Annotated in this window: 41 protein-coding genes and 1 pseudogene (2 of these 42 only partly in view); 35 read left to right on the top strand and 7 right to left on the bottom strand. The window is 62.8% G+C overall.

Features of this window, described 5'->3' with window-relative positions; genetic code table 11:
• A protein-coding gene (locus ABEA23_RS02750) for a Gfo/Idh/MocA family protein (RefSeq protein ID WP_345476553.1) crosses the window boundary here: on the bottom strand, positions 1 to 289 show its 5' portion. It extends 878 nt beyond the left edge of the window; 289 of the gene's 1,167 nt are visible here — the first part of the coding sequence; the start codon lies at positions 287 to 289; the stop codon falls past the left edge of the window.
• Between the two features lie 151 nt (positions 290 to 440).
• On the opposite strand from ABEA23_RS02750, the gene ABEA23_RS02745 reads away from it, so the two are divergent.
• Together ABEA23_RS02745 and ABEA23_RS02740 are read left to right on the top strand one after the other, a co-directional pair.
• Positions 441 to 1,472, top strand: a complete 1,032-nt coding sequence (locus tag ABEA23_RS02745; protein WP_345476552.1) for a LacI family DNA-binding transcriptional regulator — start codon at positions 441 to 443, stop codon at positions 1,470 to 1,472.
• A 96-nt stretch (positions 1,473 to 1,568) separates the two neighbouring features.
• Positions 1,569 to 2,852, top strand: coding sequence for an ABC transporter substrate-binding protein (locus ABEA23_RS02740; RefSeq protein WP_345476551.1), 1,284 nt, complete (start codon positions 1,569 to 1,571; stop codon positions 2,850 to 2,852).
• A gap of 78 nt (positions 2,853 to 2,930) precedes the next feature.
• On the opposite strand, the gene ABEA23_RS02735 is transcribed toward ABEA23_RS02740, so the two are convergent.
• Positions 2,931 to 4,097: a mandelate racemase/muconate lactonizing enzyme family protein gene (locus tag ABEA23_RS02735; protein WP_345476550.1), complete on the bottom strand. Its 1,167-nt coding sequence runs from the start codon at positions 4,095 to 4,097 to the stop codon at positions 2,931 to 2,933.
• A 126-nt stretch (positions 4,098 to 4,223) separates the two neighbouring features.
• On the opposite strand from ABEA23_RS02735, the gene ABEA23_RS02730 reads away from it, so the two are divergent.
• Positions 4,224 to 4,913: a GntR family transcriptional regulator gene (locus tag ABEA23_RS02730; RefSeq protein WP_345476549.1), complete on the top strand. Its 690-nt coding sequence runs from the start codon at positions 4,224 to 4,226 to the stop codon at positions 4,911 to 4,913.
• Positions 4,914 to 4,982: 69 nt separating this feature from the next.
• Here the strand turns inward: ABEA23_RS02730 and ABEA23_RS02725 are convergent, their stop codons facing one another.
• Complete coding sequence (locus ABEA23_RS02725; RefSeq protein ID WP_345476548.1) at positions 4,983 to 6,278, bottom strand: ABC transporter substrate-binding protein; 1,296 nt, start codon at positions 6,276 to 6,278, stop codon at positions 4,983 to 4,985.
• A gap of 297 nt (positions 6,279 to 6,575) precedes the next feature.
• Here ABEA23_RS02725 and ABEA23_RS02720 point away from each other — a divergent pair, with 297 nt between their 5' ends.
• The 13 genes from ABEA23_RS02720 to ABEA23_RS02660 all read left to right on the top strand — a co-directional run bounded on the left by ABEA23_RS02720 (position 6,576) and on the right by ABEA23_RS02660 (position 28,031).
• On the top strand, positions 6,576 to 10,508 hold the full coding sequence (locus ABEA23_RS02720) for a right-handed parallel beta-helix repeat-containing protein (RefSeq protein WP_345476547.1): 3,933 nt from the start codon (positions 6,576 to 6,578) through the stop codon (positions 10,506 to 10,508).
• A gap of 103 nt (positions 10,509 to 10,611) precedes the next feature.
• Positions 10,612 to 11,643 carry a LacI family DNA-binding transcriptional regulator gene (locus ABEA23_RS02715; protein ID WP_345476546.1) on the top strand — a complete coding sequence of 344 codons (1,032 nt, stop codon included), beginning with the start codon at positions 10,612 to 10,614 and terminating at the stop codon, positions 11,641 to 11,643.
• A 161-nt stretch (positions 11,644 to 11,804) separates the two neighbouring features.
• Entirely contained in the window at positions 11,805 to 13,550 is a 1,746-nt protein-coding gene (gene araB, locus ABEA23_RS02710; protein WP_345476545.1) for a ribulokinase, read from the top strand.
• Positions 13,547 to 14,278 carry an L-ribulose-5-phosphate 4-epimerase gene (locus ABEA23_RS02705; RefSeq protein ID WP_345476544.1) on the top strand — a complete coding sequence of 244 codons (732 nt, stop codon included), beginning with the start codon at positions 13,547 to 13,549 and terminating at the stop codon, positions 14,276 to 14,278. The genes araB and ABEA23_RS02705 overlap by 4 nt, the downstream gene beginning before the upstream one ends.
• A complete protein-coding gene (gene araA, locus ABEA23_RS02700) occupies positions 14,278 to 15,786 on the top strand; it encodes an L-arabinose isomerase (RefSeq protein WP_345476680.1) in 1,509 nt (502 codons plus the stop codon). Before ABEA23_RS02705 ends, araA begins: the two co-directional genes overlap by 1 nt.
• 69 nt (positions 15,787 to 15,855) lie before the next feature.
• Positions 15,856 to 17,016 carry a multiple monosaccharide ABC transporter substrate-binding protein gene (chvE, locus tag ABEA23_RS02695; protein WP_345476543.1) on the top strand — a complete coding sequence of 387 codons (1,161 nt, stop codon included), beginning with the start codon at positions 15,856 to 15,858 and terminating at the stop codon, positions 17,014 to 17,016.
• A gap of 123 nt (positions 17,017 to 17,139) precedes the next feature.
• Entirely contained in the window at positions 17,140 to 18,681 is a 1,542-nt protein-coding gene (mmsA, locus tag ABEA23_RS02690) for a multiple monosaccharide ABC transporter ATP-binding protein (RefSeq protein WP_345476679.1), read from the top strand.
• Between the two features lie 11 nt (positions 18,682 to 18,692).
• Positions 18,693 to 19,874, top strand: coding sequence for a multiple monosaccharide ABC transporter permease (gene mmsB, locus ABEA23_RS02685; RefSeq protein WP_345476542.1), 1,182 nt, complete (start codon positions 18,693 to 18,695; stop codon positions 19,872 to 19,874).
• A 216-nt stretch (positions 19,875 to 20,090) separates the two neighbouring features.
• Positions 20,091 to 21,647, top strand: coding sequence for an alpha-N-arabinofuranosidase (locus ABEA23_RS02680; protein WP_345476541.1), 1,557 nt, complete (start codon positions 20,091 to 20,093; stop codon positions 21,645 to 21,647).
• A gap of 158 nt (positions 21,648 to 21,805) precedes the next feature.
• On the top strand, positions 21,806 to 22,999 hold the full coding sequence (locus ABEA23_RS02675; protein WP_345476540.1) for an ABC transporter substrate-binding protein: 1,194 nt from the start codon (positions 21,806 to 21,808) through the stop codon (positions 22,997 to 22,999).
• A gap of 48 nt (positions 23,000 to 23,047) precedes the next feature.
• On the top strand, positions 23,048 to 24,091 hold the full coding sequence (locus ABEA23_RS02670; protein ID WP_345476539.1) for a LacI family DNA-binding transcriptional regulator: 1,044 nt from the start codon (positions 23,048 to 23,050) through the stop codon (positions 24,089 to 24,091).
• A 17-nt stretch (positions 24,092 to 24,108) separates the two neighbouring features.
• Positions 24,109 to 25,707: a serine hydrolase domain-containing protein gene (locus tag ABEA23_RS02665; RefSeq protein WP_345476538.1), complete on the top strand. Its 1,599-nt coding sequence runs from the start codon at positions 24,109 to 24,111 to the stop codon at positions 25,705 to 25,707.
• Positions 25,704 to 28,031: a beta-galactosidase gene (locus ABEA23_RS02660; RefSeq protein WP_345476537.1), complete on the top strand. Its 2,328-nt coding sequence runs from the start codon at positions 25,704 to 25,706 to the stop codon at positions 28,029 to 28,031. Before ABEA23_RS02665 ends, ABEA23_RS02660 begins: the two co-directional genes overlap by 4 nt.
• Here ABEA23_RS02660 and ABEA23_RS02655 read toward each other — a convergent pair.
• Positions 28,026 to 29,063 carry a LacI family DNA-binding transcriptional regulator gene (locus ABEA23_RS02655; RefSeq protein ID WP_345476536.1) on the bottom strand — a complete coding sequence of 346 codons (1,038 nt, stop codon included), beginning with the start codon at positions 29,061 to 29,063 and terminating at the stop codon, positions 28,026 to 28,028. The two genes, ABEA23_RS02660 and ABEA23_RS02655, sit on opposite strands and share 6 nt — an antisense overlap.
• Positions 29,064 to 29,139: 76 nt before the next feature.
• On the opposite strand from ABEA23_RS02655, the gene ABEA23_RS02650 reads away from it, so the two are divergent.
• From ABEA23_RS02650 to ABEA23_RS02625, 6 genes are all read left to right on the top strand, one after another.
• Positions 29,140 to 30,096 (top strand): carbohydrate ABC transporter permease, encoded by a 957-nt coding sequence (locus tag ABEA23_RS02650; RefSeq protein WP_345476535.1) that lies wholly within the window; start codon positions 29,140 to 29,142, stop codon positions 30,094 to 30,096.
• Positions 30,093 to 31,004: a carbohydrate ABC transporter permease gene (locus ABEA23_RS02645; protein ID WP_425577090.1), complete on the top strand. Its 912-nt coding sequence runs from the start codon at positions 30,093 to 30,095 to the stop codon at positions 31,002 to 31,004. The genes ABEA23_RS02650 and ABEA23_RS02645 overlap by 4 nt, the downstream gene beginning before the upstream one ends.
• Before the next feature lie 31 nt (positions 31,005 to 31,035).
• Positions 31,036 to 32,355 carry an ABC transporter substrate-binding protein gene (locus ABEA23_RS02640; RefSeq protein WP_345476534.1) on the top strand — a complete coding sequence of 440 codons (1,320 nt, stop codon included), beginning with the start codon at positions 31,036 to 31,038 and terminating at the stop codon, positions 32,353 to 32,355.
• 88 nt (positions 32,356 to 32,443) lie between these two features.
• Positions 32,444 to 34,516 (top strand): beta-galactosidase, encoded by a 2,073-nt coding sequence (locus tag ABEA23_RS02635; RefSeq protein ID WP_345476533.1) that lies wholly within the window; start codon positions 32,444 to 32,446, stop codon positions 34,514 to 34,516.
• Position 34,517: 1 nt separating this feature from the next.
• Positions 34,518 to 35,825, top strand: a complete 1,308-nt coding sequence (locus tag ABEA23_RS02630; RefSeq protein ID WP_345476532.1) for a D-arabinono-1,4-lactone oxidase — start codon at positions 34,518 to 34,520, stop codon at positions 35,823 to 35,825.
• Positions 35,826 to 35,906: 81 nt separating this feature from the next.
• On the top strand, positions 35,907 to 36,974 hold the full coding sequence (locus ABEA23_RS02625; protein ID WP_345476531.1) for a LacI family DNA-binding transcriptional regulator: 1,068 nt from the start codon (positions 35,907 to 35,909) through the stop codon (positions 36,972 to 36,974).
• A 196-nt stretch (positions 36,975 to 37,170) separates the two neighbouring features.
• Here the strand turns inward: ABEA23_RS02625 and ABEA23_RS02620 are convergent.
• Positions 37,171 to 38,409 (bottom strand): annotated as a pseudogene (locus ABEA23_RS02620) (HNH endonuclease signature motif containing protein); the annotation flags it as partial.
• 379 nt (positions 38,410 to 38,788) lie between these two features.
• Here ABEA23_RS02620 and ABEA23_RS02615 point away from each other — a divergent pair.
• The 4 genes from ABEA23_RS02615 to arfA all read left to right on the top strand — a co-directional run bounded on the left by ABEA23_RS02615 (position 38,789) and on the right by arfA (position 43,632).
• Complete coding sequence (locus ABEA23_RS02615) at positions 38,789 to 40,111, top strand: extracellular solute-binding protein (protein ID WP_345476530.1); 1,323 nt, start codon at positions 38,789 to 38,791, stop codon at positions 40,109 to 40,111.
• A complete protein-coding gene (locus ABEA23_RS02610) occupies positions 40,108 to 41,085 on the top strand; it encodes a carbohydrate ABC transporter permease (RefSeq protein WP_345476529.1) in 978 nt (325 codons plus the stop codon). Before ABEA23_RS02615 ends, ABEA23_RS02610 begins: the two co-directional genes overlap by 4 nt.
• Positions 41,082 to 41,984: a carbohydrate ABC transporter permease gene (locus ABEA23_RS02605; protein WP_345476528.1), complete on the top strand. Its 903-nt coding sequence runs from the start codon at positions 41,082 to 41,084 to the stop codon at positions 41,982 to 41,984. The genes ABEA23_RS02610 and ABEA23_RS02605 overlap by 4 nt, the downstream gene beginning before the upstream one ends.
• A gap of 112 nt (positions 41,985 to 42,096) precedes the next feature.
• On the top strand, positions 42,097 to 43,632 hold the full coding sequence (gene arfA, locus ABEA23_RS02600) for an arabinosylfuranosidase ArfA (RefSeq protein ID WP_345476527.1): 1,536 nt from the start codon (positions 42,097 to 42,099) through the stop codon (positions 43,630 to 43,632).
• Between the two features lie 67 nt (positions 43,633 to 43,699).
• Here the strand turns inward: arfA and ABEA23_RS02595 are convergent, their stop codons facing one another.
• Complete coding sequence (locus ABEA23_RS02595) at positions 43,700 to 44,728, bottom strand: LacI family DNA-binding transcriptional regulator (protein ID WP_345476526.1); 1,029 nt, start codon at positions 44,726 to 44,728, stop codon at positions 43,700 to 43,702.
• Positions 44,729 to 44,912: 184 nt separating this feature from the next.
• Here ABEA23_RS02595 and ABEA23_RS02590 point away from each other — a divergent pair, with 184 nt between their 5' ends.
• The 9 genes from ABEA23_RS02590 (at position 44,913) to ABEA23_RS02550 (ending at position 57,473) form a co-directional block, all read left to right on the top strand.
• Positions 44,913 to 46,178, top strand: a complete 1,266-nt coding sequence (locus ABEA23_RS02590; protein ID WP_345476525.1) for a sugar ABC transporter substrate-binding protein — start codon at positions 44,913 to 44,915, stop codon at positions 46,176 to 46,178.
• 38 nt (positions 46,179 to 46,216) lie between these two features.
• On the top strand, positions 46,217 to 47,155 hold the full coding sequence (locus ABEA23_RS02585) for a carbohydrate ABC transporter permease (RefSeq protein WP_345476524.1): 939 nt from the start codon (positions 46,217 to 46,219) through the stop codon (positions 47,153 to 47,155).
• Positions 47,152 to 47,967, top strand: a complete 816-nt coding sequence (locus ABEA23_RS02580; protein ID WP_345476523.1) for a carbohydrate ABC transporter permease — start codon at positions 47,152 to 47,154, stop codon at positions 47,965 to 47,967. The genes ABEA23_RS02585 and ABEA23_RS02580 overlap by 4 nt, the downstream gene beginning before the upstream one ends.
• Before the next feature lie 22 nt (positions 47,968 to 47,989).
• Positions 47,990 to 49,990, top strand: coding sequence for a glycoside hydrolase family 127 protein (locus ABEA23_RS02575; RefSeq protein WP_345476522.1), 2,001 nt, complete (start codon positions 47,990 to 47,992; stop codon positions 49,988 to 49,990).
• Between the two features lie 180 nt (positions 49,991 to 50,170).
• Entirely contained in the window at positions 50,171 to 51,463 is a 1,293-nt protein-coding gene (locus ABEA23_RS02570) for an ABC transporter substrate-binding protein (RefSeq protein ID WP_345476521.1), read from the top strand.
• Positions 51,464 to 51,600: 137 nt separating this feature from the next.
• Positions 51,601 to 52,035 (top strand): hypothetical protein, encoded by a 435-nt coding sequence (locus ABEA23_RS02565; RefSeq protein ID WP_345476520.1) that lies wholly within the window; start codon positions 51,601 to 51,603, stop codon positions 52,033 to 52,035.
• Positions 52,036 to 52,247: 212 nt separating this feature from the next.
• Positions 52,248 to 53,543 carry an ABC transporter substrate-binding protein gene (locus ABEA23_RS02560; RefSeq protein WP_345476519.1) on the top strand — a complete coding sequence of 432 codons (1,296 nt, stop codon included), beginning with the start codon at positions 52,248 to 52,250 and terminating at the stop codon, positions 53,541 to 53,543.
• A 53-nt stretch (positions 53,544 to 53,596) separates the two neighbouring features.
• A complete protein-coding gene (locus tag ABEA23_RS02555; protein ID WP_345476518.1) occupies positions 53,597 to 54,877 on the top strand; it encodes an ABC transporter substrate-binding protein in 1,281 nt (426 codons plus the stop codon).
• Positions 54,870 to 57,473 (top strand): glycosyl hydrolase, encoded by a 2,604-nt coding sequence (locus tag ABEA23_RS02550; protein ID WP_345476517.1) that lies wholly within the window; start codon positions 54,870 to 54,872, stop codon positions 57,471 to 57,473. The genes ABEA23_RS02555 and ABEA23_RS02550 overlap by 8 nt, the downstream gene beginning before the upstream one ends.
• Before the next feature lie 80 nt (positions 57,474 to 57,553).
• Here the strand turns inward: ABEA23_RS02550 and ABEA23_RS02545 are convergent, their stop codons facing one another.
• Positions 57,554 to 57,671 carry the end of an aldehyde dehydrogenase (NADP(+)) gene (locus tag ABEA23_RS02545; RefSeq protein ID WP_345476516.1) on the bottom strand. It continues 1,496 nt past the right edge of the window, so 118 of the gene's 1,614 nt are visible here — the last part of the coding sequence; its start codon lies beyond the right edge, outside the window; the stop codon is at positions 57,554 to 57,556.

The raw sequence follows: 57,671 nt of genomic DNA, 5'->3' as shown, positions 1-57,671 counted from the left end.
GGCGCAGGGAGGTCATGGAGGCGTCGAAGACGATATCGACGTTCTCATCGTTGATGGCACCGTCGAGGTCGGTGGTGTAGTGCTCAACGTTGTGCTTGGCGGCCAGTTCCTTGATCTTCGCTTCATTGCGACCGATCAGGATGGGCTCGACGGTCACCTTCGAGCCGTCGGCCAGCGTGATGCCGCCCTGATCGCGGATGGGCAGGATGGACCGCAGCAGATGCTGGCGGTAGCCCATACGGCCGGTGATGCCGTTCATGGCGATGCGGAGAGTGCGGATTTCAGACATGTGGGGCTCCTGTGGGTGACATGATGGAGAAATTCAACAGCGCCGATGCTCTGAGACTCGGCACTGCGGAATGCGCTTTCCAAGCTAGTATCTGAAGATAGAGTGTGTCAATCGTCACACCAGTTGTGTTTTACGTGAAACGGGAGGTCCCATGGCGGTGAGATTGGCCGATGTGGCAGCCGAGGCCGGGGTGTCGCTTGCCACTGCCTCACGCGTGCTCAACGGTTCCTCCCGGCGCCCCAAGCCAGAGATTTCCGAGCGCGTGAAGCTAGCCGCGGAGCGCTTGGGGTACTTTCCCAATGCCCAGGCTCAGGCGCTGGCGCGGGCATCGGCGGGCCTGGTGGGGCTCGTTGTTCACGACATCGCCGACCCGTATTTCGCCTCCATTGCCCGCGGTGCCCAGCGGGCCCTTGTGGGTTCAGGCAAGCAGTTGATGCTGGCGTCTACGGAGCGGGCATCAGGGGCAGAGATCGAGGCCGTGCAGGCGTTCATGTCATATCGGACTGATGCCATACTTCTTTCGGGCTCACGCGGTTATGAGGACGACGACGCACTGGCTGCCCTTTTGCAGACCTACCGCGCCAACGGCGGTCGGGTGGCCATGATCGGCCAGCCGCTTCCTGATACGCATGGAGTGGAGATCGATAACTTCGGCAGCGCCGGCGCCCTGGCCCGGGAACTGATGGAGCGTGGATTCACGCGTTTCGCTCTCCTTTCGGGGGAGCTGCGCCTGTCCACTTCGCAGCAGCGGGCTGAAGGGATCATTGCGGCTCTGGCCGAGCACGGACTGCAGCCGGAGGTTGCTCTGGAGGGAGCCTTCACCCGTGAAGGGGGGCGCACGCTGATGCGCCAGCTGCTGGAGACTGGTGACTGGCGGGCCCGTGACGGTCAGCGGCTTTGCGTCCTCTGCGCAAATGACGTGATGGCCCTAGGCGCTCTGGCTGCCTTGCGTGAAGCTGGAGTGAGTGTCCCGGGGGATATTGCATTAGCCGGGTTTGATGACATCCCCACCCTGGAGGACCAGTACCCCTCGGTGACCACCGTGCGGCTGCCGTTGGAGGATATCGGGCATATGGGTGCCCGGATGCTGCTCTCAGCCGGTGAGGACACCCCGCGTTCTGTGGTGCTGGGCCAGCCGGTGCTGCGGGACAGTACCCGCGTGAGTGCTGCGCCGATGACCTGAGTGATCAGCTCTCCTCTTCCCCCGCCGCCCACCCAGTGATATACATCACATACGAGCACTTCTAGGGCACGGCAGTGCTGGAGGCAGGGCGTACCAGTGGCAACTCAACGGCGAGTCATCAGGTGGACGGCAGGACTGGCCGCAGCGGGACTGCTGCTCTCAGCCTGCGGGGCAGAAGCTGACAACGGTGGAGGTGGCGACGGCGACGTCGTCCTGAGTTTTGTCTGGTGGGGATCTGACGCCCGTCACCAGAACACCGCAGAGATCATTGATGCCTTCGAGGAGGCACATCCGGGGATCACTATTGACCCGACATATGGGGAATGGGACGGCTACTGGGACACCCTCGCCACGCGCACCGCAGCAGGAGACTCCCCGGACATTATTCAGATGGACGAGCTCTACCTGCGCGAATATGCAGACAGGGGTGCACTGCTGGATCTCAGCGATGTTGATGTCTCCCAGTTTGAGGACACGGTGGTGGACTCCGGGCGCACAGAAGGGGGCCTCCATGGCATTACCATCGGCATCAACGCCGCCACTCTGCTGGCCAACCCTGACTTGTTCGAACAGGCCGGGGTGGAGATGCCGGATGACACCACATGGACCTGGGACGACTATCAGCAGATCGCTCTGGAACTGAGTGAAAACCTCGACGGCGCCTGGGGCTCGGGCAACTTCGACGAGACTCTGGGATTCCAGACCTGGGCGCGCCAGCACGGGGCCCATCTGAGCAACGAGGAGGGGCAGCTTGGTTTCGAGCCGGAAGTGGCCGAGAGCTATTTCCAGTTCTTCCTCGACATGATGCATCAGGGCGCGACGCCCCCGGCCTCTGCGATGTCGGAGGATCAGGCAGTGAGCCCTGATCAGTCCATGACTACCACCGGGCAGGTGGCCATGCGCCCCTGGTGGAGCAATCAGGCGGTGGCGCTGACCCAGTCCTCCGGTGCTGACCTTGAGCTGCTGCGTATGCCCAGTATCACCGGCAATGCACAGGATGCCGCTCCCTGGTACAAGTCCTCCATGTTCCTCTCCGCCAGTGCCGGCACCGAGCATCCGGAGGAGGTTCAGCTGTTCATCAATTTCTTCGTGAACTCTGAGGAGGCCGCGCGCATTGATATGGCAGAGCGGGGGATGCCGCCTAACGCGGAGATTCGGGAAATGATCACCGAAGAGCTGGAGGGCCCTCAGCTGAAGGTCGCTGAATACATCGAGGCTTTGGCGCAGGACCTCGGACCAGCCGAGCCTGTTCCGGCGATGGGTGGCTCCATGTTCCCGGACATCCTGTACCGGTATCACGATGAGGTCCTCTTCGAGCGGATGAGCCCGGCCGATGCGGCGGAGGCTATGCACCGAGAGATGGAAGCCGAAATCCGCTAGCGAGACCGGCTGAATGTGAGGGTGATCAGGCCATTTCCTCACCTGCGAAGTGGGCTCTCCCGCGCTATGAGGAGCGGGTCAAGAGTGCAGGGAGCGGAGGATTCTGTAGAACTCTGCCTTGCCCTCCAGTCCGATGCCCGGCAGATCGCCGGGGGAAACGCGGCTGGAGGAGATGACCGCGTCGTCCGTGAAGCCGCCGGTAGGTTGGAACTCCCCTGGATAGGACTCGTTGCCGCCAAGTTTCAGGGCTGCCGCGATATGTAGTGAGAACTGGTGGCCCCCGTGCGGGATGCAGCGTCGGGAGGACCATCCGTACTGGTTGAGCATGTCCAGAACCCGACGATACTCGGTGAGACCATAGGCCAGCGCGGGATCTACCTGAATGTAGTCCCGGTCAGGTCGCATGCCGCCGTAGCGGATCAGGTTGCGGGCGTCCTGCAGGGAGAATAGGTTCTCTCCGGTGGCAATGGGATTGCGGTAGTGCTCGGATAACGTGGCGTTGAGCCGATAGTCCAGGGGATCGCCGACCTCCTCGTACCAGAAGAGCCCATAGGGGTCGATAGCGCGCCCGTATTCCAATGCGGTGTCCAGATCGAATTTCCCGTTGACATCTACCATCAAACGGGAGCCGTCGCCTCCCAGGACCTCGAGGACGGCTTCGATGCGGCGCAGGTCTTCGGCGAGGTCTGCTCCGCCGATCTTCATCTTGACGACCTTGTACCCGGCGTCGAGGAAGCGGCGCATCTCATCCTGCAGATGCTGATGCGTCTTACCCGGTGCGTAGTAGCCGCCAGCGGCGTAGACAAAGACGTCTTCATCGGGCTGCCCGTCACCATAGTGCTCGGAGATCCACCGGTAGAGCGGGACGCCAGCGGCCTTTGCCGCGAGGTCATGCAAGGCCATGTCCAGGACGCCGACGGCAACTGATCGTTCTCCGTGACCGCCAGGCTTCTCGTTGCGCATCATGATCTCCCAGGCCTTCGCCGGGGAGAGCTCCCCCTGGTCATCCAGCAGCGCCTCCGGCGAAGCTTCCTTCAGGCGGGGCAGCATGCGCTCTTCCATGATGGCGGTGGCGTTGTAGCGTCCATTGGAGTTGAAGCCGTAGCCCACCAGGGGCTTCCCATCGACGATGACGTCGCTCACTAGTGCAACGATGGTGCAGTCCATTTTGGAGAAGTCGATGTAAGCGTTACGCATGGGGGAGCTGATCGGGATGGTGCCCACATGGGCGGAGGTGATTTTCATAGGTCACTCTCTGTTTGCCTGGCAGTCCTTATAAGTGTCTTATAAGATGTGCCGAGCATACATATTGTGTGAGCTGGAGCACAAGACGTGGGGGCGAAGGGCTGGATTATCCGCCAGAATGACTCTATGGATGTCACATCAAGTAAGGGAGCGTTGGCCTATCGGGAGCTTCGGCGCCGCATCATTTCGGGTGAACTAGCCCCTGGCTCACGCCTCTCGCAGTACGAGCTCGCCGACGAGCTGCAGATGAGTATCACCCCGCTCCGTGAGGGGATCCGTCAGCTTGCCAGTGAGGACTGGCTGAAGATGGACACCTATCGGGATGTCCGGGTCGCGTCCGTGGACGCCGGGGAAGCCCGGGAGCTGCTCGAGGTGAGGTTGCTGCTCGAGCCGGAAGCCACTCGGCTGGCAGCAGGGCGGCGTACCGGGGCGGAGGTCTCTGTTATGGAGAAGGCCGCCGAGCAGTTGCTGCCGGTGACGCGGTCCTGGGGGGAAGAAGCCATCAGTGCTCATCGAGCATTTCACCGGTCCATCTACGTTGCATCACATAACCACGTCCTCATCCGGATGTTAGATGGGCTCTGGGATAAAGCGGACCGGTACCGTTATGTGGGACTGCAGCTGCCCGCGGGAAATGAGCCTCGAGGTTTGGACCTACAGCAGCACTACGACATCCTCCGACTGGTTGTGGAAGGTCACGGTGAGGAGGCAGCCGACCTGGTGCGCACACATATTGCTCATAGCCTTGGGGCGGCAGTAACTCAGACACTGGAGAATTTGCCTCAGGCCCAGCCTCTAGACGAAGTGAGCGCCTGACGTCTTAGCCGGGCGTTGCGGTCCGGACGGCATGGAACTGACCGTCCGGACCGCAGATCATGGGGTGTGTCAGCTGATCAGGGATTCGAGCTCTCGGACGGCATTCTCGGCAGCTTCCTCGGGGGTCTGCCTCTCGAAGAGGACTTCCTGGTAGTAGCGCAGGAGAACATCGGTGGCTGCACCGAAGCCCGCGGGGGGTACAGGGGAAGGATCGCCGAGTTCCGGGGTGATTTCAGTCATGAAGTCAGCAGCGCGCTGATTGTCTTCATCCAGTTCCCCAGTGATGGAATCACGCACGGCCGAATTGGCGGGGAAGCCGCGGTCCACTAGCCCGATCTGTCCGGCCTCCTGTGAGTTGACGACGAAGTCGATGAACTGCTGTGCTTCCTCCGGGTAGTCCGTGGTGGAGCTGACAGTCATCAGCTGAGATGCCTTGAGGAACATGCCGTTGTCCTCAACATTACCGGTGGGCGAGGGGTACCGCAGTGGGACGATTTCTGCACCGGTGAGCCCGCTGACATCAGCTACCTGGTTGCTCCATCTTCCGGACATGGCTGCCCGCCCCTGGGCGATCAACGAGCGCTCGAGTTCGGCTTCCTGGGTCTCAGCAGCAAGTTCTGCCGGCTGTAGAGCGCCGCTGCGCATCAACTCCAGGTCCATCTCGAAGAGCCCGGCCAGGCCTTCGGCGTCGAAGCCCAGCTGGCCGTCACTGGTGGCGATGTTCTGCCCTTGCTGGCGGAGCCAGACGTTGACTGCCCCCATGATCGTGGGGCTTGCGGCACCATAGACCGAATCGAGGTTGTCAGAGATCTCCTGTGCGATATCCGCATAGTCATCCCAGGTCCAGGTGCTGTCATCTGGCAGATCGACGCCGGCCTCGTCGAACAGGTCAGTATTCGCCAGGAGGGTGAAGGTGTTGTCACCGGAAGAGATGCCGTAGAGCGTGCCGTCAATGGAGCCGCCAGCCAAGGAGGCTTCGCTGAAATCGGCGATATCTACTTGGTCTAGCTCTAGGAGGGACCCGCGGTCAGCATATTCGCGGAAGTAGCGCTCTTCGGTCTGGATGATGTCCGGTGCATCTCCGCCTGCTGTCTGCGTGGAGACAAGATTCATATGATCGGCCATGCTGCCGCTGTACTGGTATTCAACGGTGATTCCGGGATGCTCTGCCTCAAAGGCTGCGATGATCTCTTCGCTGATCTCAGCCCGGGTGCTGGATCCCCAGAATGCCCAGCGGAGCGTGACCTCGCCGTCGGGAGCGGAGTTGTCTTCGGCCTCCCCGGTGCCGCCACAGGCAGTTAGCGCCACCAGCGAAGCAGCGACGGCGAGCCCGAGTGTGCGGCGATAGATGTGATTCTTTCCCATGAGAGCCTCATTTCATTGGGCGTGGTATGTGAGTTGGATCACATACTGGGAGTCTAGGCCAGTTCTTATAAGATTCAAGACCTCGGTTTCGGGCATGCTCTGCCATCTGGGTATCACGACATGCCGCATCGGTCTTAGGCGTGCATTGAGGGTGACGCGCATCACACATAGCGTGGAAGGGATCACCTGCACCTGTCTGTAGTGGGCCACTCCCTGTGCTGATGGACCTTCGCGCCGCGGCACGTGGCCGATAGTGCTTCTCGGGCTGCAGTCATTGACATCTCAAGGAGGAGATACATGATCCCGCGTCTGACGGCGGCTGCTGCTGCGGCCGCCGCCCTGCTCTTTGTTGGCCTGGCACCCCAGGCTGTTGCGGCCCGGCAGGAACCCCCATCCACGGTCTTCAGCGCCAGTGACCTCCCGGTAGGAGAGATTCGCAGCACCACGCAGCACGGTGCGTTCACCCTGCACGCCACCGAATCAGCGCATATGACCGTGACCGAGCACAGCCGCAGCTCCGACCAGGGCCACGAGTTCACGCAGCGCCTGCAGCTGGGCGGCAGCGGAAGCTCAACTCAGCGTTCTGTGGAGTTCCAGGCCGAAGAGGGGCAGACAGTTACCTTCTATGCCCAGTCCGGCAGTGGCACTGATGATCGCCAGCTGGCCCTTTACGACGAGTCATGGACCGAACTTGATCAGCGCCCCGCATTCCGTGGTGAATCCGGCAATGTGCTCCCAGCCCAGACCTTCCAGGTCGCAGAAGACGGTACCTATTGGATCGCCTCACCCGCCTCAGGCGTGAACCTCTACTATCTGGAGGTCAGCGACGCTGGTCAGGCCCCGGAGCGTCTCCCCTGGGATCAGGTGAGCACACCGGTCATCACCGGTACCGAGGTAAGCACTGACAACCCCGGAACCATTGAGGTCAGCTACACCGCAGAGATCGGGCCCGCCGGCGGCGATGTGCTCCGTGCCTTCCTGCGCGATGCTGAAGATGAAGTGATCGATGAGCAGATCAGTGTATCTCCCGGTTCGGCGGGCACAATCGCCCTGACCCCCGAGGCCAGCGGAGACTATGAGATCACCATCCAGCTTGAACGTCACGCAGAAACTGAGCCACTTGTCTCTGATGCCACGAGCTTGACGGGGTTTCAGCTGCCCCTAGAGGCGCCGGTCATCACCTCCAGCCTCACCACGGCCGTCAACGGTGACCACGCAGCAGTCACTCTGCAGTGGAATCAGGTGCCCGAAGCGCAGACTTACAGCGTGGGGCTGCGCACCGCGGCGGAAACAGAGTTCATCACCGTCGCCCGGGACCTGGAAGACGCCCATGCGGAGCTGCAGAGCCTCAGTGTCGGCCAGACCTATGAAGCACAGGTCACCGCACACCGCGGAGACGGCGAAGAGGCGTCCTCGTCAGTGTCTGAGCCGGTGACCTTCACCGTCTCCGGTGAGGTCCAGCGGTGGGACATCGCCCACGCGGGTGTGGGCAACCGCGGTGAGGTCACCGTGCATGACAGCGGAGATATCGAATTCGACCTCCGCGGCAACAACTCCAAGGTTGCCGACTCCGAGGATGGCTTCTGGTACTACTACACGCAGGTGGACCCCCAGAACGAGAACTTCACCCTGACCGCTAGCTTCCGGGTGGATGACTCCAGCGGCAAAGACAACCAGTCCGGCTTCGGTGTGATCGCCATCGACGATTTCATTCCAGGAAATGTGGCCTCCCGCTACTTCAACTCCGCAGGTGCAATGGTCGCCAAATACGAATACGGCGCAGGTGGAGAAGAAGGAGTCCGATACGGCACCCCCGGCGGCAAATTTGTCCACGGCTACACCGGGTCTTCCACCGAAGCCAGCTCCAACCGCACGCTGAGCGATTCGCGAGCCTTCGACTGGGAGTACAAACCCGACTACACCTTTGGCAGCAACACCAATCCGCCGCGGTTCGAGGACGGTGAGACCTACACGCTGACGCTGCGTCGCTCCAACACCGGATTCCACAGCATCTGGCATCGCGGTGACCAGGACGAGGATCCGGAAGTGATCTACTACGATCCGGACTTCCTGCTGACCCAGAATGAGGACCACTTCTATGTGGGACTTGCCGTAGCGCGAGATATCGCGGTGACGGTCACCGACTGGGAGTTCAGCACCATCCACCCAGATGACGACGACGCCGCCCAGGAAGCCCCCACCCGCTACCTGAAGCCCCAGCTGAACAGCGATATCACCCCCACCACCCCACACACTGAGATCCAGGTGCCTGCGGTGACCAATGTCTACGGCGACGTCGTCGTGCTGGATGGGCAGGGCCAGGAGGTCACCGAAACTGTCAGCATGGAACCCGGCGCTCAGGAAAGCCTCGAGCTCAGCGGGCTGGCCCCGGGCGAGAACCAGTTCACTATGCGACTGGACATCGCTGAAGACCAGCCGCAGCTGCAGGAGAATGAAGAGCTCAGCAGCACCGAACCAGTAGAACTGCCGCTGACCTTTACCGTGCACGCCTACGGGGAACCCGGTCAGTCCATTTGGGTCGCACCGGATGGCAGCCCCGAGGGCACCGGAACACCGCAGGATCCGTTGGATGTGCACACCGCCGTGGCCTACGCCCAGCCCGGTCAACAGGTGGTGCTGCAGGACGGCACCTACGCCATCGAGCGGGCGCTGCGGATTGAGCGCGGAAACTCCGGCACCGAGGATGCGCCCATCATCCTGATGTCTGAACCCGGCACCCGGGCCACATTCGATCTGTCCAACAGCACCGGCGGCGGCATCATCCTCCGGGGCGACTGGTGGCACCTCTACAACCTGGAGATCACCGCCGCGCCGCCGAGCCAGAAGCCCCTGCACATCCAGGGCCATCACAACGTGATCGAACGCGTGGAGTCCCATCACAATCAGGACACTGGCGTCCAGATCAGCGGCCTCGCCACCGAGCCGTCCTCCATGTGGCCCAGCTACAACACGGTGGTCTCCTCGGAATCCCACAACAACGCTGACCCGCAGGGCAACGACGCTGACGGCTTCGCCGCCAAGCTCACCGCTGGTGAGGGCAATGTGTTCCGCTGGACCATCAGCCATCACAACATCGACGACGGCTACGACCTCTACGCCAAATCCACCGAAGGCCCCATCGGCACCGTGCTGATCGAGGAATCCGTGGCGTATCACAACGGTCGACTGGAAGATGACCCGACGGCTGAACGCAGCTCCGATGGTCAGGGATTCAAAATGGGCGGAGAGTCCATGCCCGGTGACCATCTGCTGCGGAACTCCATCGCCTACGGCAACCTGGGCAATGGTGTGGCCTCCAACTCCGGGCCCAATATTCGCCTGGAGAATGTCACCAGCGTGTTCAACCACCAGGTTCGGCCTGATCGCACCGGCGGCAATGTCTCGCTGCGCACCAACGCCACGTGGACTGACTATCAAGCCACCGGCGTGATCTCCTTCGGGGCTTCCGGCAGCGACAGCATTGAGCTGCGGGATCAGGAGGATGATTTCCTCCATGACCCCACCAACTATTTCAACGGACAGCTCTCAGGGCAGGCATCAGCCGCCCTCATCGGCGGAGCCGGTGGATTCAGCCTGGCGCCCAGTGATGACAGGCCCACTCAGGTGGAGGAGGACTGGTTCGTCTCCACCGACTACCAGGAGATCCGTCCGGAGATCGCCGAAGATGGTTCCATCGAGATGAACGGCCTCTTCGAGCTCACTGACGCTGCCCCAGCCGATACCGGTGCCAGGCTGAACAGCAATCCCGACCCCACCGTCATTGAGCTGCTGCCAGCGGTGGCAGTCTCGGATCCCGGAGCCGACGACGAGGCCGATGATGCCGCTGACCCGGAGGATGGATCTGCCCCAGAGGAGGGCGCTACCCCCGGCGGGGATAGTGGTTCCGGCGGTGAAGTCGCTGGTCCGGGTGCCGGTGAAGGCACCGGAGCTGAAGGCACCGGAGCTGGGGGCACCGGGGATGAAGACGGCACGGCTGCCGATGCCGATTCCGCTGGGGACTCGGTGGAGCTGGACGGTTCCGCCGAACAGCTGATTCCAGCAGGGGAATCAGCGGCGGGCGCTGCCGGTGGGGATCCGGTAGTGGGCGCCCTGGCGCGGACCGGCTCTGATGTGACGCCGGTGGTAGCGGTGCTGGCCGCCCTGCTCTTGGGCGGTTTGGCCAGTGTGCTGCTGAGTCGCCGTTCTCGCTTGGCCAACTCGCGTAGTTGATCCTGTTCACGAACTGAGGGCCCCTTCCGTGCTGTGGAAGGGGCCCTCAGTGCAGCTTGTGGCAGGATTCTGGATAACCACGACACCGGAATGAGGAGGGGCGGTGGCCAGACGCAGTCGGCTGCAGGTGCGACCGCCGTCGATGGTTGACGTCGCCAAACAGGCGGGAGTCTCCCATCAGACCGTTTCCCGGGTGTTGAATGCCCCGGAGACCGTGTCCCCGGATACCCGACGCCGGGTTGAGCGGGTGATGCGTGAACTGGGCTACCGGCGGAACAGCCAGGCGCGTGCCTTGAAGACCCGCAGCACCGGGCTGATTGGTGTCATCAGTCAGGGTGATACCGACTTCGGTCCGGCCAGAATGACGCTGGCTATTGAGGAGGCCGCGCGCGAACGCGGCTATGCCACCGCACTCACTGTGGTCCGCGATGCCAGCGCTGACACCGTGGAGAAGACCCTGGACTTCTTCCTCAGCCATGGAATCGACGGCATCGTGGTGATCACACCGGTACCCGCGCTGGCTGAGGCAGCCAAGCAGCTCTCCAAGAAGACACCGGTAGTGATTGTCACCTCCGGGTTGTGGCCGGCAGACAACATGGACGTCGCCGGAATTGATCAGGAACTCGGTGCACGGCGCGCCACTGCTCATCTGATTGAGGCCGGGCACCGCTCAGTGGCCCATATTGCAGGGCCGATGGATTGGTTCGATGCGCGCGGCCGCGTGGTCGGCTGGCGGCAGGCTCTGGCCGTCGCTGAGCTCAGTGCGCCGCCCATGGTGGAAGCAGGCGGCTGGACTGCCGAGAGCGGGTACCGTGCTGCTCAGCAGATCATGTCCTGGGGGCAGCTGCCTGATGCGGTTTTCGCTGCCAACGATTTCCTGGCGCTTGGGCTGATCCGCGCCCTTGAGGAGCGCGGCCTGCGGGTGCCTGCGGATATCTCCGTGGTGGGATTCGACGACGTCGATGCCGCCGGATACTTCTCCCCTCCTTTGACCACGGTGCGGCAGCCCTTCGAGGACGCCGGGCGCGCTGCCCTGGAGCTGCTTCTGGACGAGAGCCACGGACTCACCCAGGTGCCGAACTTCATTGCACCGGAGCTTGTCGAGCGCGGATCCGTTCGCCCCGCCCAGCGCTGACTGGGAATTTTCAACAAATTGGCCCCAGGGTCTTGACGTACAGCGGGATGTGAACGTTAACATTTGTGAGACTCAGGTCACAGTGATCTGAATCACTTGCTCGTCACGGGGTGCTGCAGTTCTTCGAGCACCCCGGTATCCGGCTCAAGGAAGAGGCAGAGATGGTCGACCAGGTCGTCATCGGCGTGGACTTCGGAACGCTTTCTGGAAGGGCACTTGTTGTGCGCGTCAGCGACGGCGCCGAACTGGGCACCGCCGTTCACGAATACGAGCACGCGGTGATGGCGCGCAGCCTCACCGCAGACCAGGATCAGCCGTTGCCGCCCGACTGGGCTCTGCAGGTGCCAGCGGACTATGTCTCGGTCCTGAAGAATGCTGTTCCGCAGGCCTTGCGCTCGGCAGGAGTCAGTGCGGAGCAGGTCATCGGGATCGGCACCGACTTCACAGCCTGCACGATGGTGCCGACCACCTCCGACGGCACTCCGCTGAATGAGCTTCCGCAGTATGCCGACCGGCCCCATGCCTACACCAAGCTCTGGCGCCACCACGCTGCGCAGGCACAGGCCGACCGCATCAACACCCTGGCCCATGAACGTGCCGAACCATGGATCAGCCGCTATGGCGGATTCATCTCCTCGGAGTGGGAGTTCGCCAAAGCCCTCCAGATCCTCGAAGAGGATCCCGAGGTCTACCAGGCCATGGACCACTGGGTCGAAGCCGCGGACTGGATCGTGTGGCAGCTCACCGACAACTACGTGCGCAATGCCTGCTCAGCGGGATACAAAGGCATTCTCCAGGACGGACAGTATCCTTCCGAATCATTCCTGCGTTCCCTCAACCCGGACTTCGCTGACTTCGTCAGCAGCAAGCTCGACCACGAGATCGGCCAACTGGGTCATGCGGCAGGGACGCTGAGCGCTCGTGCCGCGCAGTGGACCGGACTCCCCGAAGGCATCGCAGTGGCGGTGGGCAATGTGGACGCCCATGTCACCGCCCCGGCCGCAGATGCCGTAGAGGACGGGCAGATGGTGGCCATCATGGGGACTTCCACCTGCCATGTGATGAACTCATCAGTCCTGGCCGAAGTGCCGGGTATGTGCGGCGTCGTCGACGGCGGGATCCTCGAAGGCCGCTGGGGCTACGAAGCCGGACAGTCCGGCGTCGGAGACATTCTGGCCTGGTATGTCAATCACCAGGTCCCCGGCGAGTACGCTCAGCGAGCACAGGAACGGGGGTTAAGCCTCCACGAGCTGCTCACGGAGCTGGCGGCGGAGCAGGCTCCCGGCGCACACGGCCTTGTGGCCTTGGACTGGCATTCCGGCAACCGATCCGTGCTGGTTGACCATGAACTCTCGGGGCTGCTGATCGGACAGACACTGTCCACCACACCCGAGGAGATCTACCGGGCACTGATCGAAGCGACCGCCTTCGGCACCCGCACCATTATCGAAGCCTTTAACGCATCAGGCGTTGAAGTCCGCGAATTCGTGGCAGCCGGAGGGCTGTTGCGCAACCCGGTGCTGATGCAGATCTACGCAGACGTCATCGGTCTGCCTATCTCCACCATTCGTTCCGCGCAGGGACCCGCCCTGGGGTCTGCGATCCACGCGGCAGCTGCAGCCGGGGCATACCCAGATGTACGCGCCGCCGCAGCAGTCATGGGTGGGCGGATCCGCGAGGCCTACACGCCGAATCCCCACGCGCAGCGGATCTATGACGAACTTTTCGCCGAGTACACCGCCCTGCACGACTACTTCGGACGCGGTGGCAATAACGTGATGCGCCGGCTCAAAGCCCTGCGTCGCAACAGCTTTGCACCAGCAGGACAGGACCTAGACCAGGACCCAGATCAGGACGCTGGCCATGACGCCGGCGAGCGTGCGGCACAGGAAGGGGCGGCATCGTGACTATTTCCCTGCAAGATCTCAGCCCGCAGGCCCAGCAAGAGGTAGCTGCCACTCGGGAGACCGTCGCAGCCCTGCACGCGGAGCTGCCTCGCAATGACCTGGTGGTCTGGACCGCCGGCAACGTCTCGCAACGGGTGGACACCGATGACGGTGCCCCCGAGCTGTTCGTGATCAAGCCCTCCGGAGTCTCCTATGACGAGCTCAGCGCGGCCTCCATGGTGGTCTGCACCCTGGACGGAGAGAAGATCGACGACGGCACTGCCGCAGATCTGCAGCCCTCCTCGGATACTGCCGCTCACGCTTATGTCTACCGCCATATGCCCAACGTCGGCGGGGTGGTGCACACCCATTCAACCTACGCCACCGCCTGGGCCGCCCGGGCTGAGCCCATCCCGTGCGTGCTGACCATGATGGCCGATGAGTTCGGCGGCGATATTCCGGTCGGACCCTTCGCGCTGATCGGTGATGACTCCATCGGGCACGGAATCGTAGAGACCCTTCGCGATTCCCGGTCACCGGCGGTGCTGATGAACAGGCACGGCCCCTTCACCATCGGGAAGGACGCCCGGGCAGCGGTGAAAGCGGCCGTGCTGTGTGAAGAAGTCGCACGCACAGTGCACTTTGCTCGGCAGTACGGAGATCCTCAGCGCCTGGAGCAGCGCGATATCGACGCGCTCTTCGCGCGCTACCAGAACGTCTACGGCCAGCAGAAAGGCACAGCATCATGATGTCGTCCCCCTTTGCGGAGAAGAGCATCTGGTTCCTCACCGGATCCCAGGACCTCTACGGTGAGGAGACGCTGCAGCAGGTCGCCGAACAATCCGGCGCCGTAGCCGCAGTGCTGGATGAAGCCGAAGAGATCGCCGTCGCGGTGGAATGGAAGCCTGTCCTGAAGGACCGGGAAGCCATCCGACGTGCCGCGCTGGAGGCCAACAGCGACCCGAACTGCTTGGGCGTGATCGTCTGGATGCACACCTTCTCACCGGCCAAGATGTGGATCGCCGGGCTCGAGGCACTGGACAAGCCGATGCTTCACCTGCATACCCAGGCTCAGGCCGAGCTTCCCTGGTCCAGTATCGACATGGACTTCATGAACCTCAATCAGGCCGCCCACGGTGACCGGGAGTTCGCCTATATCGCGACTCGCACAGGATTCCGCCGCAAAACCGTGGTCGGGCACAGCAGTGATCCCAGAGTGCGGGCGAAGATCGGCAGCTGGGCACGGGCGGCCGTCGGCTGGGACGCCCTGCGCACGATGAAGGTCTGCCGCTTCGGCGACAATATGCGCAACGTGGCAGTGACCGAAGGGGACAAGACCGAAGCCGAGATCCGGCTCGGCAGCTCCATCAACACCTGGGCGGTCAATGACCTGGTCGAACGCGTAGAGGCTGTACCGGAGTCTGAGATCGAAAGCCTGCTGCAGGAATACGAGGAGCTCTATGACCTCCAGCCTGAACTGCGCAGCGACGGCGAGCGCCGTGACGCGCTCATCTATGCAGCACGCCAGGAAGCCGGGATGAGGTCCTTCCTGGAAGAAGGCGGCTTCAGCGCCTTCACCACGAACTTCGAGGATCTGGGCGGTCTGCGCCAGTTGCCGGGTCTAGCGGTGCAGCGCCTGATGGCTGAAGGCTACGGGTTCGGGGCCGAAGGGGACTGGAAGACCGCGCTGCTGGTGCGGGCGGCCAAAGTCATGGGCCACGGGCTGCCCGGCGGCGCTTCGCTGATGGAGGACTACACCTACGAGATGACGCCGGGCAAGGAGAAGATCCTCGGCGCGCACATGCTCGAGATCTGCCCCACGCTGACCACCTCGCGGCCGCGTCTGGAAATCCATCCATTAGGCATTGGCGACCGCGAAGACCCCGTCCGGTTGGTCTTCGACACCGATCCCGGTCCCGGCGTCGTCGTCGCCATGTCTGATCTGCGCGAGCGCTTCAGGCTCACCGCCAACGCCGTGGATGTGATTCCTCCGGACCAGCCGCTGCCCAATCTGCCGGTGGCCCGTGCGGTCTGGCAGCCACATCCAGACTTCGCGACCTCGGCCGAATGCTGGCTCACCTCCGGGGCGGCTCACCATACCGTGCTGAGCACGGCGCTGAGCATGGAGGCTTTCGAGGACCTGGCGGAGATTGCAGGGGTTGAACTCGCCGTCATCGACGACTCCACCACCCGGCGTGACTTCGCCCAGCAGCTGCGCGTCAACGCTGCTTATTACCGCCTCGCCCAGGGGCTGTGACCACCACCGATTCAGAGCATCACCACCGGCTGCGATCGCCGCAGCCGGCCACTTTGAAGGAGAAGGATCATGAAACATCGCTTCAGCACAGGGCGCATCGTTGCGCTGGGTGCCTCAGCTGCCCTCGTCTTCGGCATCACCGCCTGTGAAGGCGGTGGCGCCGGCTCGGATGGTCCCGACACGGATGCGGCACCCGAAGAGATGACTGTGGGCGTGGCGATGCCCACCCAGACCTACGAGCGTTGGCTCAACGACGGTCGGGCAGTGCAGGAAGGGCTGGAAGACCTCGGCTACAACGTGGACCTGCAGTATGCAGATGATGACATTCCCACGCAGTCACAGCAGATTGACCAGATGATCACCCAGGAGGTCGATGCACTGATCATCGCCTCCATCGACGGTTCGGCGTTGAGCGCTCAGCTGGACGCTGCAGCCTCTGCCGGAATCCCGGTGATCGCCTATGACCGGCTGCTGACCAACAGCGAGAATGTTGACTTCTACGTCACCTTCGACAACTACGAAGTCGGCGTGAACCAGGCCAACGCTCTGCTGTACGGGCTCGGGATCCTCGATGAGAACTTCGAAGAAGCCGACGACGCCCCCGAAGGTCCGCTGAATATCGAACTCTTCGCCGGATCCCTGGACGACAACAACGCCCACTTCTTCTGGGACGGTGCCATGGACACCTTGGAGCCCTACATGGAGGACGGAACTCTGGAGGTGCCTTCGGGTCAGACCTCGATCGAGCAGGCCGCCACCCAGCGCTGGGAGCAGGAGACTGCCCAGAGCCGCATGGAGAACCTGCTGACCACCCACTACTCCGGCAACGAGGAGCTGCACGGAGTGCTGGCCCCGGCGGATCCGCTCTCCCGCGGCATCATTCAGGCGCTGCGTAATGACGGCTGGGGCGACACCATTGAAGACGGGCTGCCGGTGGTGACCGGTCAGGATGCTGAAATCGCTACGGTCTCCCTGATCGCCGAGGGCGTCCAGCATTCCACGATCTTCAAAGACACCCGTCTGCTGGCCGAGCAGGCGGTCAATGCCGCCGATTCCTACCTCACCGGCGAGGAACCGGAAGCCAACAACACCGAGGACTACGACAACGGCGAGAAGGTCGTGCCCTCGTACCTGCTGGACGTCAACATGGTCCTTCAGGACAACTACGAGGAGATCCTGGTGGATTCCGGCTACTACACCGAGGAGCAGGTGGATTCCGGCCAGCTCTAGAGCTGACTGCCCCCAGCTGTATCGCGCGCCGGCCTGCACCTGCCCAGGGCAGGCCGGCGCGCCCAACGGTCTCTCAAGGAGGACCCCGTGAGTGAGCAGGACAACGACGACTGCATCCTGCAGATGCGTTCGATCACTAAACGCTTCCCCGGCGTCGTCGCACTTGATGATGTGACGCTGAATGTGCGCCGCGGCGAGATCCATGCAGTCTGCGGCGAGAACGGTGCGGGCAAGTCGACGCTGATGAAAGTGCTCTCCGGAGTACATCCCACTGGCAGCTACGAAGGGGAGATCATCCTCGACGGCGAGCCCGTCAGCTTCTCTTCGATCAATGACTCCGAGGCCCGCGGTGTTGTCATCATCCATCAGGAGTTGGCGTTGGTCCCGCATCTCTCTGTGGCGGAGAACATCTTTTTGGGCAATGAACGCACGCGCGCCGGCATCATCAACTGGCATGAGGTGAACTCGGAGGCCGCCCAGCTGCTGCAGAAAGTGGGGCTGCGCGAGAACCCAGTCACCCCCGTGGGAGCCCTCGGCGTGGGCAAACAGCAGCTGGTGGAGATCGCCAAGGCACTGTCCAAGAACGTGCGCCTGCTCATCCTGGATGAACCCACGGCGGCACTCAACGACGACGACTCCGAGCACCTGCTCGGCCTGATCCGCGGGCTGCGGGATGAAGGCGTCACCTGCATCATCATCTCGCACAAGCTCGGAGAGATCGCTTCGATTGCGGACTCCACCACGGTGATTCGTGACGGGGCCACCATCGAGACCATAGACATGCGCTCAAGCGCCGGTCCTCATGAGCTGATCCCGCGCATCATCAAAGGCATGGTGGGCCGGGATATGGACAATATGTACCCCGAACGCAGTGTGGAGATCGGCGAAGAAGTCATCAGGATCGAAGACTGGAACGTCTGGCATCCCACACAGCCCGGGCGCAAAGTAGTCGATGGAGCGTCCCTGAATGTCCGCGCCGGTGAGGTAGTGGGCATCGCAGGTCTGATGGGCGCAGGCCGGACTGAGCTGGCTATGAGCGTCTTTGGCCAGAGCTACGGCAGGGACATTTCCGGGAAGGTCTTCATCCACGGCACTGAAGTCAAGCTGAAGCATGTCTCAGATGCCATCAGGCACGGTTTGGCCTATGTGAGCGAAGACCGAAAGCGCTACGGACTGAACCTCATCGAAGATGTCCGCCGCAATATCACCTCAGCAGCACTGCGCAAAGTGGCACCACACGGGTGGATCAACGGCAACGAGGAGATCGCGGTGGCGCAGCGCTACCGGGACTCGATGAATATTAAGACACCCACGGTGCTCTCCACCGTCGGCAAACTCTCCGGCGGTAATCAGCAGAAAGTGGTGCTGAGCAAATGGCTCTACACCGAGCCGGAGGTGCTCATCCTCGATGAGCCCACGCGCGGCATCGATGTGGGTGCCAAATACGAGATCTACTCCATCATCAACAAACTGGCCGCCTCGGGAAAAGCCATCATCGTCATCTCCTCGGAGCTGCCCGAGGTGATGGGAATCTGCGATCGGATCTACGCCCTTTCCGAAGGACGGATCTCCGGTGAGGTGAGGGTGCAGGACGCCACCAGCGAGCATCTGATGGAACTTATGACCGCCGAATCATCGGCCATGAACACTGCAGGTAAGGACTAAGGGAGAAGGCTATGGCCGGGACATCCAATCTGATTGAGCTGATGACACGCAATGTGCGCCAGAGCGGCATCTATATCGCCTTCGTCTTCATCGTCCTGCTCTTCACCGCGCTGACCGGAGGCACACTGCTCAGCCCGGGAAACCTCACCAACCTGGTGCTGCAGTATTCATACATCCTCATCCTGGCCATCGGTATGGTCATGATCATTGTGGCCGGACATATCGACCTCTCAGTAGGCTCGGTGGTCGCGCTGACCGGAGCAGTCTCTGCCGTGGTGGTCATACGCGAAGGCATGCCGTGGTGGGTCGGCATTATTGCCGCCTTGATCACCGGTGCCCTGGTGGGGGTGTGGCAAGGGTTCTGGGTGGCCGTGGTGGGCATACCGGCGTTCATCGTCACGCTGGCAGGCATGCTGATCTTCCGGGGTCTGACCATGCAGGTGCTGGACAACGTCTCCCTCTCCCCGTTCCCGCGGGAATATCAGCAGATCGCCGGGGGCTTCCTCAACGGGCTGCTCGGTGGCCCAGGTTATGACGTCTTCACCCTGCTGATCTTCGCGCTGGCTGCAGCGGGCTTCGCCGTCCAGCAGTGGCGCGTACGCATGCGCAAGCTGCAGTACAAGCAGCCTGTGGAAGCACTGTGGCTGTTCGCAGTGAAGATCCTGCTGGTAGCCGCGGTGATCATGGCCTTCGGCTGGCGCCTGGCCAACGCGCGCGGCCTGCCCATTGTGCTGATCCTGCTGGCCGCATTGGTGCTGATCTATGGATTCGTCACCCAGCGCACGGTCTTTGGTCGGCACATCTACGCCATGGGCGGGAATCTGCAGGCGGCCAAGCTCTCCGGTGTGAAGACCAAGACGGTGAACTTCATGCTGTTCATCAATATGGGTCTGCTGGCAGCTATTGCTGGAATCGTCTACTCGGCCCGCTCCAACAGCGCGCAGCCGGGCGCCGGCAACATGTTCGAACTGGATGCGATCGCCGCCGCCTTCATCGGCGGAGCTGCGGTGACCGGCGGTGTCGGCAAGGTCCAAGGCGCCATCATCGGCGGCCTGATCATGGCGGTGATGTCCAACGGCATGCAGATCATGGGAATCGATCAGTCCACACAGAATGTGGTCCGCGGCGTCGTGCTGGTGCTGGCTGTGGCCTTCGACGTCTGGAGCAAGAAGAAGGCTTCGGCTGAGCGCTGACGAGTCTCCGGGCTCGCCCGCACCATCGCAAGGGGCGGTCTCCTTTTGGGGGCCGCCCCTTCTGCGTTGAGGACCGGTGCGGCACCAAAGCAGAAGAACCCTTGACCAGTGTGAGCTGCGTCACTAATGTATCGATAAACATGATGAGTCGAGACGCATCAAGCGCGGCTCTCCGGACCCTCAGCCGTCTCTGAGAGAACTCGCCGAAAGAGACCCATGCCCGATCAGCACTCCACAGCATCGGCCGTCGTCAATCTGGACGTGCCGGGGCCCACCATCAGCCGCCACCTCTACGGCCACTTCGCGGAGCATCTGGGCCGCTGCATCTACGAAGGATTCTGGGTGGGGGAGGAGTCGTCCATCCCGCACGTGGATGGCATCCGCTCAGACGTGGTGGAGGCGCTGCGGGCCATCCGCATCCCCAACCTGCGGTGGCCCGGAGGCTGCTTCGCCGACGAGTACCACTGGAAGGACGGCATCGGCCCGCGGGAGGACCGGCCACAGATGGTCAACACCCACTGGGGCGACGTCGTGGAGAGCAACCACTTCGGCACTCATGAGTTCATGCGGCTGTGCGAACTTTTAGGCGCAGAACCCTATATCTCCGCGAACATCGGATCCGGCACCGTGCGCGAGACCAGCGAGTGGGTGGAGTACCTCACGCGCGGGGACCAGGCGCCCATGTCCCAGCTGCGCAGCCGCCACGGACGCGAGACCCCTTGGAACGTCACCTTCTTCGGCATCGGCAACGAGCCCTGGGGATGCGGCGGACAGATGACGGCCGAGCAGTACGTCGCCGTCGCGCGCCAGCACGCCACCTACGCCCGCAACCACGGGCAGAACCGGCTCTGCCGGATAGCGGCGGGGGCATCCGACGACGACTACGCGTGGACAGAAACCCTGATGAAGCACCTGACCAAGGGGCTGGGGGACAAGAGGCCCGCTGACATCTTCCAGGCGATCTCCTTCCACTTCTATACGTTCTCCGGGACCTGGGCGGACAAGGGCAGCGCCACTGAGTTCAGCGGTGAGGAGTACTGGGCCACCATCACCAAGGCGCAGCAGATCCGAGAGATCCTCGCCGGACACGCCGCGGTGATGGACGCCTACGACCCCCACCGCACCGTGGGTCTCGCCCTGGACGAATGGGGCACCTGGTGGAATGTGGAGGAGGGCACCAATCCCGGATTCCTGTACCAGCAGAACACCATGCGCGATGCACTGGTCGCCGCAGTGCACTTCGATGCCTTCCACGCTCATGCGGAACGGCTGATGCTGGCCAACATCGCCCAGACCGTCAACGTGCTGCAGGCTATGGTGCTCACTGACGGGCATCAGATGATCCTGACGCCTACGTATCACGTCTTCGAAATGAGCGTGGGCCATCACGACGCCCAACGGCTCGACGTGCACTGGAAACGGCAGCCGACGACGACGCCGGGTGAAGAGCCAGCCGATCCGGCTGTTGATGCCCTGACCGTCAATGCTTCGGTCAAGGACGGAGTCCTGACGATCACTGCCGCCAACCTCGATCCTGACCAGGCGAACACCGTGGAGCTGGAGCTCAGAGGGGCTCACCTCGGCACAGTCAGTGCCAGAGTGCTGACTGGGGAGACGGTGTCTACCCACAACACCGCAGCTGAACCGCAGGCGGTGGCCCCCCGTCGCTTCGAGGATATCGAGACGCTGCTCTACGACCGCGGCACGCAGCTGAATCTGACTCTGCCGCCGGCGAGCTTCATCACGCTCTGCGCAGACATCACCGCAACCTGACCTCATCACCTGACCTCACGACCTGACACCTTGTCCGATAACTCGTACCGCTCAATGAGGAGACACGATGAAGACACCACGACTGACTGCTCTTGCTACTGCCGCCTGCATCGGCACACTCGCGCTCACCAGCTGCGGGGCTGATGCCGCCGATGGAGATGAGACCCCCCCAGCTGCGCATGGCCTGGTGGGGTGCCGATTACCGCAACAGCCTGACCTTCGAGATGATCGAGATCTGTGAAGCAGAGGCCGGCGTGAGGATCTCCCCTGAGCATACCGACTGGGAAGGCTACTGGGACCAGCTGGCCACACAGACCGCGGGCGGCAACGCCCCCGACATCATGCAGATGGACGACACCTATCTGCGCGAGTACGCCGACCGCGACCTGTTGATGGACCTCTCCGATGTGGACCTCTCCGCCATGGATGAGGACGCGATCGCTAACGGCTACACCGAGGAGCACGGTCAGGTGGGTGTCACCACCGGAATCAACGCGATGGCTGTGCTGGCTAATCCTGAGGTGTTCGAGAGCTTGGGCCGGGACCTGCCTGATGACACCACATGGACCTGGGATGACTTCCATGACTTGGTGGTTGATATGACCGAGGAGCTCGGACCCGGCGCGTACGGAGATGCCGGCCCCGTCCAGCCGGTCTCGTTCCAGCTGTGGCTGCGCCAGCAGGGACTGCATCTGACCACTGAGGAAGGCGAGCTGGGCTTTGAGCCGGAGGATCTCGCAGCGTACTTCGAGCAGGAACTGCAGCTGGTGCTCGACGGCGGCTATCCCAGCGCCGAGCTCATGCAGGAGGAGGGCAATAAGCTGCCCGGTGAAACCATGTTCGAAGTCGGCGACCAGGCAATGGCGCGGTACTGGTCGAACCAGATGACCGGGGTCTCCGAGCAGTCCGGCGTCGATATGGTCCCACTGCGCTGGCCTTCGACATCTGGCACCTCGGCCGAGAACGGCCTCTGGTTCAAATCCACCATGCTGTGGTCGGGCTCGGCGAACACCGCTCATCCTGAGGCGGTGCAGTCCTTCATCAGCTGCCTGGTGAATAACGAGGAGGCCGGGCTGGTCCAGGGAATGGACCGCGGACTGCCGGCCAATGAGAACGTCCGTGAGGCGGTGCGCGCAGGCCTGGAGGGCCAGGATCTCATCGCCGCGGAGTTCCTGGAGGAGATCGAAGATGACGTCAACGCGCAGGTCCCCGAGCCGGTTCCCGCCATGGGATCCGGCGGTATCCAGGAGGTTCTGCGGCGCTACAGCGAAGAGGTGTACTTCCAGCGCATGACCCCGATTGAGGCCGCCGAGGCTGCGCATCAGGAAGCTGATCGGCACATCGGCAACTGAGACCAGTGTCTTCGGTGGCGCCGCACCGGCTGAGCGTATCCTGACGCTATGCCCCGCACTGTGACGATGAGCGACGTAGCCCGCGCTGCCGGTGTGTCGCCGATGACCGTTTCCAACGTGGTCAATGGGCGCCCCGGAGTCAGCGAAGCGGTTCGTCGCCGGGTGCTCGAGCATGTGGGGGCGACGGGCTACCGGATGAACGTCGCTGCCAGAAACCTGCGCTCCGGACGCAGCGGCGTCATCGGACTAGCCGTCCCTGAGTTGGACCGGTCCTACTTTGCACAACTGGGCGCATACATCACTGCGGAGGCTAAGAGCCGGGGGTACCGGGTTGCCGTCGAGGAGACCGGGGCCGCCGCGGCGGGGGAGTCTGCAGCCATTGAGCTCTCCCAAGCGCTGCAGTATGACGGGTTGATCCTCAGCTCGGTGGAGATGGATCTGACGTCGATCTCTGCGGCAGGTACTTTTCCGTTGGTCGTGCTCGGTGAACGTGAAGGTCCTGAGGGTCTGGACCACATCCGGCTGCCGAACCGGGAGGGCGCCCGGGCAGTCGTGACGCACCTTGTGGCGCAGGGCGCCCGGCGGATTGTGTACGTCGGTGGGCCTGACAGTTCGGAGGTCAACATCCGCAGTCTGCGTCTTGCGGGCTACCGCGATGCGATCGAGCAGCTTGGCCCGGCGCAGGGGATCGAAGCGCCAAGTGAGCTGCACGTGCGCATTGATGAGATGACGATGGCGGCAGGGCGGGCCGCAGGTCACCAGGTGGCCAGCATGCCGCAGCTGCCCTCTGCGATCTTCGCCATCACCGACACCATTGCGATCGGGGTGGTGCGCGGACTGAGAGACTGCGGTATCCGGGTGCCGCAGGACATCCTGGTAGCCGGCTTCGACGATATCCCCGAATCTCAGTTCATGACTCCTTCATTGACCACCATCACCCCCGACCACCAGTGGACTGCTCGGCGAGCCGTTGAGCTGCTTTTGGAACGAGTTGCGGGCACCGCTGGCGAAGCCCGGGGGGAGACTGCTCCCTTTGTCCTCACGCCGCGGGAGAGCACCGACAAAGCTCAGAGACAGCCCGGCAGACAATAGAAGGGCGCACAGCGCATATGCCTCACGTTCAGATCCCACCGGCGCACCGCTGGTTCGCCCACCAGGTGGAGGACCGGCTGCTGCCGAGACTGGAGTCCCACGGACTGGTCATGCACTCGGTGCTGGCGGTTCACCGGGACGAACTGGTCTATGAGACCTACTGGCATCCTTACAGCCAGGACCGCCAGCATCGTCTTTACTCCGCCGGGAAGTCTCTGGTGGCACTGGCTGTGGGGGTCCTCATCGACGACGGCGCCCTGGACATCAATGAGCGGGTCATCGACTTCTTCAGCGAGTACAGTGCCGAAGCCCACCCGTGGGTGCAGCAGATGCAGGTGGTGGACCTGCTGACGATGCGCACCGCGCATGCCTCCAGCACCTACTCACGTGTGGCCGACCCCGACTGGGTGCGCACCTTCTTCACCTCAGCACCGACCCGCCCCCCGGGCGCCATCTTCTCCTATGACACATCCGCCACCCTGGTGCTCACCGCACTGGTGGAGAAGCTCAGCGGAGAGCCGTTCGAGGTGTTCTTCCACCAGCGCATAGGCAGGCATATCGGCATGCAGCCGCTGCGGGCACTGCGCTCTCCGCTGGGGCTTCCTCAGGAGCACTTTCACCATCGGCCCACGTGGCGGGAAGTCGCCGAGAATCCACAGGGCGTCGCCCACGGGGGCTCGGGTTTGCTGGCTGCGCCGCGGGATCTGGCGTGCATTGCTCATCTGATGATGAGCGGAGGTCGTGCCGGGGGAACACAGCTGGTGTCTACGGAGTATCTGGAGACCGCGGTGAGCGCTCAGACCCCCACGGTCACGGGCGACTTCTCGCATCCGGAAGCCCAGTTCGGCTACGGGTACCAGTTCTGGAGGGGGCGTGGAGACAGCTGGGCGGCGTGGGGCATGGGCGGACAGATCATGCTGGTGGCGCCTGCGCTGCACACCGCGGTGATTGTCACCGGCGACAACCAGCACCTGGAATCTGATGCCCAGCTGCTGCATGACGCCCTGTGGGATGAGCTGCTCACCCCGTTGAAGGAGGCGAGCATCCTCGGCGCGGATGAGACGGGCTCACCCATACCAACGGAGGCTGTTCACGTGCCGGCCCTCAGCATCCCAGAGCATCGCGATGCCCCGCGCTCGCTGACCCCGGTGGCCGGCGTCGCTCTACCCGCCACCGGGCCCTTCAGCCGGCGCTGGGAAATCCGGTCCCCTCACGCATGTCCGGAGGCATCAGGACGCTCGGATGATTCACCGGCTGCCCAGCAGCCCGGTGACTTCACGGCCCTGGAGCTGACATGTACGCCGGATGGTGGGGATCTGGTGCTTATCACCAAGGAGGGGGAGCGCCGTACGTTCCCGTACCGAGTGAACGGCCATGCGGAACACCCGCTGCCGGGCTACGGGTATGAGGCCCATACCTCGGGGGCGTGGGCGGATGAGAGGACCCTGCTACTGCACGTCCACGTGGTCGGCGATTGGCTCGCACAGATTCAGATGCTCCTCACAGTGACGCCCGGAACCGTGGTCTGCCGGATGAAGGCCTCAGCGGAGTTCTTCGCCGAGGAGTACGACGGGGTGCTCCTCGGGCAACGTGATGCGGAGGAACCCACCATATGAGTCCTCGTCAGCTGAATCCCGAGTCATCGATTCGGGACCGTATCCAGGTGGTCGGTGCGCACTTCGAGCGAGGGGGCCGGCCGTGGATCCCGGTGACCGGGGAGATCCACTACGCACGTATTCCGCGCAGCCGATGGAAGCAGACCCTGGCACAGGCTGCCTCCGGGGGCCTGAACACTGTGGCCTGCTACGTGTTTTGGCGGTACCACGAGCCCACCCCCGGGCGGTTCTGCTGGGAGGACAACCTGGACCTCCGCGGCTTCGTGGAGTTCGCCGCTGAGGCCGGTCTGGACGTCGTCGTCCGGCTTGGCCCTTGGGCACACGGTGAGGCGCGGTTCGGCGGATTCCCGGACTGGCTGATGGAGGCCGACTGCACTCCGCGCACCAATGATCCCGTTTATCTGAGGTTCGTGGAGCGGTTCTACGCAGAGACCATTGGGCAGCTGGCTGGGCTGTGCCATGCCGATGGTGGGCCCATCATCGCCGCACAGGTGGAGAATGAGCTCCACCAGCAGCCGGAGCATCTGGCTCGGCTGCGTGAGATGGCCGAGGAGCTCGGTCTGCACCTGCCGCTGTGGACCGCCACCGGATGGGGCGGGGCCAAGCTGCCGGGCACGGTGCTGCCGGTCTGGTCCGGCTACGCAGACGGTTTCTGGGCCGAGGCTGACGAGGAGTTCCCCGACTTCGCCCGTCCGCACTTCTCCTACAGCCATCAGCGCGATGACCACGGGGTAGGCGCCGATGTTCGGCTCGCTGCCCAGGCAGGTTCAGGACCGCAGGGCGGAGACGGTAATGAGGACACCGTCGACACCTCAGCGGGGGCTCTTCCCTTCGCGACCTGCGAGCTGGGTGGGGGTATGCATGTCGCCTACCACCGGCGCCCGCTGGTGACGGCTGAGGATGTGGCCGCCCTTGCGTTGGCGAAGATTGGCAGCGGGTCGGTGTGGCAGGGCTACTACATGTACGTCGGGGGCAGCCATCGACGCGGCCACCCTGACGGTGAGCAGGAGTCCCAGGTCACCGGGTACCCCAATGACATGCCGCAGATCAGCTACGACTTCCACGCCCCCATCGGTGAGCACGGCCAGATCAGACCGCACTACCACCTGCTGCGCCGGCAGCATCTGTGGCTGCGCTCAGAAGGGCAACGGATTGCCTGCATGACGCCCAAGATCGCGGGGATCGACTTCACGGACCCCTGCACTGATCCGCAGGGAGCGCAGGATTTGTCCGGTCCGGCTGGCCCGCAGGATCCGCTGCGCTGGGCAGTCCGCGACGACGGCGCCCAGGGGTACCTTTTCCTCTCCCCCTACCAGCCAGCTGTGGAATCGTTGGCCGCTCAGGCCAGTGTGCAGCTGCAGGCCCCGTGCGGAGCGGCGACCCTCACGGTGCCGCATCGTCCCGTCGACATTCCCGCCGGAATTTCCACGGTGTGGCCTCTGAACTTCTCACTGTCGGCCGGGCTCACCCTCATCAGCGCCACCGCTGAGGTGATCACGCGCGCGGCTGACGCCGAGGCCGACCTGCTCATTCTTTGCGTCCGGGATGGCATCCCCGCGGAGCTGGTGCTCAATCGAAGGGTCCCGGTGAGCGGGCCCGCCCAGTTTCTGCATGAGGCGGGGGCCGCCGTCGTCGTCCCCACGGTCCCGCCAGGAAAAGACTGTCTGATCCAGCTGGGCGAGGCGCGCATCCTTCTTTTGGATGAAGCGACTGCTGACCAGCTGTACCGGCTGAGGCGCGGAGACCGGGACGAGCTGCTGCTCTCCGCGCAGCCGGTGTGGGTTGAAGACGACGTTCTGGTGACAGAGCCGGTCGTGCGCAGAGACGCCCTCATCACGAACGCCGTGCTGGCCGAGGATGGGGAGCGGGCGCCCGCGCCGCGCAGCGGAGGGCCGCAGCACCGGTTGTCCGCACCAGCCGATTGGTCTGGGGCCTACGTCCTGGATGTGCCGGTGCCGCCGGATGCGTTCGATGAGGGGCTGCGCAGCATGCTGCGGCTCACCTTCGTGGCCGATGCAGCCCGGGCCGTCATCCCCGGGACGCAGGGTTCAGGTGACCAGGAGAGTGCGCGCGAGGTGCTGGTGAGCGACCACTTCTGGCACGGCCGCGACTGGGAGTTCGAGCTGACCCCCTGGCGGCGCGAGATCCAGGCCCGAGGGCTGCAGATTCACCTGCTGCCTCGGCGTCGAGCCGATGGCGTATGGATCCATCCGGAGCATCGTCATGCTCCCGACGGCGCCCGCGTCCATCTGGTGGAGCTCACGCAGCTCCGTCGAGGCGCACCGCCGCCGGGGACGGTGCATGTGCTGGGCCATACCTCATGACACCCCACACTGCGGACCCGCTGTGCTGTCCCGGAGCACCAGCCGGGTTCGCACCACCGGCCTGCGGCTCGGAGACCCCGGGTCACGCAGCTGCTCCAAGACTTCCCTGACGCATTCACGGCCAAGCTCGGCGAAGTCCTGATCGATGGTGGTGAGCGGGGGGTCATAGGCGTCGGCGTCGCTGATGTTGTCGAACCCCACCACGCTGACATCCTCAGGGATGCTGCGGCCTGAGCGGCGCAGGGCGCGGTAGAGCCCCAGGGCCATCTGATCGTTGGCGCAGAACACCGCGGTGCAGTCCTGTCCTGTGGGGAGCAGAAGCCCAGCGCGGTAGCCGGAGTGCGCTGACCAGTCTCCGCGGACCGGCTCCGGGACTTCGCGTCCGGCGGCCTCCAAGGTGGCGCGCCAGGCGGCTTCTCGCCGTCGTGCGGCATGAGACTCTTCGGGTCCGGCGATATGCCAGACCGTCCGGTGCCCCAGGCTCAGCAGGTGCTCAGTAGCTTTGCGGGCGCCCGCCACCTGGTCAGCGTCAATTCCATAGGTTCCCGCGCCGTGATCGGCGTCCACCACCACTGCTGGCACCCCCGGCGGCAGAACCAGCTGGGCAGAGTCGCGCAGCGGGGTCTCCATGATGACAATCACGGCATCCACTGCCAGCTCTTCGAGTCGGCTGAACGCGCGGTCGACGCTGCGCCTGGTGGGAGTGCGCACCGGCAGCAGGGTAGTGGCGTAGCCGGCGTCGGCGGCTGCAGCAGCGATGGCGTCCACCGTGCGGATATTGCCGTAGGTGGTGAGGGTGAAGGTGATGATGCCCATGGTGCGGAAGTGTCCGCGTTTGAGTGCTCGAGCGGCGCTGTTGGGTCGGTACTGCAATTCGCGCATCGCTTCCATGACCTTCTCACGAGTCGCCGGGTGCACCCCCTGATAGCCGTTGGCCACTCGCGAGACGGTCTGAGCGGAGACGCCCGCCCGCCGCGCGACATCAGCCATGGCCACACGGGAGGACCCACTCGACGGCGTCTGGGCAGCCATGGGACTCCTGGAGGTTCGCTAGAGACAGATCATTGTGACGTAGATCATAGCGTGTTATGTTTGCGCAAACATCGGCATGGATGAGCGTGAGGGCCACACCATGACAGCAGCAACGCCAGTAGTCGTCCGGGGAGCATCAGCGCGTCGCCGACTACGAGCCGGCGCCTCGACCTCATCAGTCGGATGGGCATTTCTTGCCCCATTCATGATCGTCTTCCTGCTGGTCTTCATCGCTCCGATCATCTACGCGATATATCTGAGCCTGTTTCGGGACCAGCTCATCGGCGGTTCGGTTTTTGTGGGACTGGACAACTACCTGGTCGCCCTGCAGGACCAGAGCTTCTGGGCGGGCCTGTTACGGGTGAGCCTCTTTCTGGCCATACAGGTGCCGATCATGCTCTTCCTGTCCATGCTCGCAGCGCTGGCACTGGACAGCGGACGGCTCTACGGGACCAGCTTCTTCCGCCTCTCGATCTTCCTCCCCTACGCGGTGCCCGCTGTGGTGGCGACCCTGATGTGGGGTTTCATGTATGGGACCCGCTTCGGTCTGGTGGGGAACATCAATGACCTGTTCGGCCTGAACCTGCCCAACCCGCTTGCGCCCGATCTGATTCTCGCCTCGATAGGCAATATCGTCACGTGGGAGTTCGTCGGCTACAACATGATCATTTTTTATGCAGCACTGCGCGTGATTTCGCCGACGCTGTATGAGGCCGCCGCCATCGACGGGGCCAGCCAGCTTCGGGTCATTCTGCACATCAAACTCCCCGCCATACGCGGCGCACTCGTGGTCGCGGCGATCTTCTCCATCATCGGCAGCTTCCAGCTGTTCAACGAGCCCAGCATTCTCTCAACTCTGGCGCCGAACTCCATTACGTCCTCGTTCACCCCGAACCTCTACGCCTATAACTTGTCCTTCTCCGGCGGGCAGTACAACTACGCCGCCTCGGTGGCCATCATCATGGGCGTCATCACCATGGTGATCGCCTACGCGGTTCAGTTGCGCGGCATGCGAAAGGACGGCCAGCTATGAGCAATGGACTCATCACACTGCGCACTCCTCGCCGGCCGAAGCAGAACTCCCTTCCCACCGTCCTGAACCCGCCGAAGAGCAAGTTGTTGACGGTGCTGTTCGGGGTGATGCTGGTCTACTCACTGGTACCGCTGGTGTGGCTGTTCATCAACGCCACCAAGACCCAGCCGGACCTTCTGGCCAGCTTTGGTCTGTGGTTCGCCGGGGACTTCGTGCTCATCGACAACATCGTGGCCACCTTGACCTACGACGGCGGGATCTTCCTGCGCTGGCTCTCCAACACGCTGCTCTACGTCGTCGTCGGCGCAGGTGGGGCCACCCTTCTGGCGGTACTCGGCGGCTATGCCCTGGCGAAGTTCGACTTCGTGGGAAAGAAGCTTGTATTCGCCGTGGTGATCGGGGCGGTGGCAGTCCCAGGTACCGCGCTGGCGGTGCCCACATTCCTGATGTTCAGCGAGATCGGCATCACCAACACGCCGTGGGCTGTCATCATCCCCACGCTGATTTCACCCTTCGGCCTCTATCTGATGTGGATCTTCTGCGCTGATTCAATCCCCAAAGACCTGATGGAGGCAGCCAGGATCGACGGCGCCAATGAACTGCGGCTGTTTCTGCAGGTGTGCCTGCCGCTGCTGAAGCCCGGCATCGTCACTGTGGCGCTGTTCAACATGGTGGCCACCTGGAATAACTACTTCTTGCCGCTGATCATGCTGCGCAATGAGAACCTCTATCCGCTGACCCTGGGGCTGACTGCCTGGAACCGACAGGCCTCCACGCTCGGCGGAGAGGCAATTTTCCACCTGGTGATCACCGGCTCGCTGCTGACCATCATCCCGCTCATCATCGTCTTCCTCCTGCTGCAGCGCTATTGGCAGAGCGGACTGTCGCTGGGCAGCTCCAAAGAATGATCGCCAACTCTCACCTGAAAGGGACATCATCATGAAGCAGAACAGGAAACCAGCTCTCACGTGTATTGCAGCCTTCGGCGTCTCTGCTCTCGCGCTGAGTGCATGCGGCGGTGATGAACAGACTGACACCACCGAAGCCCTCGAAGCCGGCGGAACGATCACCGTATGGGCTTGGGAACCGACGCTGGAGCAGGTGGCCGAGGCATTCGAAGCCGAGAACGAGGGCGTTACTGTCGAGCTGGTCAATGTGGGCACCGGGGACGAGCACTATACGAATCTGCAGAACGCTATGCGGGCCGGGTCCGGGCTGCCCGACGTCGCGCAGGTGGAGTATTTCGCCATTCCGCAGTACATCTTGGGTGAGTCATTAACGGACCTCACGCAGTTCGGGGCTGATGAATACGCAGAGGGCACCTTCACCGATGGGCCTTGGAATGCTGTGACCTTTGGAGGCGAAGGAATTTACGGCCTGCCGATGGACTCTGGCCCGATTGCGCTGTTCTACAACCAGGATGTCTTTGATGAGCACGGGGTTGAAGTGCCCGAAACCTGGGAGGAGTACCTCGAGGCGGCCAGGCAGTTCCGCGAAGCCGACGACGACGTCTACATCACCAGCGATCAGGGCGACGCCGGACAGGTCACCACTATGATCTGGCAGGCCGGAGGAACACCATTCGCGACTGAGGGAACCGACGTCACTGTTAGCCTCACTGAGGACGAGGGGACGCAGCGCTGGGCGGAATACTGGCAGACCTTCATCGACGAGGACCTGCTCATGCCGGTGCCGGGATGGACCGACCAGTGGTACCAGGGACTCTCTGACGGCAGCATCGCGAGCCTGACCATCGGTGCCTGGATGCCGGCGAACCTTGAGTCGGGGGTTCCGGACGGTGAGGGATCTTGGCGTGTGGCACCCCTTCCCCAGTGGGAAAGCGGAGAATCCCGTACCGCTGAGCAGGGCGGCAGCTCGCTGGCCATCCCCGAGGGAGCCGAGAACGCCGAGCTGGCCTATGAGTTCATTCGGTTCGCCGGTGTAGAGGCAGGAGTCCAGGAGCGACTGGACGCAGGAGCGTTCCCCGCCACCGTGGCAGATCTCGAGTCAGATGACTTCATCAACCGCGAATACGAGTACTTCGGCGGACAGCAGATCAACCAGATCCTGTCCGAATCTGCCACCACTGTGGTGGAGGGATGGCAGTACCTGCCCTTCCAGGGGTACGCCCACAGCGTCTTCAACGACACTGTGGGACAGGCCTATGAAGGCCGCGGAACACTGATGGACGGTTTCGCTGACTGGGAGGACGACCTGGTCCGTTACGGCCGGGATCAGGGCTTCAACGTCAACGAGTAGCCACCGTCAGCACAGAGTAGAGAACAACCACACCCCACGCGCGGCCGCTGCTGAAGCGGGGCCGCACCGCGAAAGGACTGAGTGCAGCGTGCCGAAAACGACTCCGACCTGGCTTCGCCACCACCCTGACGCAAAAGCGTCAGGCACAGAGCGCCGAATCTCCTTCGGCGCGGACTACAACCCGGAGCAGTGGCCGCGCGAGGTGTGGGATGAAGACATTCGACTCATGCAGCGGGCGAACGTCGACGTCGTCTCCATCGCCATCTTCTCCTGGGCGCGGTTGCAGCCCGCCCAGGATCAGTGGGACTTCGAATGGCTCGACGACGTCATGGACATGCTTGCCGAGGCGGGGATCGGGGCGGACCTGGCCACAGCCACCGCTTCGCCCCCGGCCTGGCTGTCCACCCAGCATCCGGAAATCTTGCCGGTCACCGAGGACGGCACCATCCTCTCCCCGGGCGGGCGGCAGCATTGGAGGCCCACCTCACCGGTCTTCCGGGAGCACGCACTGACCTTGGTGCGCACCCTCGCCGAACGCTATAAGAACCATCCGGCACTGGTGGCCTGGCACGTCAATAATGAGCTGGGATGCCATAACCTCTATGACTACTCCGACGACGCCGCCGTCGCCTTCCGCATCTGGCTGCGTGAGCGCTACGGAACGGTGGAGGAGTTGAACCGAGCCTGGTCCACCGACTTCTGGTCCCAGCGCTACCAGGCTTTCGAGCAGATCCTCCCGCCCCGTCGGGCGGCGTCGTTCCCCAACCCGACCCAGCAGCTGGACTTTCATCGGTTCAGTTCTGATGCGCTGAAGCAGCACTTTATTGCCGAACGCGATGTCCTGCGCAGCATCACCCCGGACGTTCCGGTGACTACCAACTTCATGGTCGTTGGTGAGACCAAGGGCATGAATTTCGCCGACTGGGCCGATGAGCTGGACTTCGTGGCCAATGATCACTATCGGCTGCCCATCGAGCACTCCCGCGATGAGCTCTCCTTCTCGGCCGCAGTCACCTCGTCCCTGGCCCGCGGGAACCCCTGGTTCCTGATGGAGCACTCGACATCGGCGGTGAACTGGCAGCCCATCAACCGGCCCAAACGGCCCGGAGAGCTGGAGCGGGACTCGCTGGCGCACGTGGCGCACGGCGCAGATGCTGTCTGCTACTTCCAGTGGCGTCAGTCAGCCGGAGGTGCGGAGAAGTACCACTCCGCCATGGTGCCCCATGCCGGAGAGGACAGCCGGGTCTACCGCAACGTCGTCGGACTCGGGCAGACTCTGCGGCAGCTGGACGACGTAGCTGGCAGCCACCGCAAGCCGGCGCAGGTTGCTGTGCTGATGGACTGGGAGTCCTGGTGGGCCTCCGAGTTGGACTCCCACCCCAGTGCAGAGCTGCGTTATCGTCCCGAGGTCTTCGCCTGGTGGCTAGCGTTGCTGGATGCCGGGGTGCGCGCGGATGTGGTGCAGGCTCATCAAGACTTCAGCCACTACGACGTCGTCCTCGCGCCGGTGCTGCACATGGTGCCTGCCGAGCTGAAGGAGCGGCTGGAGAGCTACGTGCACAGCGGGGGTCATCTCATCACCACATACTTTTCAGGAACTGTGGACCAGGACGATCGGGTGTGGCTGGGCGGATATCCTGGTGCGCTTCGTGAACTGCTGGGGATCAGAGTTGAGGAGTTCGCTCCGCTGCTCAGCGATGAGACGGTCGCTTTGGATGATGGCAGCACCGGAAGGCTGTGGAGCGAGCCGATAGAGATCCTCAACGACGTCCACGTGCTGCGCAAGTATGCCAGCGGCGACCTTGCCGGCCAGCCCGCGGTCACACGCAGAAAGGCAGGTGCAGGGACCGCCGCATACGTCTCCACTCAGCTGGACGCCGTCGGCCGTGTTTCACTTCTTGCAGATCTCCTGGACGGTACGGACGTGGTGCCGGAGATCCCTGAGCCGCTGCGCGGTCGCGCGGAATTCGTACGACGAATAGGTGAGAACGGCGAGTTCCTCTTCGTGATCAACCGCAGCGACGACCCCTTGGACCTTTCCGCAGTGGCAGGCCGAGCAATGATCGGACTCGATAATTCTCGAAGACTCGCGGCTCGGGGGGTGGCGGTCCTTCGGGTAGACACGCATTCTAGGGGTATTCCCCCAACTGAGAGGACGTGACATGAGCCGTAGGAGTTCCGTCGGATCCGGTGCTTCAATTCCTGAAGCGGCCTCGCCGCCCGCTCGGCCCAGCGGCACCGGTGCCGAACCAGGGTCCAATTGGGCCAATAACCTGCAGTATCAGGCCGCGCAGCTCATGAGGCCACGGAATCTGGACGAGCTCCACTCAGCGGTGGTCTCCTCAGGTCGTATCAAACCGCTGGGGAGCAGGCACAGCTTCAATACGATCGCCGATACCTCCGGAGCCCTGGTGGACCTCTCGGAGATGCCGCGTATTTTCGACATTGACGAGGCCATCCCCGCTGTGACCGTGGACGCAGCCATGCGGTACGGGGAACTGGCACTGTTGCTGCAGCAGCGCGGTTGGGCGCTTCAGAACATGGCATCTCTGCCGCATATCTCAGTGGTGGGTTCGGTGGCCACAGGAACCCACGGTTCGGGGGATCGCAATCCGCCCTTGGCGGCAGCCGTCCGGGAGGTCCAACTGATGACCGGAACCGGGACCCTGCGGACCCTGCGACGCGGCGAGCCAGACTTCGGTGCAGCAGTGGTCAGCCTCGGAGCTCTGGGGGTGGTGACTCAGATCAGCCTGGACATCGTGCCTAGTTTCCAAGTGCGCCAGGATGTCTACCAGGGCCTGGGCTGGGAGCAGGTCTTATTTAACTTCGACCAGCTGACCTCCTCGGCCTACAGCGTCAGTCTCTTTACCCGCTGGGGGGCAGACACGTTCGGGCATGCGTGGCTGAAGTCCACGGAGAATCCTCCGGAAGAGCTTCTCGGAGTTCACGCGCTGACGGATGACATAGGGCTGGTAGAAGGGACAGCCGAACGCACCACGCCGCAATCGGGAGTCTGGGGCTCCTGGGATCAGCGCCTGCCGCATTTCAAGCTGGAATTCACGCCCAGCAATGGATCGGAGCTTCAGACCGAATATCTCCTGCCGCGCGACAATGCGGTGCCGGCTATGCAGGAGCTGAGGCGCATGGGAGAGCAGCTGGACCCGCATCTGCTGATTACTGAGATCCGCACTATGGCCGCGGACGAGCAATGGCTCAGCGGTGCGTTCCAGCGGGACACCGTGGGTTTCCACTTCACTTGGCGCCAGCACACTCTGGACGTGCTGTCGCTGCTGCCGCTGCTGGAAGAGCGGCTGCTCCCTCTGGGGGCACGCCCGCACTGGGGGAAGCTCTTCGCGGTCCCTGACCTCACCGGCATGTACCCCAGACTTGGCGACTTCACAACGGTGGCTGAGCAGATGGATCCGGAGGGGAAGTTCCATAACGATTTCCTCACCACTGTGCTCTTCTAAGACGCCGGGAGCGTCGGCTCTCCTGGGTTTCTTAAGGGGCCACGGCAGGTGTTGGAGGGCTGCATCCTTTAAAGTGTGGCAATGACCCCACGATCGTCGCGTCCCACCATGAAGGACGTTGCGCGGATTGCGGGCGTATCGCCTAAGACGGTCTCGAATGTGATCACCGGGACAGTTACTGTGCGGTCCGGGACGCGCGCGAGAGTTGAACGGGCCATGCAGGAGCTGGACTTCGTGCCCAATCTCAATGCGCGGGGTCTGCGCAATGGGCGGTCTGGAATGATCGGTGTGGCTCTGCCGGATCTGGGCACAGATTTCTCAGCGAGCATCAGCCACGCACTGCTGGAAGCCGCGCACAGGCGGGGGCTGGCGGTCCAGGTGGAGGAGACCGCAGCTGAACCGCAGCGAGAATACGACCTGGTCTCGCGGGCTAGGACCCACCTAGTTGACGGACTCGTTCTCAACCCGGTCAGGCTGGATGACAGCGTGGTGGGACGCATGGAGCACCTGCCGCCGATCGTCCTGATCGGGGAAGTTGAGCAGCACCGTACCGATCGGGTTTTCGTTAACAGCCGGGCCGCCACGCGTACTGTCACCTCGCATCTGATCGCACAGGGTGCTCGTCGGATCGTGGCGTTAGGCAGCATGAGTAACGACGCCGGGGCCGATACCGCCACAGTTGACCAGCGGCTGCGCGGTTATCTTGATGCCCTGGAAGCAGCGGGACTGCCGGCGAGCCAAGAGCTGCAGGCGCCGGTGCCGCAGTGGACTATCGAGGGAGGCGCGGCAGGCGCTTCGCTGCTTCTGGAGCGCGGTACGCAGTTCGACGCCGTCGTGGCTTTCACCGACACGTTGGCGGTGGGAGTCCTGCATGCCCTGCGTGAGGCCGGTATCCGTGTCCCAGAGGATGTTCTGGTGACGGGGTTCGACGACGTAGAACACGCTCGGTTCTCGTCCCCGCCGCTGACTACAGTGCATTTCAGCCATCAGGAGTACGCGGAGGCGGCCCTGGATCTTCTGACCTCGCGTATCGAGGATCGGACATTGCCGCCGCGCGCCGTCGAAATCCCGCACTCGCTGGCGGTGCGGGAGAGCAGCGGCGCTGCGCCTGTCCGCGGTGCCAGCGATGCCCGGGGCGCACGGAAGTAGGCGGCGCGTTAGCGTCAGGATCGTGGTCGCCTGTATCTGGCTCGCCACAAGCGCCTACTCTGCTGCAGTGTGTGGGCGTCGTGCGGTGATCCGGTGGACTGTCACCTCGTGGGCCGTGAGGGGGCGGACTGTCCTCGGACGGAGTGTCGTTGGGTGGAGTGTCGTCGGGTGGGTGGAGGAATCCGTGGGATTTCATCCGGTGGTGACGCCGGCATAACGCCCAGAGGTTGTCGGCGGTGGTTTCTCCGCCGTGTTCCCAGGGGGTTTGGTGGTCGATGTCGCAGCGTTCAGCACTGATGGTGCAGCCTTCTGCTTGGCAGGTGCCGTCTCGGAAGATCAGCGCGTCGCGTAGGTGTGCTGGTGGGTACCGGCCGATATACCGAGCACTGAGTAGGTCGTAGTCAGCGTTGTTGGGATCTTTGCGGGTTTGGCCTTGGTACCAGTGGTGGTTGGCCTCGGGATCTGCGGCGAGGTGGCGTGCTTGGTGGGCGGGGATCATCCATGACCGATCTGCAGCCATCGCCGGCTCATCACTGTCACCGGCAAGGGTGGTCTCCGGGACCATGATCATGATCTTGGCATCAACCGCGGCGTCATAGACCCGGCCATCGCGAAGCCATGCCGTGAGGAGGTCTGCTTCCCGCTGAGCCAGGGTGCGCGGGTCACCGGTGCGGGGATCCGCTGCTTGGGGATCACTGGTGTGCGGGTCACTGGTCTGGTCGTCACGGGGCTGGCCTTCAGCCGCGCTGGGCGTGGTGGCAGTCGATTCCCCGGCATTGGCGTTTGTGGTGGGTTCGCTTGAGCTGGGCTGGTCCATACCGCGGGCGGCGGCTTTGAGGCGCTTCTCAATAGCTGCGGCTTCTAAGGTGGGGATATAGGCCTGGAGGTGGCTCATCCCGTGGGACTGGTGCTGAAACCTCACGAACCGGTCCTGGGACGCCTTCTCACAAGCTCGCGCATAAGCCTCGGGGTCAAGGGATGCCGTGTAACGGGTGAGCCACTGGTGAAACTCCGAGAGACTGCGACGCTGTGCTTGCCCTGCTGCGGCCTGGTCCAGTTGTTTCAGCAGGTGATCAGGCAGGCTACTGGTGGCGGCGGCGTCGACGGTTTTCCTCACCCGGGGCAGGTCAATGAGCCCCTCAGTAAACGCCCGCCACGTGCGGGGGAGGAGGTACTTAGCGTCCTGTGTGGTGTTGAGGATGGTGGTAGCAGTACGGTCACTGACCCCGAGGATGCGGGCGGCATCTCGAACAGCGGCACGGTCTGCCTCGGACCGGGTGACCAGGGGTTCCTGTGTGTAAGACGCTGCAGTTCGTTGTCGGTATTCCACCAGGGCGGTGATTTTGGCTGCTTCAGCCCGACGGGAGGCGACCTGCTGTCCCCAGGCGGCAGTCAATTCGGGTTCCCCAGCGAGAGTTCTCAGGTGCTCAGGCATAGGAGGGGCACTGTTGGCGCTGCTGGTGGTGGAACCTGCCATGGTGATCACCCCTGTCCCTGTGCCGGCCTTGCGGCCTGGCCTTATACCTATGCGCACATGCCTGCGTGTACCTGTCCATTCATCGAATCTATGTTCCATTGTTTCATGTCGCCTGGTACTTGTCGAGACTTTTTGGTCACTTTTGCGAGCAGTCTGACGGGACATCAGGAGATCCGCCCGGCGTCCAGGCTGGAGACTCTTGACCGCAGGGAGACACTTGGGTACCTTCATTACAACGTTGGAAAATGTGATGCGTAACACATATACGGGGTTGTGCAGGTAGGCCTACCGCAGCCCTCTAAGTCAGATGTGAGCCCCTCCTACGAGAGGACATGACATGAGCGCAATCAGCAGACGGGAGCTTCTCGTCGGCTCTCTTGCCGCGATGTCCGCGGCTGCCCTGTCCGGATGTGCCGCGACGACGGGCGGGGCTAATGCCAAGACTCTCCAGTTCTGGCATCTGCTCAGCGGTGGTGACGGCATCACGATGCAAGGACTCATCGACGGCATCAATGAGCGGCACAGCGAGTTCTTTGTCCGACCCACAGTGTTGGCCTGGGGAGCGCCGTACTACACGAAGCTCGCCATGGCCGGGGCTGGCGGACGCGCACCCGAGTTGGCGATTATGCACTCAGCAAGAGTGCCCGGATATGTTCCTGGCGGGCTCCTGGACCCCTGGGACCAGGAGCGTCTGGCAGAGCTGGGGGTTTCCCAGGAGCATTTCTCCGACCGGGTGTGGGAGAACAATCTGGTCGGAGGTGAGCTCTTCAGTGTGGCACTGGACGCTCATCCCTTTATTGCGCTGTACAACACGGACATCTGCGAGGCCGCTGGAGTCCTGGACAGTGACGGGCAGCTGCTGAGACCGGATAACCCCGAGGACTTTCTTGAGATGTGTCGCGAGATCGCTGGCCATGCTCCGGGGCACGCCCTCTCCTACGGTTTCCTCGGCGACGGCCCGCAGATATGGAGACTTTTCTACACCCTGTACTCCCAGCATGGGGCAGTCATGGATTTCCCCCAGGGCGGCACTGCTGAAGTGGACGGAGACGCCTTCATCGCCTCATTGGAGCTGATGCACCAACTTGTAGACGGGGAAATAACCGCCCGCCAGGGGACCATCGACTCGGCGATTGCCGAGTTTGCCGGTCAGCGCAGCGGCATCCACTTCACCGGTGTCTGGGAGCTTCCCACTATGCAGGGTGCTGGAGTGCCGGTGGACGCCACGATGATTCCTCCGATCTTCGGACAAGAGGCTGTCTACGCAGACTCGCACTCCTTCGTGCTTCCCCATCAGATGGACCCCGATGAGGAGGCCCGGCAGATGACGTATACCGTTGTCAGCGAGCTGCTGAAAGGGTCCTTCGACTGGGCCGGTGCTGGTCATATCCCCGCATATCTCCCCGTGACTGAGGACCCCGAATATGCACAGCTGATGCCCCAGGCCCACTATGCCGAGGCCGCAGACCATTTGGTCTATGACCCCACGGCCTGGTTCACCGGGTCAGGGTCGAACTTCGTCGGTGACGTCGCCCAGATCGTGCAGGGAGCCATCGTCAGCGGTGAGGGCTATGAAGAGGCGCTGGAAGGATTCCTCTCGCATGTGAACGGCATCCTCACCCGGCCGAACCCGGCGAACCCTGAGGAGAGGCAGCTATGACAGAGGCAGGAGTGGCCCGCAGTGCCATCACCGCAGACTCACGCACAGTACCTGACGCGGACTCGTCCGGGCCTCGGCCTCAAGCGATAGGACGCGGGGAGGCGCGACGCAAGGAGCAGCTGATCAGCTGGGGATTCCTGGCCCCATTCATGATTGCGTTCGTGCTGTTTGTCGTCTGGCCGCTGATCCACGGCGTCTACTTGAGCATGACCGACCAGGCGCTCACCGGAGCCGGCGGAAGCTTCATCGGCTTGGAGAACTACTCGGAGGCTCTCAGCGACCCACTGGTGTGGCAGTCGATTCGCAATACCCTGTGGTTCACTCTGTTGTCCACGGTGCCGCTAGTAGTGCTCGCCCTGGTGATGGCGCTGCTGGTTCACACTGGTCTGCCTGGGCAATGGCTGTGGCGGTTGTCCTTCTTCATGCCGTTCCTGCTGGCCTCCACGGTGATCTCCCAGATCTGGGTCTGGATCTTCAACCCGGAGATCGGCGCAGCCAATGAGCTGTTGGCGGCGGTGGGCATCGAGCCGATTGCCTGGCTGCAGACGCCACACGTAGACCTCATCGCCATCGTGATCGCCACCGTGTGGTGGACAGTGGGCTTCAACTTTCTGCTCTACCTGGCGGCCCTGCAGAACATTCCTGATCTGCAGTACGAGGCCGCCGCCGTCGACGGGGCGGGACGGTGGCGACAGCTGTTCTCCATCACCCTGCCGCAGCTTGGGCCCACGACCGTCGTCGTGCTGATCCTGCAGCTGCTGGCGTCGCTGAAACTGTTCGATCAGGCATACCAGATGATGGGCGCCAGCGCATCGGAGACATCCAGGCCAATTGTGCAGTACATCTTTGAAGCCGGCTTTGTCGGCTATCGCTTCGGCTATGCCTCGGCCATCTCCTATGTGTTCTTTGTACTGATCGTCATCGTAGGCATCATCCAGATGATTGCCCTGGGCCGACGTAAGGAGATCCGATGAGCGCCCCAGCTGCGGTTCTGCGCGAACCCACTTCCGTTCAGACCCCACGTTCCTCCCGCAAGCCAGGCGAGTCGGCGTTCTCCGGGGCACGGGTGGCGGCATTCATCGCGCTGGCGATTATGGCGGTGACCTGGCTGCTGCCCTTCCTCTGGGCGGTAGCCACCGCGTTCAAGACTGAGACCGACGCGGCCGCAGGTGGACTTCGTCTCATCGGCGAAAGCGGAGTCTCCACGCAAGCCTTCGAGTCCATTCTCAGCCAAGGAAATGTCTACATCTGGGCACTGAACAGCGCTTGGACCTCAGTGGTAATCACCCTGCTCACCGTCGCGATCTCCGCGCTGGCGGCCTATGCCTTCTCGAGGTTGAACTTCACGGGCCGCAAGTGGCTTTTTATCACGGTGATCGCCTCCATCATCGTGCCGCCTCAGGCGCTGATCATCCCGCTGTACTACCAGATGCTCGCGTTCAACATGGTGGACACCTACTGGGGCTTGATCCTGCCTCAGGTGGTCATGGTCCCGATCGTCTTCATCCTTAAGCGCTTCTTTGACGCGGTGCCCGTGGAGCTGGAGGACGCGGCTCGGGTGGACGGTGCGGGACGGCTGCGGGTGTTCTGGTCAGTGGTGCTTCCGTTGTCCCGGCCCATCCTCGGCGCGGTCTCCATCTTCGTTTTCATTCAGGCCTGGAACAACTTCCTGTGGCCTTTCCTCGTTCTCAACGACACCCTTCTGATGACCCTTCCCGTTGGTCTGCAGACGGTTATCAGCGCCTACGGGGTTCAGTATGCCCAGGTGATGGCGCAGGCGGTGCTTGCAGCCTTGCCGCTGGTAGTGATCTTCCTGTTCTTCCAGCGCCAGATAGTCAAGGGCGTGGCAACCACCGGTTTCGGTGGCCAATAACTGCTGAGCGCTGAGCGCCGGAAGTCCGTCCCGATCCGAGAAAACTACAGAACCGACCATCGTCGCTGTCCTGCAGAATGACGGCGTCCCAGAGAGAAACTCAAGGAGAGACATGCCCTACGCAACGATCACTATTGACCGGGACTTCACGGTGGCCGATGTCCCGCGCCGGCTGTTCGGCTCTTTTGTGGAGCATATGGGGCGATGCGTCTACACCGGAATCTATGAGCCCGGGCACCCACGTGCCGACGAACGCGGATTCAGGCAGGACGTGATGGAGCTGGTCAAGGAGATGGGTCCCACGGTGATCCGCTATCCCGGGGGGAACTTCGTCTCTGGCTATCGGTGGGAGGACGGTGTCGGTCCGCAGGAGGATCGTCCGGTGCGCATAGATGGTGCCTGGCACAGCATCGAGACCAACGCCTTCGGCCTGCATGAATTTGTCGACTGGGCGCGCGAAGCCGAGGTGGAGATCATGGAGGCCATCAACCTTGGCACCCGTGGCGTGGAAGCTGCCCGTTCCCTGGTGGAGTACGCCAACCACCCCGGCGGTACCTACTGGTCTGATCTGCGGAGAAAGAACGGGGCAGAAGATCCCTTTGACATCAAGCTGTGGTGCCTGGGCAATGAGCTCGATGGGCCGTGGCAGATCGGGCATAAGACTGCCGCTGAGTACGGGCGCTTGGCCCAGGAGTCCGCTAAAGCCATGAAGCTGGTGGACCCGACAATCGAGTTGGTAGCCGTGGGTTCGTCCAACCGACAGATGCCGACTTTCGGTTCATGGGAGCACACCGTCCTCACCCACACATACGAGGAGGTCGACTACGTTTCCATGCACGCCTATTACCAGGAGCACGACGGCGACGCGGCGAGTTTCTTGGCTGAAGGTGTGGACATGGACGCCTTCATCGACGGGGTGATCAGCACCATCGACGCGGTCAAAGCAGCGGGCAAGCACACCAAGCAGGTGAACATCTCCTTCGACGAGTGGAACGTCTGGTACCAGCGAGGTCTGGAGACTGAGGACCAGCCGCACCAGGTAGCCAGGGACTGGAAGACCCACCCCCGGCTTATCGAAGACACCTATTCCGTCACCGATGCCGTGGTGGTGGGCACGTTGCTGCACAGCCTGTTGCGCCATGGTGACCGTGTGCGTATTGCCAACCAGGCGCAGCTGGTCAATGTGATCGCGCCGATCCGGTCAGAGGAGGGAGGCCCCGCCTGGCGTCAGGCGTCGTTCTGGCCCTTCGCACGGATGGCCGCTCTGGCCCGGGGGCAGATCATGCAGCTGTCACTGGTCTCTGATCAGGTCTCCACCAAGAAGTTCGGGGAGGTCGACGCCGTAGATGCTGCCGCCACCTGGGATGAGGAACGCGGAAAGCTAGCCCTTTTTGTCGCTAATCGGTCCTTGGAGGAGGACGGTGAGGTTTCACTGAAGCTGCCAGGCTTCACTGCGCGCAGCATCGCCTCCGCAGAGGTGCTGTGCGTACCCGAAGGTGGCGACCGGCATCTGGCCAACGTAGAGGACAACCAGGACGCGGTGACTCTGGTACCCCTGCAGGAGGTGGGCATCCAGGACGGTCGTGTTCAGTTGAAGCTGCCAGCACTGTCCTGGGCTGTGGTGGAGATCGACGTCGAGTCGGCATGATTGATGCATATTCTCGGCGCCGCGGCCGCCCACTGACTTAGGTTCCGGCGTCGTCGATGTCTTGCCGCTAGGCTCCGGCCGAGGATTCTCTGATCACTAGACGGGGCCCCACCGTCTCAACCAAGTGTGCCGGTGGGGGTCCGTCCAGTGCCTGGGACAGCAGTTGTGCCGCACGTCTGCCGATCAGCTTGAACCCGAAATCAACGCTGGTCAGCGGCGGCTGAGCTCCGCTGACCAGCGGCTCCCAGTTATCGAAGCTCGCTACCGCGATGTCCTCGGGGATCCTTAGGCCGCGCTGCTGCGCAGCTTCCAGCACCCCGCGCGCTATGCGGTCACTGCCGGCAATGATCGCATCGACATCCGCCGAGCCTTCTAAGAGGCTGCGCGTTGCTGCTCGGCCCCACGTTTCGGTCCATGAGCCGAACATCGTTGGTGACGCTAGAGAGAGGTCATGGGCGCGAAGGGCTTCAACTACCCCCCGATGGCGCTCCTGCGCTGCTGAATACGTAGCATCTCCAGCGATATGAACAATATGACGTATTCCCAGTGCCACCAGGTGATCGCCAACCAGCTTTCCAGCCTGGACGTTGTCGGTAACCACAGAGAGGTCATTTGGGTTCTGCGAAGGGGCGTAGGCATAGACCACTGGAACCGGGACCTGGTGGCTGAGCGAGGCGCGTGCATCTGGGCGTGCTCCCACCACGATCAGACCGTCCACATCGCGCCCAATCAGGGCCTTCAGGTGGTGCGACTCCCGAATCGGGTCGCCTCGGCCGTCGCAGAGAAAGACTGACGTGCGGTGGGCGCCGAAAGCATCCTCGGCCCCCATCAGGATGGGAAGGCTGAAGCGTCCTTCTAGGTCATCGGTGATGAGGCCGACAGTGCCCGTGCGCCGGGAGTGCATGGACTGGGCAAGGACGTTGGGAGTGAACCCCAACCGATCCGCCACCTCCCGCACACGTTCTCGGGTAGCCGCACTGACCTGGCCGGGGCGATCATTCAGCGCCTTCGAGGCCGTACTGGGAGACACGCCAGCCAAGGATGCGACGTCTCGCAGGGTAACTCGTTTTCTGCGAGTTTCTGACCAGACGTTCAATGAGACCTTCTCCTCCGTAGTAATAGCGCCAGTCTAGTGGATATTCGCGCGCACTAAACCCTTGTATGTGACGCAGGTCACTGTTACGGTGAGCGAAAACGTTTTCGTTCGGTTTCTTAATCCCCGCTCTGTTCTGAGAGTCCACCCACTTCGCACTCAACACACCCACCCTGAGGAGGTCATCGTGAGGCATAGCAGCACGAGTGTTCTAGGAAGTTCCCTTGTAGCAGCAGCCTTTGTCCTGACTGCGTGCACCGGAGGAGGTGGAAACGGTAACGGCGGAGATGGCGCCGCGGAGGCTGAAGGGCCACAGACCCTCACGGTCTGGCACTACTTCGCCGAAGACGCCCAGGTAGAACTGATGGAGGCGTATAAGGACAAATTCGAATCAGCCAACGACGGTGTCACCGTTGACAATGTCTACATCCCCTACGATCAGATGAACTCCAGACTGGTGAACGCCGCGGGAGCGGGTGAGGGCCCGGATATTGCCGTATTCAACGGTGCCGAGACCTCAGTCCTGGCCTTGGGCGGTGCCCTGGCCCCGCTCGATGATTATTGGTCCGGCTTTGCCGACGCGGATCTCGTCCAGGACTCGGTGCTGCACAGCATGGATGACGAACTCTATGCCGTGCAGGGATACGTCAACTTGCTGGGCCTCTGGTACAACGCCGAGATCCTCCAGGAACTAGGGCTCGAAGCGCCCACCACTATGGACGAGCTCGAAGATGCCATGGCTGAGGCCGAGGATGCAGGGTACCGGGGTATCACCGTTAGCGGCCTGCCCAACTCGCAAGGCGAATGGCAGGCATACCCTGTTCTCAGCGACGCCGGGTTTAACTACGAGAATTTGGACGAAGCTGCCCTGACCTCAGCCCTGACCCGTGTGGCTACCTGGGTCGACGAGGGTTGGCTTTCCCAGGAGGCCGTCACTTGGGACCAAACCGTGCCCTTCCAAGAGTTCTCCGCCGGGGAGACTGCCTTCGCTATCAACGGCAACTGGCAGCGCGGGAATGCTGCGGCTGACGCTGACTTCGAGTACGGGGTAGTAGCCCTGCCACTGAGTGATACCGGAGGCGTGTATCTCGGCGGCGAAGGACAGGGGATCGGTATCAATTCGGCCAACCCAGACCTGGCGTGGCAGTACCTCGAGCAGACCTATCTCGATTCCGAAGGCCAGCTGATGGCTCTCGAGACAGTCGGTTCCCTCCCCTCGCGCGAGGACGCCGCTGAGAATGAGTTGGTCACTGAGGATGAGATTCTGGCGCCATTCAGCGAGACCGTAGCCAGGTTTGGTGCCAACTATCCAGATCCCGTGGTGCCGCCTGAAGCTGTGGGTGATCTGCAGGTCGGTATGGGACAGGCCTGGAGTGCCGTCATCGGCAAGCAGAAGTCACCAGAGGATGCCGCCGCTGACATCATCGCGACGCTCGAGGGGCTCCTTGACTGATGGTGGTTCATGCTCCGCCAGCTCGGGTAGCGCCAGTTGTGCCCCGTGAGGTCGGCGCTGGTACTGCCGGTCCCCGGTCCAAGCGACCGGGGACCGGCAGGTGGCAACAATCACGCCGATACATCATCTTCCTCATCCCAGCTGCGGTCTTCATGCTGCTCTTTGCTGTGTTCCCGCTGGTTCAGCTGCTGTGGATGAGCCTTCACGACGTCACGCAAAGGACGCTCCACGCTGCCGACTGGGACTTCGTGGGGTGGGAGAACTATCTTCGCGGGTTCAGCGCCGGGGAAAGCACTGCGGCCATCGGGCGAACGCTGGTAGTGGTCCTGATCGTGACAGTCGGCGGCATGCTGCTCGGCCTCATCGCCGCCATCGCCCTACGAACAGCCGGTCGGTGGTCCGCAGGGCTCTTAGCGCTGATGGTCTTCGTCTGGGCGCTTCCCCCGGTAGTCAATGGATCGGTGTGGAAGTTTCTGCTGGCCGAACGGGGACTGTTCAACACGGCACTGTCCGCCGTCGGAGTCTCGCGGCCCATACCGTTCCTCTATGACCCGCAATGGGCGCTGATTTCGGTGGCCTGTGTGGCGGCCTTCGCCGTTATTCCGTTCAATGCGCTGGTCTTTCGTGCCGCGTTGATGGCTATCCCGCCGGAAGTCTTCGAGGCAGCAGCAGTTGATGGAGCCAGCAGGTTCCAGGAGATCCGCTACATCATGCTCCCGGCAGTACGGGGAACCACGCTCGTGCTGTTTGTGCTCACCGTGGTCTACGGATTCAGGAGCTTTGACTTCATCTATGTCATGACCTTCGGGGGGCCGGGTACAGCCACAGCCACCCTTCCCTTCTTGGGCTACCTGCAGGCCTTCAACCGCTACGACTACGGTCTCGGATCCGCGACGTCGTTCCTCGCCGTGGCCGGAGTCCTAATCCTGGCTGGAGCCTATGCCTGGACTATTCGACGTGAGGAGCGCAGCGGATGAAGACCACCGCCGGACCTGTAGCTGTGCTGGTGAAACTGGCCTTCACCCTGATGTACGGCGTGCCTCTGGCCTGGATCGCGCTGACGTCCTTCAAAAGCAGCGCCGATGTCTTCTCCGCTGATTCAGCGATCATCTTCGAGCCCACGCTGGAGGCCTATCGCCGGTCCCTGGGCAGTGGTCTCTACGATGCGCTCATTCAGTCGGTCCTGATCGCCACGGGTACGACCGCCATGGTGTTGCTGATCGCCATTCCGGCCGCCTATGCCCTGGCCCGGGTGGCACATTGGTCAATCTCCCTCGGTCTGGTGGCGCTGATCATCCTGCAGATGATGCCGCAGACAGCCCAGGTCATCCCGTTGTTCGGCCTCTTTGGCAACTGGGGTCTCCTTGACTCGCTGACCGGCGTGATTATTGCTGACACAGCGCTGCTGACGCCCTTCGCTACGCTTCTGCTGCGCCCTTTCTTCCGGGCGGTCCCCATGAGCCTAGAAGAGTCCGGGGCCCTGGACGGTGCGGGAGTGTTCCGCACGTTCTGGTCGGTTGTCCTGCCGTTAGCCCGAAATGGTGTGCTGACCGTCGGGTCAATCACGTTTCTTCTCGCCTGGGGCGAGTTCCTCTATGCAGTGAGTTTCTTGCTCAGCCCCGGAGGCTACCCGCTCTCTGCACTGCTGTCTCAACAAGTCTCTGCCTTCGGCATTGACTGGCCCGGACTCATGGCCCTGGCCGTCCTGACCTCCATCCCGATCCTGATCGTCTTCACCGCCAGCTATCGATTGCTGCGCGACGGTCTTACTGTCGGCGCCGTGAAGTAGACCTCTGAAAGAAGTTCCCACGATGACATTCCATGCAGAATCGCCTGCCACCGAACTGGGCCCAGGACAGCGCCTGCAGCCGCGGCACCCTATTGTTCCCACGTCCTCAGTGCTTCAGCCTCTGGGTACTGACGACGTCAGGATCAGTGGCGGTTTCTGGGGCGATCGCCAGCAGCTAAACAGGAAGACCACCATCCCGCACGCCGAAGAGTGGGTGGAGAGGATGGGGTGGGCGGCCAACTTCGACTACGCCGTCAATGGTGGGCTGCCGCAGAAGCGGCGCGGACGAGAGTTTTCCGATTCCGAGGTCTACAAACTCCTTGAGGGCATGGCTTGGGAGATTGGCCGCAGCGCAGATGCGGAGCTGGACCGGCGATTCAACGCGCTGGCCCGGCGGGTGGCGCTGGCCCAGGAGAGCGACGGTTATCTGAACACCATGTTCGGCCGGCCCGGCCAGAATCCGCGGTACTCCGATCTTGAGTGGGGCCACGAGCTGTACTGTTTCGGTCACCTCATCCAGGCAGGCGTAGCTCGTGCCCGCAACGGAGGAGACGACCTGCTGGTGCACACAGCGATCGCCGCGGCGGACCATGTCTGCCGGGAGTTCGGCGATGAGCAGGATCTGCGCACCTGCGGCCACCCGGAGATTGAGACTGCTCTGGTGGAACTGTGGAGACTTACAGCCGCACAGCGATATCTGGACATGGCCCGGATGTTCATCGAACGTCGGGGAAGGGGAGGGCTGGGAAAGATCTTCTTCGGTCAGGAGTACTTCCAGGATGAGATCACAGTGCGCGAGGCCGATACGCTGCGCGGACATGCTGTTCGTGCCCTCTACCTCTCCTCCGGGGCAGTGGACCTGGCCGTTGAGGACCAGGATGCGCAGCTGCTCGATGCGGTGGAACATCAGCTGCGCAACACCCTTGCCCGCCGGACATATGTGACCGGCGGTATGGGCGCACAGCATGAAGGAGAGTCCTTCGGGGCCGACTTCGCCCTCCCGCCGGACCGATCGTACTCAGAGACCTGTGCTGGCATCGCCGCGGTCCAACTGAGCCAGCGACTGCTTCTCGCCACCGGCGACCCGCTCCATGCAGACACCGTCGAGCGTGTGCTGTTCAATGTGATTGCCGCAGCTGTTGCCGAAGACGGCCGCAGCTTCTTCTATACGAATACGCTGCACCAGCGGCACCGCGGTCAGGTGCCGCCTGCGGATCAGCCGAGTCATAGGGCGGCATCCGGGATGCGGGCACCGTGGTTCGATGTCTCCTGCTGCCCCACAAACCTCACGCGCACGCTGGCGTCACTCGGCGCTTACATCGCGAGCACTGATGCCACCGGCCTCCAAATTCATCAGTATGTGCCCAGCACCATATCGGCAACTACGCAGGCGGGCCAGCAGATCGAAGTCGTGGTGGAGACGGAGTATCCGTTTGCCGGTGGCGTGACCTGCAAAGTTGTTCAGGCTCCGGAGGGACCTTGGACCTTATCTCTACGGATTCCTCAGTGGGCAGCGGAAGCACGGTTGGTGCTGCCGGACGGATCGGTACTCAACGCAGGTCCCGGGGTCCTGCGGGTACCGGTCAGCCCGAGGACCGGTGAGAGTATCGAGCTGCAGCTGCCGGTGGAACCCAGATGGACCCGTGCAGATCCCCGCGTTGATGCAGTGCGCGGGCACGTCGCCGTTGAGCGGGGGCCACTGGTCCTGGCACTGGAATCTGTGGACCTTACTTACGGTTCGGCAGATGCTGACCTACGGGAACGAGAAGTCTCCGAGGTGGTAGTGGATGCCCGGCACCCATTGCGCGAATCCGACGGAGTAGTCCTGGTTCCAGTACGGTATGTTGACCATCACGACAGCCAATGGCCCTATGCCGGTTCCCAGGGCGGACTACCTGCCGGTCAAGACTCAGAATCACGCGAGGACGACGACGCCGACCCGGCCTGGATCCCGCTCATCCCGTACTACGGGTGGGGAAATCGTGGTCCATCAACAATGCGGGTGTGGCTTCCGGTCGACTGAGGGGTCCGGTCTCCGTGGGCATCATTCCCGCCGCGTATCGCGACATGTTCAAGGGGCAACGTAAATCGCCCGGATCCGCGTTGACGTGCTCTGAGTCACACACATAAAGTCAAGTGACCCCGGGGAGGTGACTCCTGTCACAATCCCTGGACACTCCACCGCTCAATGAAGAGGACTGACATGAGAATCACCCGACTCTCGAAGCTGGTCGCAACGGCCGCGATCGGCGCCGTGGCGCTGAGCGCTTGTGGCGGCGACGCCGACGGCGATACCAACGGGGGCGGCGACTCCGGCCAGGTTGAGCTTCGCTTCTCCTGGTGGGGCTCCGACCACCGCGTGCAGACCACCAACGAGATCATCGATATGTTCCACGAGGAGCATCCCGATATCCGGATCAATGCCGAGTTCGGCGATTGGGCCGGCTACTGGGACCAGCTGGCCACCCAGACGGCTGCCGGCGATGCTCCGGACATCATCCAGATGGACGATAAGTACCTGCGCGAGTATGCCGACCGCGGCGCGCTGCTGGACCTCTCCGATGTGGATACCTCACAGTTTGATGAGGCCACTATCGAGAACGGCACCACTGACGCCGGGCTGGTCGGGATCACCACTGGCCTGAACACCCTGGTGCTGGTGGCCAACCCCAGCCTCATCGAAGAGGCCGGGCTGGAGATGCCCGATGACACTACCTGGACGTGGGACGACTACGCCGAGATCACTGCGACGGTCTCCGAGGAGACTGAAGCCTTCGGCTCCGCTGACCCGAATGAACCAGGCGGCTTCCAGATCTGGCTGCGCCAGCACGGGAAGCACCTCACCACCGAGGAAGGCGAACTCGGGTTCGAGGCCGACGACGTTGTCGAGTACTTCGAGTACTACCTGCAGCTGATGGAAGACGGCGGTCTGCCTCCGGCAGCCGTCCTGTCTGAGTATCAGAACTCAGGTCCGGACCAGTCCCTGACCGGCACCAATCGTGCCGCCTTTGGATACTGGTGGACCAACCAGTTGGCTGGTCTGGCCGAGGCATCCGGTGAGGATCTGGTTCCGCTGCGCTTCCCCTCACAGAGCGGTAACGCTGAAGAGAACGGCCTCTGGTACAAGTCCGCAATGCTGCTTTCGGCATCGGCTCGGACTGAGCACCCTGAAGAGGTGAAGACTTTCATCGACTTCTTCGTGAACAACGTTGAAGCAGCCAGCATCAACGGCACTGACCGCGGCCTTCCTGCCAATATGGAGGTCCGTGAAGCAGTGCTGGAAGATCTCGAGGGTGTTGAGCTGGACTCTGCTGAGTTCATCAGCAGCGTCGAGGACGAGGTGAGCGCGCAGCCTGTGGAGCCTGTCCCCGCCATGGGCTTCTCCGCTCTGCAGGATATTCTCTACCGCTACGAGATCGAGGTCTTCTTCGAGCGGCAGTCTCCGGAGCAGGCAGCGGAGTCGATGATTCGCGAGATGGAGTCCGAGCTGAACTAATCGGCCCGGCACCACCCTTTATGTCGATCCGGAGCCGGATGTCCCTCACGTGGGGGCATCCGGCTCCGGGCGTTCATGCAAGAGTAGGAACCGTCACTGGCGGACGAGCAGCGTCTGCCGAAGAAGCAAGGAGTCTCATGGCTGTTGACCCCGATGTGCCGCCGACAAGGTTCGGCCGCAGAATCCTCTACTGTGCCCTCTCGGCCGGTGCAGCAGGACTAGGAATCGTCGTCATCCAGCTGATCTGGGACCTGCTGTCGGGGACTATCGGTGGCGCGCACCTGGCGGCAGCGGTCGGGCACTACACCATCATGGTTCTGCCGATGAGTCTGGTGGCGGGGATCATGGCTGCAGTGGTGGGATCGTTCTCCCGCTGGAGTTCAAGGACGGGCGAGCGTGCTACGGCAGTGGTGGCCGCGGTGATGGCCCTACTGGTTCTCGGCACAGTGACCTTCATCATGCTGTGGGCGCCGCTTTCTGCTGTTATTCAGCTCCTGTGGATCGCAGCAGTGGCTGTCGCGGCTGCCTGGGGCAGTATCCGGACTGATCGAACTGCGGTTCCTCTGTACTGATGGTGGACAGGCTCGCGGAGCCCTCATGCGTAACGGGTATCGCATGATACCCGCATTGCACCAGATTAATTAAACCGATTCATTGACTGTGTTCTAGGTCACACATAGGCTGTCTCCCAATCTGGTCGACAGATTCATCGTCGCCAGATTGTAACGATTCACTTGGCACTTTCCGCAGCTCTGCGGGACCCATACGTTTGCGAGGGATGACGATGACCGGAACAAAGAAGTTCACCAGGCTCTCGGCAGCAGCGGCGGCCGTGGCCCTGCTGGCGGTGACAGCCTGCGGTGGTGGCAACAATGCCGAAGGCGGCGGAGACGAGGACTCCCAGGAGCAGGTTCAGCTGCGCTTTGCTTGGTGGGGTTCCGAACTCCGCCAGGCCAACAGCATGGCGATCATCGAAGCGTTCGAAGATGAATACCCGCACATTAGCGTGGAGGGTGAATTCGCCGACTGGGCGGGATACCAGGATCTGCTGGCTACCCAGTTCGCTTCGCGTGACGCCCCTGACATCGTTCAGCTTGACGATGAGTTCATCCGCGAATACGCAGACCGCGGTGTGCTGTTGGAACTCACTGACATCGACACCTCCGACATCGATCCCACCATCCTCGAAGGCGGCCAGGCAGAGGGCGTGCAGATCGCCATCCCTACCGGCGTCAATGCGCTGGTGATGATGGCAAACCCAGAGCTCTTCGACGAGGCTGGAGTCGAGCTGCCAGATGACACCACCTGGACCTGGGATGACTTTGATGAGATCACTCAGACCATCCACGAGGAGACCGAAGCGTTCGGCACCAACAACCCCATCATGCAGGTCATGCGGGTGTGGGCGCGCCAGCAGGGCGAGCATCTGTTCACTGAGGATGGCCAGTACGGCCTGAGCGTGGAGCAGACCGAGGAGTGGTTCCAGACACTCTATGACTGGAGCCAGGCGGGAACTCTCCCCAACGCATCCCTGATGGTGGAAGAGGAGTCAGCCACCATGGAAGACTCGCTCATCGCCACTGGACGTGCGGCACTGGGCACCTCATGGACCAACCAGCTTCCAGCACTGACCACCGCATCCGGAGTGGACCTGGTGCCGCTGCGTATGCCCAGCCCCACCGGCAATGCCGAGGACAACGGTCTGTGGTTCAAGAACACCATGTTGATCGCCGGCAACGCCGGCACTGAGCACCCGGAGGAAGTCCAGCTCTTCATCGACTTCTTCATCAACACAGAAGAAGCCGGTCTGCACAACATGATGGACCGCGGCCTGCCCATCAATGAAACAGTCCGTGCTGCCGTCGTGGATCAGGTCGACGCGCAGGATCAGGTCGTCGCAGAGCTCATTGACAGCCTCGGAGGCGAGATCACTGACCCCGAACCGATGCTGCCAGTGGGCTATGGAGCAATCTCTGATTCCTACACCCGGTATCTGCAGGAAGTCATGTTCGAACGTATGACTCCGGCTGAGGCAGCCGAGGCATTCGTTGCCGACGCCGAGAGCAACCTCGGCAGCTGACCTCGCGAACTCAGGGCCGCTGCAGGTGAGCGACCGGAAGGGACAAGAACACTATGAGCACACACATTTCCCGCACCCGGGCGCTCGCCGCGGCGGCGCTGGTCGCCGTCGTCGCCCTCACCTCCTGCGGCAGCGGCACAGAGACCCAGGACGAGCAGGAGCAGGTCAGTCTGAGATTCGCCTTCTGGGGTTCCGATACCCGGGTGCAGAACACTGAAGAGATCATCGAATCCTTCCGTACCGAGCATCCGGAGGTCGATGTGGAGATCGAGTTCCGCGACTGGGGAGGATTCTGGGACACCCTCAATACCCAAATGGCGGCCGGGGACGCTCCCGACATCTTCCAGATGGATGCCCCCTATCTCCGCGAGTACGGCGAGCGTGGCACGCTCATGGACCTCTCTGGAGTGGACTTGAGTCAGATTCCAGAAGAAATCGTGGAATCCGGAACTATCGACGGCGAATACTACGGGCTGGTCTCAGGGGTGAACGCTGTAGCGATCGTGGCCAATCCGCGGCTTTTCGCAGAAGCTGGAGTGCCGCTGCCCGATGACACCAGCTGGACCTGGGATGACTACTCCCAGATTTCACAAGAGATCGGCGAGGCGCTGGAGGGCGTCTACGGCGCCGCCGGACCAAAGGAACCGCAGCTGTTCCAGGCGTGGCTGCGGCAGCAGGGGCTCGCCGTCAACGACGACGAAGGGCAGCTGGCCTTCGCAGAGGCCGATCTGCAGCAGTACCTGGAATGGCTCGACACGCTCCGTCAGGACGAGGTATTCCCGCCGGTTGAAGTCATGGTCGAACAGGAGTCCGTATCTCAGGACCAGTCCTTGGAGGCTACCGGCCGTGCGGCCATGGCTTTCAGCTGGACCAATCTGCTGGGTGCGCTGACAGATGCGGCGGGGGAGGAGCTGGTGCTGCTGCGGCTGCCCAGCGACACCGGCAACGTGGAAGATGCCCAGCAGTGGTACAACACCGGTATGGTCTCAGCTTCGGCGCAGACCGAGCACCCCGAAGAAGTGGAAGCGTTCCTGGACTTCTTCATCAATGATGAGCGCTCAGCAGTGATCAATATGACTGACCGTGGTTTGTCCGCCAACACCGAGATCCGTGGTGCCCTGATGGAGCAGATGGACGAGGCAAACCGGCAGGCAGCCCAGTTCATCACCGATATCGAGGACGAGCTTGGCCCACCAGTGCCAGTGCCGGCCACCGGGTTCGGCAACGTCGGTGCAGTCCTGCACCGCTACCAGCAGGAAGTGTTCTTCGGCCGAATGAGCACCCGGGACGCCGCGGAAGCGGCATATCAAGAATTGGAGGATCTCATTGGCTGACCAGCCGCAGACCATTCAGGACCTGCTGGAAGGGTTCCGCAGCCCCTCACCTGAGGCGCGGCCCATGATGCGCTGGTGGTGGTTCGGCCCACACCTGCGCCGGGAGGATCTGCTGCATGACCTCGACGCCATGGCCGCGGCTGGCATTGGCGGAGTAGAGGCGGCTTTCGTTTATCCCATGAGCGGTGAAAGCGACCGTTTCCTCTCGGAGCAGTTCCTCGAGGATCTGCGGTTCGCCGCTGAATCGGCTGCGCAGCGAAATCTGCGCTTTGATCTCACGTTGGGCTCAGGATGGCCCTTCGGCGGCCCCCATATCGACGAGACTACGGCCGCCAGGCGCATCCACTGGGAGCGGGAAGAAGTGCCTCCCGGGCCTGGTCGGATCGTTCTGCCGACTGTCTGGCCAGGTGATGAGCTCATTGCTGGGTACATCGGCAACGGCACCCGCTCCGAGGAGCCCGAGTCCCTCACGCTGCTGGAGCGCGACGGCGAGGCGCTGCTGATTCCGGACGGGACCGGTCCCCGGGTTGTCCGGATCGCGGTCTCCCGGTTGACTCGGCAGAGCATCAAGAGGGCCTCGTCAGGGGCTGAAGGTTGGGCTCTTGACCATCTTTCGAAGGACGCGGCGCTGCGACATCTTGCTGAGGTGGCAGAACCGCTTGTTGCCGCAGCCGGTCCGGAGCGTATCGGCACAGTGTTCTGCGACAGCCTGGAGGTCTACGAGGCAGACTGGACGCCGGGACTAGTTGAGGAGTTCACCGCTAGGCGCGGATACGACCCGCTGCCGCAGCTGTGGCAGCTGGCATTCAGCAAAGATTCTGGGCGCACCTTTCGTGCCGACTACTACCGGACCCTCACCGAGCTGCTGGAAGAGAACTTCATCGCCGTCGTCGGTGACTGGGCACGCTCCAAGGGGCTTAAGTTCCGCATTCAGAGCTACGGCCAGCCGCCGGCGACGGTCAGCTCCTACCGTCACGCTGACGCCTTCGAAGGCGAGGGGTGGGGTTGGGACATCATCAGCGCCTGCCGATGGGCCAGCTCGGCCGGGCAGATCTATGGCCGTCAGGTCATCTCATCCGAAACCTGGACCTGGACCCATTCCCCGTCCTTCCGCTCCACGCCGCTGGACATCCTCGCCGAGGCGCAGGATCACCTGCTGATGGGGATCAACCAGTTCATCGGTCACGGATGGCCGAACTCCCCTCGTCCGGCGGCAGAAAATGGACTGGGCCGGGTCTTCTATGCCGCTGGCGCTCTTGATGATCGCAATGCCTGGTGGGACGCGGCGCCTGCTCTGTGGGCTACGCTCACCCGACTCTCCTGGCTGATGCGTCAGGGGGAGCGGTTGTCCCAGGTGGGCATCTATGTGCCTGCCCGCGATATCTACGCCCATTTCGCCGAGGCCGGGCGCGCGGATCTGTACAAAGAAGCGCGACTGCATATTGGCGACGAGCTTCCGCACGCGGTGCGAACGGCCGGACCGGACTTCGACCTGTTCGACGACGACGCGGTGACGCTGCTGGACCCTACGCGCTTCCCCGTGGTGGTGCTCCCGCGTGCTACCGACATCCCTGAGCCTACGCGTCACTGGCTTCAGCAAGTACAGGACGCCGGGGGCACAGTGTTGGACTTCGGCGGGAGCGCCGGTATCGGAACATCAGCGAAGACCGTCGAAGAAGTCGTGGAGCATCTGCAGGGACCAGTGCGTATCCGTGCCACCTCCGCGGCTGCGCGCAATGAAGCGGTCGCTGTCACCACACGGGAGATCGGATCCGGGCAAGACGCGGGGCCCGGCGCAGGACTGCGGGTACATTTTGTGGCCAATACGTCGTCGAGGTATGTGGAGCCTGAACTGACTCTGCAGGGCGCGCCGGTGCTGGAGCGGTGGGATCCGGAGACCGGTGCGGTGGTCTCTCGGCATACCGGCCAGAGCCTCAAGCTCTCGCTGGCCCCTTATGAGGCCACGATCCTGGTGGAGTCCAGTGTGGGCACCGGCATGGATACCGGTGCAGACGCCAGCGTCACGATAAACAGCACCGAGACCACCAGCGCACCCACGTTGGCTCTGGATACTTGGCAGGTCCAGTTCTCAGACGAGTCGCAGCCGCGTGCGGTGGAGCTGCCGCACCGCTGGGAGGACGACCCGCAGCGCGCCTTCTACTCCGGAAGCGCCCGCTACAGCACCAGTTTCGAGGTATCTGAGAATCAGGAGGTGATCCTTGATCTCGGGTCGGTGGAACACCACCGTCTGGAGGATCCCGGAGCCGCAGGCCTGATGGAGGCTTCCTTCCGCGCAGAGGTCCAGCCTCCGGTGGGCGTAGTCGCCAGGGTCTATCTGGATGGGGAGGACCTCGGTGTGCTGTGGAAGCCGCCCTACACGCTGCCACTGGGGCGGCTTAGTGCCGGCCAGCATGAGCTGGTGCTGGTGGTGGGGAATGTAACCAGCCATCAGTTGGCAGCAGATGAACATCTGGGGCAGATGGTGGCTGAGGCCGAAGCCAGCTTCGGTCGCCGGTTCGGCATCCAGACGCTGGATCTTGCGCTGGCTGATGTCTCTTCAGGTCTCTTGTCAGTGCCCCAGCTGATCCGCCGCTGAGCGCTCCAGACAAAAGCCAAACAGTGGGGCCCGGTACTCGTCACGAGTACCGGGCCCCACTGTTTGTGGCGGCAAACCGCTTAGTCAGTCAGCTGGACCTCGCCGTCCACACGGCGGTTGAGGTTCCAGGGGTTATCGGCCTTCACCGGCTCCGGGAGCAGCGCCTCAGGCAGATTCTGATAAGCCACCGGACGCAGG

The organism is Nesterenkonia rhizosphaerae (genome assembly GCF_039544555.1).
Classification (GTDB): domain Bacteria; phylum Actinomycetota; class Actinomycetes; order Actinomycetales; family Micrococcaceae; genus Nesterenkonia; species Nesterenkonia rhizosphaerae.
This window is presented reverse-complemented; position numbering and strand designations above follow the sequence as displayed.

Bases quoted from the DNA above. Each gene is read 5' to 3' on its own strand.
- ABEA23_RS02745 (WP_345476552.1), top strand. From the start codon at position 441: ATGGCGGTGAGATTGGCCGATGTGGCAGCCGAGGCCGGGGTGTCGCTT.
- ABEA23_RS02735 (WP_345476550.1), bottom strand. From the start codon at position 4,097: ATGAAAATCACCTCCGCCCATGTGGGCACCATCCCGATCAGCTCCCCC.
- ABEA23_RS02730 (WP_345476549.1), top strand. From the start codon at position 4,224: ATGGATGTCACATCAAGTAAGGGAGCGTTGGCCTATCGGGAGCTTCGG.
- ABEA23_RS02725 (WP_345476548.1), bottom strand. From the start codon at position 6,278: ATGGGAAAGAATCACATCTATCGCCGCACACTCGGGCTCGCCGTCGCT.
- ABEA23_RS02720 (WP_345476547.1), top strand. From the start codon at position 6,576: ATGATCCCGCGTCTGACGGCGGCTGCTGCTGCGGCCGCCGCCCTGCTC.
- araB (WP_345476545.1), top strand. From the start codon at position 11,805: ATGGTCGACCAGGTCGTCATCGGCGTGGACTTCGGAACGCTTTCTGGA.
- araA (WP_345476680.1), top strand. From the start codon at position 14,278: ATGTCGTCCCCCTTTGCGGAGAAGAGCATCTGGTTCCTCACCGGATCC.
- chvE (WP_345476543.1), top strand. From the start codon at position 15,856: ATGAAACATCGCTTCAGCACAGGGCGCATCGTTGCGCTGGGTGCCTCA.
- mmsA (WP_345476679.1), top strand. From the start codon at position 17,140: ATGCGTTCGATCACTAAACGCTTCCCCGGCGTCGTCGCACTTGATGAT.
- mmsB (WP_345476542.1), top strand. From the start codon at position 18,693: ATGGCCGGGACATCCAATCTGATTGAGCTGATGACACGCAATGTGCGC.
- ABEA23_RS02680 (WP_345476541.1), top strand. From the start codon at position 20,091: ATGCCCGATCAGCACTCCACAGCATCGGCCGTCGTCAATCTGGACGTG.
- ABEA23_RS02675 (WP_345476540.1), top strand. From the start codon at position 21,806: ATGAGACCCCCCCAGCTGCGCATGGCCTGGTGGGGTGCCGATTACCGC.
- ABEA23_RS02670 (WP_345476539.1), top strand. From the start codon at position 23,048: ATGCCCCGCACTGTGACGATGAGCGACGTAGCCCGCGCTGCCGGTGTG.
- ABEA23_RS02665 (WP_345476538.1), top strand. From the start codon at position 24,109: ATGCCTCACGTTCAGATCCCACCGGCGCACCGCTGGTTCGCCCACCAG.
- ABEA23_RS02660 (WP_345476537.1), top strand. From the start codon at position 25,704: ATGAGTCCTCGTCAGCTGAATCCCGAGTCATCGATTCGGGACCGTATC.
- ABEA23_RS02655 (WP_345476536.1), bottom strand. From the start codon at position 29,063: ATGGCTGCCCAGACGCCGTCGAGTGGGTCCTCCCGTGTGGCCATGGCT.
- ABEA23_RS02650 (WP_345476535.1), top strand. From the start codon at position 29,140: ATGGATGAGCGTGAGGGCCACACCATGACAGCAGCAACGCCAGTAGTC.
- ABEA23_RS02645 (WP_425577090.1), top strand. From the start codon at position 30,093: ATGAGCAATGGACTCATCACACTGCGCACTCCTCGCCGGCCGAAGCAG.
- ABEA23_RS02640 (WP_345476534.1), top strand. From the start codon at position 31,036: ATGAAGCAGAACAGGAAACCAGCTCTCACGTGTATTGCAGCCTTCGGC.
- ABEA23_RS02630 (WP_345476532.1), top strand. From the start codon at position 34,518: ATGAGCCGTAGGAGTTCCGTCGGATCCGGTGCTTCAATTCCTGAAGCG.
- ABEA23_RS02625 (WP_345476531.1), top strand. From the start codon at position 35,907: ATGACCCCACGATCGTCGCGTCCCACCATGAAGGACGTTGCGCGGATT.
- ABEA23_RS02615 (WP_345476530.1), top strand. From the start codon at position 38,789: ATGAGCGCAATCAGCAGACGGGAGCTTCTCGTCGGCTCTCTTGCCGCG.
- ABEA23_RS02610 (WP_345476529.1), top strand. From the start codon at position 40,108: ATGACAGAGGCAGGAGTGGCCCGCAGTGCCATCACCGCAGACTCACGC.
- ABEA23_RS02605 (WP_345476528.1), top strand. From the start codon at position 41,082: ATGAGCGCCCCAGCTGCGGTTCTGCGCGAACCCACTTCCGTTCAGACC.
- arfA (WP_345476527.1), top strand. From the start codon at position 42,097: ATGCCCTACGCAACGATCACTATTGACCGGGACTTCACGGTGGCCGAT.
- ABEA23_RS02580 (WP_345476523.1), top strand. From the start codon at position 47,152: ATGAAGACCACCGCCGGACCTGTAGCTGTGCTGGTGAAACTGGCCTTC.
- ABEA23_RS02575 (WP_345476522.1), top strand. From the start codon at position 47,990: ATGACATTCCATGCAGAATCGCCTGCCACCGAACTGGGCCCAGGACAG.
- ABEA23_RS02570 (WP_345476521.1), top strand. From the start codon at position 50,171: ATGAGAATCACCCGACTCTCGAAGCTGGTCGCAACGGCCGCGATCGGC.
- ABEA23_RS02565 (WP_345476520.1), top strand. From the start codon at position 51,601: ATGGCTGTTGACCCCGATGTGCCGCCGACAAGGTTCGGCCGCAGAATC.
- ABEA23_RS02560 (WP_345476519.1), top strand. From the start codon at position 52,248: ATGACCGGAACAAAGAAGTTCACCAGGCTCTCGGCAGCAGCGGCGGCC.
- ABEA23_RS02555 (WP_345476518.1), top strand. From the start codon at position 53,597: ATGAGCACACACATTTCCCGCACCCGGGCGCTCGCCGCGGCGGCGCTG.